Below are 57671 nucleotides of genomic sequence, written 5' to 3' on the forward strand. Positions count from 1 at the left end.
CCCCCACAGTGGACTTTCACCACCTAGATATATGCCATGCCCGGCATACAAAAAAGCCCATTTAAGCGGCAACTTAAATGAGCTTATTAGGAATAGCAGAAACAACGATTGTCTACTAAAACCAATTAACAGTTAATATTTTAGTATTTGTTTCTGCTCATTTCTACACTTTTTCAGATTCGTCTGGAAATAATCTGTAGAAAGGGGGTCAGATATTATGAAAAAAATCAATGAAAATGATATGGTTTATACACCTTATATTACATTGAAAAATGGAAAACGTATATACGCTTCTCAATTTGGGAAGAAAGTATTCCGTTTTCCTCGTAGTAAATCTAAGAAGACTAACAAAGATTAGTTGATTTCTTAGATAAGTAACAAAGGATGTTTGGACAATCACATCCTTTCATTTTATGAAAGGAGAAAACATTGATGAATAGAAAGATGACTAGTAAGAAGCTTGCTTCAACAGCCTCATCTGTTATGAGATCACAAAACAGCTCTAAGATTCAAAAATCTTTTGCTGGTTCTGCTTTATCTCAATTTCACTCAAAGAATGTGACAGGAAAAGAAATGGAAGCTAAGGCTTCTAAGGTTTTAAATAGTAGTAAATACTCTGCAACAACAAAGAGACTTGCTGCTAGTGTTCTATCACAGTCAGATAAATGCAGATAATACAGCTTGTTTAGTTGTATTAAGGTTTTGGCATTAAAGCCCGTTGATTAATAAGTGGCTTTATCCGTTAAATCTTTGAATTTAAAGGCTGTTTGGAAATGATTTAGTATCAGGTCCAAACAGTTTTTTACGTTATTTTAAATATATTTACACTCATTATGCTATAACAAAATTCACTTAGAAAAAGGTGTTACACATGTTACATGTAATAGTATTCTTGAAATAAAAAAATTATACTTGATTATTAATAATTATGTTTTTTTATATTACCACCTAGTATTAGGCATTCTCACTCACATTTACAATACATCTCTTTAATTATTAGTGTATTATTATAAATAGATATGATTGTTATGAAACAAGTATTCTAAAACATAATAGTAACATTGCTAAAGAAGAGTTGTAAGCGTATACTAATAAGTGATAGTACAAAAGAACAGCATTACTTTATTAATATATGAATTGTAAAGAATCGTTAGAATAAGTGTTACGCTGAAAATCATTATAATTTTCAGCATTTTTTGTGAGGTGATTAATTTGGCTTTGAATCATGTGTGTACATGGCATAAGAACGGATGGAAAAGAATAACAGCATCTGAAGCAGCTAAAACAGCACGATATGGGGTTTCTGCTAGAAGCGGTTTATTTATGTGTGAACTTTGTGGGCAGTATGTTGTTTTAACTAAAGCAGGTCTTAGGGATCCTTATTTTAAACATAGTAAGAGCGAAGAGGATAAGAACTGTGAAGAAAGATCTTTAGCATCTAATCAAGCAAGCTATGGTGGAAGATTAAATACTGAAAAAAGAGGACTTCCTATAAGGATTGTTTCAGATGGAATTAGACAACACTTTGAAATTGGTTTTCCTCGATTAGGTGATTTGCTTAACGAATTACCAAAAAATTCAAAAATTCAAATTATAAGTGATAACGGTCAAGATTTTAATTATTTATTTGAAAGATTAAATCAAGATTCAATGACATATTTTAGTGTTGGAAACAGAATGTCTAGAGAGTATACAATTCGAACAACAGTGGATAATAATGAACTTTCGTTTTTTTTGCCTCAAAGAGTAAAAGGTGTAAGTAAAGAAACGGTATTTAGTGTTGAAACAGGTGTTGTGATTCCGAAAGGATCAGATGTATATGTTAACAAAGAGTACTACCTATTATTAGACTTTGATTGGTTAGAAAATCAATCGAGTAATCATGTTCATATAGAAAAAGTTCAAACAACATTGCGTATTCCTAGTCATTATAGTTTGTATAAAGTTAAGGCATTGGATTTTAGTGAAGAATCCGCTAAGTTTTTCTTAAATTGTTATTGTAGATTAGAAGAAAAGCCTATTAGTTTTATTCCGATATGGCCGATTACTGTAAAATCACCTTTCCATATATACCATAATAGTAAATTTTTATATGGGGTGATGTCTGGTAATGCGACCTTCCAAACATATCCATATGGATTTGTATCTTCTGCTCCTTTAGAAGATTCTAATTTATTGAAAATTAGATGTGATGATAGAAAACAAATAATCGCTTTAGGACGATTCTCTAATGTTTTAAATTATTCTTATTTATGGCGAGAAAAATTAGAATTTGAGGATACCCATTTAACATCTGTTGTTTTAGATGCTCAAGGAAATATTATAGATAGTTTATCTGAGGAAAAAGTAAAAGAAATACACTATATACCAGAATATGATGGTAAATTTATTGTTGAAAAGGATGGATTTTTAATAGAAAATTACGCCTTATCGAGTGGTGATAAATTTATTTATAATGATTTCCAAAGAGGTAGAGTATACAAACTTTATCAAGGATTGGATCTGATGTGGACTTATAAAGCATCAGATACTAAACAAAAATTAGAACACGTGTTCGATGACAATCTAGTATTTAAAAAATTAAAGAAATGCAAATCACCATACATAGAAATTTCACATTCGTATGGAGTAGTTGCAAATAGTATTAAGTCCAATTATCCTAAAACAACTATCTGGTTAAGAAAGCAGATAAAAATGGGATATATAAGTAAAGAAGCAATGATTATTCTAAATGAATTAAAGAATGCAGGAGGAACAATTCATGAATAACGAAGCAGTAGATATTTTATCTTTTTTTCAGGTAAGAAGAAGTTCAGATGATAGATTAAGATTGTACAGAGAAGCTGATATTATTGGTAATGATATTATTTTTCCATATTATGATAATCAGAGTAATAGTTTTATGAATAGAAAGAGTTTTTATCTTGAAAATCAGACTGAATATCCTGAAGGTTTTATAGGTGCATGGGAATGGTCTGCAATACCAAGTATAAATAATCCTTCTAATGATTATGTGACTTTAAATTATGTAAATGATATTTCAGGTATTGAAATCTCTTATTATAAAAGCTGCAATACTATGGATGAACTCATCAAGAAAATAAATACAGGTATTGATTTAACATTTGAATCTGATCAAGCATTGTTAGCTGTACGAAAAGGAAGAGAATATGAGGGGTTATTAGTTAATTATGATGATTTTGATGAATTATCTAACGGACTTTATGTGATTAAGAAAAATATAGCTAAGCGCTCGGTTTATACTTTCAACGACAATTCCACAAGAACAATAGGTGGTGTTTCATTCTATAAATCTATTAATATGGATATAGATGCAACAAGATATGAATTAATGAAGCAGCCTTATGATATAGTTAAAAATATATTTCTTGATAGAGTCAGTTGGAGTGCTCTGAAGAATGAAGGTTACACAAGAGATAACTATAAGAAAATAAAAGGCTTCATTTCTAACATGAACTCTAAATCATTAATTGATGATGTTCAAAATACCATAAAAGATATTTCTTATGATGACGCTGAAAGATATGTTAATTACTTTATTCAGAATATTGACAGATATATTGATTGTGATTCTATTGAGGATAATGTTTTATCTGACTTTATAGTAAGAAACAAAAAAATGTTTGAAGTATGTATGAGTAAGGTTGAGGAAGAATGGAAAAAGGAAAATCAGAAAAGAATTAATAATTTAGAAGAATACTCAAAACAAAGAACCTTAGAAATAGAAGAAGAACTTAAAGACGAAAAGAAGAAAGTAGAATCATCTTTAGAGGAAACTAGACAACAAACTAAAAAGTTAGAAAAACGTAATAACAAGCTACAAGAAGAGTATCAAGAACTTCAAAATGAATATAAGCAGGTTAATATATTGCTAGAAAACACTAGAAGTGAAATTAAAGATCTTGAACTAGCAAAAGAAGAAATGAATCATATTGATGAAGATATAGATAATAAAATTAAGAATAGAATACTAGAGTCTAAAAAAGACTTAGCAACTTTTGTAAGTGAGTATACTTTCTTGAATGCATTAATGCCTACTTCTCAAACAGTTCAAATAGAATCTCAAAATAAAAACGCGGTTATATCTTCATTTATACCTTCTGTAAAGGTTGATGAAGATGAGGCTTATGATAATGAAAATTGGAAGGATACATTTGAACTTATTCTGGAAGCTCTAAAAGATAATGGGATTACTAAACTAAGTCGAAGTTTTGCGTCTATTATTTACGCATGTTATTGGAAAAAGTTCCCTGTACTTTTTGCAGGACCATATGGTGAGTTATTAGCGAATATTATTTCCGTGGCAATTACTGGTCAAACTGCTTCTATTTTAGATTGTAGTGATGATGTAACAATTCAGGATATTCAACAGGCTAAAGAAGCAGAACTTCTATTGGTTAAGAATTGTTTTGGTAGTTCTAAGAAAGATTATGTTATCGAGTCACTATCAAATACTAAGAATTTTATTATGTTTACAATACCATTTAGCGATGAATTAAAAATAGAATCTAGAGAACTAATGAATTATATGTTACCAATCTTTACAGAAGAACTATTTGAACAATCACCAGTTAATTCTTATATGATAGGAAATAGAATTAACAACTATAAAGATTTTTCACCAAAAAATAGTAACTTTAGATTATCTAAAGTTATTTATAGAAATACTCAGTTGAACAAATTAAGACATTCTCTTTATTCAGAAATATTAGATATAGCCAATCAAATTTATCAATATTCATCTCCAGATATGGAATATTATTATATTTTATATCCTATGATTTTTATGAATGATGCTGAAGAAAAATATGTAGAAGAAATTTCTACAAATAAGGATTTAAGTAAAGATATGAAAAAGCTATTATTAAGTAAGTTAGGTGATGAATAATGAATATTGCCAAACAACTAGAAAAAGAAATAGCTCAATCATTTCATATGAAGAAGGTACCTACTGAAAATGAAAGTATGTGGATAAAAAGGGTTATTTACAGTTCGATTGCAAGAAACGCTTATGCTTCATTATGGGATATACAAGAAGATGATCCCAGTATCACTCATTTTAAGAGCAGGACAAAAGAAATATTTTCAGCTTTAGAAGCTGTGTATCCAAAATATTTAAATAGCTTAGATGAGGAAGTTATTACAAGATTATTAGAAAACATATATCAAGTATATTTGAAATCAGGACAATTTTATCATTCTCCCAATAGAATCAAGTATTCAAAAAAACTTGTATGTTGTTGTGATGGGATATCCCTGGTTAGGAGTCCTCAACCTTATGATGAAGTATTTATGTCCGGTGCTGGGTTTTATATTAAAGAAAAAGAAGAATCAAATGTTTCAATTTATGAATTATTTGATATTTCTCCGAAGAAGTTAAGTGAGTTTTATGACTTCTTATCATGTATGAAATTTGTGTATTCTGCTCAATTTGAAGGGAAAGTACAATATTTACGATTAAATAATCTTTTTTCAAAGGGGTATTGGAAGTATGAACCAGATATAGATGATAATATCTCACTTATGAGAATCGGTTATCCTGGAAGTGAGTTATATTATCTATATAGGTATGAAGATGGTACATTAATGGTTCATCAATTACCAGATTGGATGGTTAAGAATCAAAATTATCTTGATATAGCATGTTCTTTATTACACGAGTATAAGACATTGCCTCCTGTTCAGTTTGTCGCATTTGACGAACTTGTATTTGTAAAGTTAAATTATTTATTACCACCAAAACTTCAAACTTTTTTTGAGTTGTATAGTTGGCCTTACTCCTATAATGACGATAGTAAATTTAAAAGAATGATGAATAGAAGTGTTTTTGGTGTTTTCAAGTCCCTACTTGAAGAACTAGAATTTGAATTTAAGGAAGGTAAGTAGAAATATGGTAAATGGTGCAAACGCAGTACATAACAAATTAAGAAAAGAACTTGCCAAATATATCAAATCTCAATATTTAGGTAAATCTGAAATCCTAATGGATGCTCTTGGTGATAGACTTGAAGAAGAAGGTGTATTGTATAAGAAACCTTATATAGAATCTTCTCCAGCTTATGTGACTGTTCCTAATGGTATAGAGAAATCTAAATTAGATAACTGGGAAAAAGTGTTCTTTAAACAATTATCTGATGCTAATTTAGGGGTATTCCCTTCACCTTTTAAACATCAGATTCAGGCACTAGAAGCCATTAAGGAAGGGAAAGATCTGTTTGTTTCTACAGGTACAGGTTCAGGTAAAACAGAATGTTTTATGTGGCCTTTAATGCTGAAACTTGCTAAGGAAGCAAAGATGTCTCCTGATACATGGAAACAAAGATCAGTGAGAGCTATTATTATGTATCCTATGAATGCTCTAGTTTCAGATCAGGTATCTAGATTACGTCGTTTAATGGGGGATTCTGAAGATCAGTTCCTTTCTATCTTTAGAGATACATGTGGATATGATTCTAGACGTCCACAATTTGGTATGTATACAGGAAGAACACCTTATCCTGGTGTAGAACCTAATAAAACACAAGATAGGCAGCTAGAGAAAACACTGCGTTCTATGACTAAGAATGGTGTTAAAGAATCTGAATATAAGTTCTTAGAAGAACTTCAGAAGAGTGGTAAAATACCAGCTAAAAAGAATTTAGAAGCATTCTTAGAAAAACTTCATAATAGTCAACATTATCCAGATGATGACGATGCTGAATTAATCACACGTTTTGAAATGCAGAAAGTCACTCCTGACATTCTCATTACAAACTATTCAATGCTTGAATATATGCTTCTCAGACCCAGAGAGAAGAATATCTGGGATGATACAAGGAAATGGCTTGCTGAAGATAAGAATAATAAATTGATGTTTATTGTTGATGAAGCACATATGTATAGAGGTTCTTCTGGAGGAGAAGTGGCTTTATTACTTAGAAGACTATTAAATAAGCTAGGTATTCAAAGAAATCAGGTACAGTTCATTCTAACAACTGCATCAATGCCTGATCAATCTGATGAAGATAGAAAAAAAGTAATGGAATTTGCTAGAGATTTAACAGTCTCTAATAATTCTGATAATTTCTGTTATCTTACAGGTGAAAGAGAGAATATCTCTCATAAGATGAAGTACATTATCCCTCAGGATAAGTTTAAAGGATTAAAAGCCAGTGATTTTGAACAGCATGAAACACGATTCGATGCATTAAACAAGTTCTGGAAGGGAATAGAAAAAGCACCTCACTTTAATGATTTGAATGATTGCTACAACTGGATGTATCACAATCTTGTTTATTATGATGTATTCTATAAGCTCATGAATCAATGTCGAGGAACTGCTGTTTCTTTAAGTGAATTGGCCATAAGTATTTTTCCTGACTTAAAGAATAATGATGCATTAAATGCAGTGGGTGTTCTTCTAGCCATTGCTCCACTTGCTAAGGATGAAAAGGGGGCTGTATTGTTCCCTGCAAGAATGCATATGTTGTTTAGAGGTATTAATGGTATATATGCCTGTTCTAATGAACATTGCAAACATAGTCATCAAGCAGGTGGATTAACACTTGGACATCTATCTTTATTTGATGGAAAACTTATTTGCCCTGAATGTGGTTCAGTTGTTTATGAATTATATAATGATAGACGATGTGGTGCTTTATTCTTTAAGGGATATATTCTAGAAGATGATTTAAACAAAGAAAGAGCCTTTCTATGGAGATATCCAGGACAGTTGTTAGATAATCGAATGAAGGAACTTCATTTATACATTCCAACTGATGATTATGAATTACCAGCTAAACAGGGAAAAAACAAAATACAGCCTTGTTATTTAGACACAAAGAATGGATTTATTTATTTCCAGGATGATTCTCAAGCAGACAAAAAGGATATTAGAAAACTATATTATTGTAACTATTCACAAAAAGGTAGACCAGGAATCATTACATTCCCTACATGTCCTCACTGTAGACATAGTTTCCATCAAGCTCAGTTAACATCCTTTAGTACACGAGGTAATCAGTCTTTCTATAACCTTATTAAGGCACAATTTGAAGCACAGCCTGCGGTTGCAGGAAAAGACAAGGATCCAGTCAATATGCCTAATGAAGGAAGAAAGGTTTTATTATTCTCAGATAGCCGTCAACGTGCTGCTAAACTTGCAAGAGATATGTCTGAAACATCTGATATTGCAGCTGCTAGACAATTGTTTGTTCTTGCAGTTAGTGAAATGGAGAAATCAGACAAAGAGTTTAATATGGATGCTATCTATGATTTCTTCTGCTTAGTTGCTGCAAAAAGAAACATACAGATATTCCATAACGAAGATCAAATAAAATTCTGGAATGACTGTAAATCAGTACTAAGGAGTTATTCTAGAACTCAAAAAAGAGGAAGAAGCTATTCACCAAAACTCACTATGCAGAACTCTCCTAAAGGAATGAAGAAGATACTGCTTCAGATGTATTCAGGTGGATATAATACACTCTATGACTATGCAACATCATGGATAGAACCAACAGAAGAACAGTTATATGATGCAGTAGAAGATTTGGAAGAAGAAGGTATTGAAGTAGAAGATGAATTATTCTTAGAAGTATTTAATGCATGGGTATTAAATATGAATGATTTATACATGCCTTTAGGTCAAACAATACCAGATGATATAAGACTAGAAGTACGTATTAACTACAATGGTTATGGTATTCCTCAAGATTGGACATTCTCTACTGTTATTCAGGATATTATGGGATGGTCTAAGGATTCGAAGGAAATGGAGATCTGGAAGAAGGTATTGACTGATGAATTCTTAGATAATGGACAGGATAATACAGGAAGACAATATTATGAATTAACACGTGTCAAACCTCGCTTTGATATGAATCACAAATGGTATAGATGTGATCAATGTGCAGATGTTACACCTTATTCTATAAAAGGGAGATGCCCTGTCTGTGGATCAGATCATATTCATGAAATAAGTAAAAAAGAACTTCAGGCATTTGATTTCTGGAGAAATCCTATTAGTGAAGCAATTGATGGTAAAAGAATTAGTGTTATCGATACAGAAGAGCATACTGCACAGCTGTCTCATAAGGACCAGAGAGATGATTTATGGTCTAAAACAGAACAGTATGAATTAAGATTCCAGGATATTATACATGATGGAGAAAGACCTGTTGATATTCTAAGTAGTACTACAACTATGGAAGTAGGTATTGATATTGGTTCATTGGTTGCAGTAGGTTTAAGAAATATACCACCAATGCGTGAAAATTATCAACAAAGAGCAGGGCGTGCAGGTCGAAGAGGATCCAGCTTATCTACAATAGTCACTTATTGTGAAAACGGTCCTTATGATACTCTCTATTTTAATAACCCTGTGCCTATGTTTAGAGGTGATCCTAGAACGCCTTGGATTGATGTACAGAGTGAAAAGCTTATTCAAAGACATTTAAGTATTATTCTGTTTGAAGAGTTCTTAAGGAAGTATAAAAGCAGTCTAGATACTCTAACTGCAAATACATTCGTTATAGAATATCTAGACTTATTTATTGATTTTATACATGATTTTGATTTCAAAGCTGATTCTGTATTATTACCTAAAACAGCTCACTTTGATAAAGAAGTATTTATATCTGATCTTGAGAAGTCATTAGAAGGTATTAAGCATAAGCTTATTGAACACCCAGAACTATTTGGAGTAAGAGATGATGGTACAGAAGAAAAAGATGCAAAAGTATTATTAGATGCTTTATATGAGGAAGGTATTATTCCTACTTACTCTTTCCCTAAGAACGTTGTCAGTACATATATCACTAATGGTGATGGTATCGTAAAATACCAAGTAGATAGAGGCTTAGATGTTGCGATAGGTGAGTATGCACCTGGAAGAGGTATTGTAGTTGATAAACTTACATACCAGATAGGTGGATTATATGTACCTGGAAGTGATAGAAAGAAGGGTAAGGCTTCTATACCCGCACAGTCTTATATGCAGGATTCTAACTATGTTAAAAAGATTCTAACTTGTCCTGAATGTGGATGGTTTGGACTTGAAGATGAAGATTATGATACATGCCCTTTCTGTGGTAGTGATGAACTAAAAGAAGGAAGAAATATGGTTAAGCCTTGGGGTTTTGCGCCTAAGGATGCCAGAGATATTCCTAACGCACAGTTATCAGAAGAATACACAACAGTACAACAGCCTTTATATTCTACTTTACCTAAGGCAGAAGATATCAAACTTATTAAGGGATATAAGAATACAAAAATAGCATCACGTACAAATCAGCGTATTATTATGTTGAATCATGGTTATTCGAATCATGGATTTATGATTTGTCCTGATTGTGGTGCTGCTATGCCTGGTGATACAAGTGATGTATTAAAGGTAGTCCGTAGACCTTATTATAATAAGTTTGCAAGAACAGGATGCCGTCATACAAATGCGATGAATATCAATCTTGGATATGACTTTGTAACTGATATGCTTGTACTTGAAATAGAACTTGATTGTGAAAAAATCAATACAAAGAGAGATAATATTTGGTTAAATAGAGCCTCACAGTCACTCGCTGAAGCATTCCGTTTAGCAGCTTGTAGAGAACTTGATGTAGAATTTACAGAATTAGTAACAGGTTATAGATATAGACAGAACAAGAAAGGCTCATTTATTGATATTTATCTATATGATAGCTTATCTAGTGGTGCAGGTTATGCAATCAATGCAGCAAATAATATTGATAAGTTACTTGATAAAGTAAGAGAAATATTAAATGGATGTCATTGTGAAAGTGCATGTTATAACTGCTTGAAGCATTATAGAAATCAGTTTGTACATGGTATTCTTGATCGTTTTGCAGCTTTAGATTTATTGAACTGGGCTCAAAAGGCAGAACTACATACGAGAATATCAAAAGAAAAACAGATTCGATTAATTACACCTCTAGTAGATATTCTAAGAGAAATGCATTATTTTATTGAGTTTGATGGTGATCAGATTTATATAACACATAACAACAATAGAAAAGAGATTGTGATATATCCTTCTATGTTGAAACAGCCAAGTAGTAAGGATATAGTTTATCTCAGTGAGGCATATTTGAAATATGCGAAGCCTTATAGTTTAGATGCTATATTGAGTGCATTTGGTAGATAAGAATTAAATGTCAAGAACGCTTAAGTGATATGATGACCTCCCGGTAGACAGTGCAAATAATTAAAAGCACTGTTTGCTGGCTTCGTGTCAATAGTGGAGGTAATAGTGTCAATATAAAGCTAACTAATTCGGAATTTTCGTAATTTTTATTCGAAGAGTTGCTATTCTATATGACAAAATATGATATAATGGGATTGAAAGGAGTTTTAGTTTATGAGTAAAGTAAAAGAAAGTGTAAATTTTAGAAAGGAAATAAAGGTAGGAAAATTCACAATATCCTTAAAAAAGATAATAATTTTTGTGGGTATTATTTTAGTTCTTATTATTTCATTTAGTGTTTTTGGCAATAAAGATTCTGAGGTTGAACCAATATATGACAAAGATAATAAGCCAGTTTATATCAATAAGGAAAGTATTAATGATATTTATTCAGATGCTGAAAAGTATAAAGGACAATTTATTGATATTAGTGGTAAAGTTTTTAACAAAAAAACAGAGGATGGTATAACACTTCTTCAGATAAATGCAGATGTTGATAATTCAGATGATAATACTTTGATTTATTATCAAGGAAAAACAGATATTAAAAATGACGACTTTATTAAAGTTACTGGCTACATATTAGGAACTAGTGAATATTCAAACGCTTTAGGAGGTGATGTTTCAGCACCAAAAATTATGTCAACAAAATTACAAAAAAGTACTTATTTAGATGTTGCAAGACCAACTATAAAGCAAGTTAAATATTCTGATAAAGTTATCAATCAAAGTGGTTATAAAATTGAAATTACTAAAGTTGAATTTGCAAAAAAAGAAACAAGAGTATACGTAACTGCATCTAATAATGCATCCGATGACTTTTCTATATATACTTATAGTGCAGTTGCAACTCAAAATGGTAAACAATATGAGTATGATTCTAATTATGATGCTGGCTATGAAGAACTTAGTAGTGAATTGAAACCGGGAATTACATCTAAAGGAATTTTAACTTTTCCAGCTATGGATCAAAGCAATTTTACAATAATAATTGATGGTTCAACTGATAATTGGGATATTGACTTAAAAGATTTCAAATTTGATTTGGAAGTAAAATAAAATAAGATAAAATTCTAGACTAGAAAATAATTTATTCTGAATAAAGAGAGCTCATCTTAACTCCGTGTCAATAGTGGAGAAGCCTAGGAGGTAGCGAAAGCTATCTCCTTTATTATGCTCAAATAAAGTACAGCTAGGATTTTTTGTTTATTACCATATCCCTACTCATCATAATCTGATGAGTAGACTAATATAGAAAATGCTATTATGTTTGTGAGGTGATAATATGAGTTTTCCAAAGAATTTATTGTGGGGAGCAAGTATCAGTGCTTTTCAAGCAGAAGGTGCTAAAACAGAAGATGATAAAGGTCTAACAGTTGCAGACAAAAGATGTGAAGAAGTAAAAAACAGACTTCATACAGCTGACACAAGTATAGCATCAGACTTCTATCATCATTACCATGAAGATATAAAGCTAATGAAAGAAATGTGGCTTAAAGAGTTTCCGTTTCTCTATCTCATGGGCTAGAATCTTTCCTGAAGGAAATGGGAAAATAAACCAGAAGGGAATTGATTTCTATAACGATGTTATTAATGAATTAATTCGTAATGACATAGTACCTATTGTTAATTTGTTTCATTTTGATTTACCTCAGGGTTTAATTGATCAATATAAAGGTTTTGTTTCTAGACGTTGTATAGAGGACTTTGTAAATTATGCCCATGTATGTTTTGAAAGTTTTGGGGATAGAGTTCCTTATTTGCTTACAATCAATGAACAAGATGTTATTGCTAACATTCCTTTCTTCAATGGGTTAATAGACATTAATCATTCATTCCAACTAGGTTGACCATGCGTTCCGATATGCTTGACCAATAATTCCGACAAGATTGATCAACTAATTGGTTTATATGTAAATTCCTAGAACGGTTAACACCCGTTCTTTTTAAAATATAAATTATTTCTATTAACCCCTCATAAAAGGTATTGTAGAACCCTAACTCAATACATTTCTTATTAAAATAGACTACAATAGAACTATAGAAAGAAGAGACATCAAGAAGGGAATATTAATTATATGAAAAAGATGAAAAAGGCAGATGTTATTGTAGCCATAATTATTTTTTATGTAATATTTGCTTTCCTTTATACAATAATAACAGGGGTAGGAACATTTGTCGCAGATCTTATAGATGGTCCAACACATTATTATCTATTATATAGCTGGAAGAATACAGAAGTCGCAAAAAAGTTTCAAAAAAAATATGTACCAGAAATAGAGGAATATATTCAAACAAGTGATCTTCCAGATATAACTGTTACTGTGGATCGTTGTTCCTATACTGAATACAGCAAAACATTTCATGTACCTGAATATGAACTATACGTTACTTATTCTAGTCAGGTAATTGATGATTATTATGATTCAGCTATTAAATCCAAGCGTGGTGCAAAAGAATTATTAAATATGATGCTAGAGGTTCATGAGAAAAAGAATGAATATTATGAAAATCGTTCTAAAATATATTGGTTTGGTGAACCTTTTCAATCAGATGGAAGAAGAGTGTCATTGCAAGATGATGATTTTGTAATGGAATTATCTGGTAACAAGCATAAGTATATGATAGAAAACGAGACTGATGTTGATAGGCTCACAATTGATGACAAAGTAGTATATGAACGAAATAAACCTGAATCAAGCTATTATAATTACACTCCATCAGAACCTAAGAATTATTACCCAAGTATTGAATTACCTGGATCTTCTAATACTTATAATGATGGTTATAATTCAGCAGTAGATGATGGTGATTATGATCATGATAGATACCGTACTGATCCTTCTTATAGACAAGGTGTAGATGATGGTTTTGATGAAGTAGATGAAGATTATTGATAGGAGATGATTAATGTGGAAAAAGAATGGCTTATGACTCCAGATGTAGCCTATGAGAGATTGGATCGTGCAATTTATAATCATAGTGCATGTCCTGAAACAGCACATATACTATATCTCTATCTTAATGATGAAAAGAGGGAAATTACTATACCACCTAAAGAACTTGCGAAAGAACTTATGGAAGCAGATAAGAATCATTTAATGGATAATGATATATTCAACTTTATTGATAAAGCACTACGTGATGGATATTATTCTATAAAAGATCCATGGGCTTCATATTATTTAGGTTGTTTATATTATTTTGAAAGATTTAATAATGTGAATTATGAAAAGGCATTTAACTATTTTTCAAAAAAAAAGCATATAGGACCTTCAACTGTACTATTAGGTGAATGTTATTTCTACGGTAGAGGAACAGAACAAAATTTTGAAAAAGCCTTCTTCTGTCTTATCCAAAGTGCTTTGACAGATAACAGTGCACGCTCTTTGTATCTTTTAGGTGATATGTATTTGAATGGATACTATGTGGATAAAGATATACCAGAAGCTAATGATTTGTATTTTCATGCTTTAGAAGTTGCTGATGAAGTGGATTCATCCAGCGAAACAAAAGCAGAAATATATGAACGATTAGGTAAAGTATACTTATTAAGACCAAAGACATTAGAGACATTGAACTTTGCTCTTAAGACTTTCAATTTAGCGGAACAACATTATTTAGAAGCTATGCAGGAATACATGTTTTCTCTAAAAGATAAAGTAAAAGAAATACGTAACTTACAAATGGAAGTAAGAGAGTATTTAGATGATTTGATTCTTATGGATAAAGAACCTGTGAGTTAGTATTCTTTTGAAGAAATGATTTTTCTAATGAAATACGATATTTAATTGATTGGTTTGAAATATCTAAAACTTCTCAAAATGCAATATGGATTATTTGTCTGTATGTAATACAACTATGATGTGTTATTAAAATTTGTTTCTTATAGAAAACTACTGTTACATAAGTAACAAGAAACTGAATTAAAGAAAGAGAGATGTGATTTATATGTATGAAAGTTTAACTAAATATTTAGATGAGTTCACAGGAGCAGAATTTGGTACATGGATTATTGACAAGAAAAATGATGGAACACCAGAACATCCACTTCAGTTCCCTTTTGTGAATTATTCATCTGTTGTTGACCATTTTATTGATGATGTATTTTCATTTGTAGATAAGTATGAAGAGGTAGGATTATATAGTTATCAAAAAGTCCTTGAAGAAAATGGTATCAAATGGAATGCGCAATCAATGGAAACAGCAGTGGTTGACGATTTAGACGCTAAATGTGTTGTTGCTTTGATTTATGGTGCTATACGCGCAGAAAGATTTTGTGATGGGACAATACTCGCATTCTTAAAAGATGGTACGATTGTACGATGGCTTGAAAGACTGAAAACATTGGATGCAGATGGCAAGAATGTTGCTGTAAAATAAATAGAGGAAGCTGTGAAGAATACATCAATGAATATGGAGAATTAGAATAAGATATTGATGTATAAGAACGTAAAACATTTTGAAGGAGGTTTATATGGTTGATTTAATATTATTCCCATCTAGTTATTTTAATGTCTCAAAGGTGGATGAAGATTTACAGGCTGAATATGATGCAGTAAAAGCAACAGGATTATTTGATGTGATACTATTTGGATATGATAAGTGGTTTGAAGAAGATCAATTAGTTATTAAAGATATACCTCAAGTAGAAAGAACTGCAGTATATCGAGGATATATGATGAATCCAGAAAAGTATGAAAGGTTTTATCAACGTCTTCTAGAAAACAATATCCGTTTAATAACAACTCCAAAAGAATATGAATTAATGCATGTTTTCCCCAATGTATATGAACTATTAAAACAGGATACTGCAAAAATGGAAATATATCCTCTTTATACTCAGATTAATGTTGATAGTATTAAACATACTATGGGCAGATTTATGGTTAAAGACTATGTTAAATCTGTAAAGGGTACAGAGTTTCCTAAATATTTTGACAAAGATATTACACAGGAAGAATTTAATCAATGGATGGAAGTCTTTTATAAGTATCGTGGTAATCTGTTAACTGGTGGAATATGTATTAAGGAATATCTTAACCTAAAGCATTATGGTGACCACACCAATGAATACAGAGTCTTTTATATAAACAATAAAATAGCAACTATTACTAGAAATTCAGGACAATCTATAAATGCATTATTACCACCTCAACAATTATTAGAAAAGTATAGTCATCTGGAAAGTGGATATTATACTGTTGACTATGCTGAATTAGAAGATGGTTCATGGAAAATTATTGAAGCAGGTGATGGTCAAGTTTCAGGCTTAGCGGAGTATCAGGATTATGAGCAATATTTCAAAGTGCTCTATGAATACTTAAATGAATAGAATCTTACTCAAAGAAAAAACTCACGACAATAAATCGTGAGTTTTCTTCCGCACCGAGTGCCATTTACATATGTCATTCTATGTGAAAGTTAATAAAAAATCAATTCAGATTATCAAAAAGACATATTCTTTCACCATATGTTTAAATACCAATAGTTATTATAGATTATTAGTTGATTATATGCACTTTACCATGCCACCATCAACATTTAAAGCAACACCAGTAATATAATGTGCTGGTTCACTAGATAAGAATACAGCAGCTGATGCAATTTCTTCAGGTTTAGCATATCTACCCATTGGTATATTTGTCTTAGCAAACCAATCAATAGATTCATCACGACTCATACCAGTAGCAGCTGCTAATTGATCACCTAACTGTCCTTCTGCATGCCATAACGGTGTATCTACAGGGCCAGGACACACAGCATTTACATTTACATTAAATGCTGCACAATAATTTGAATAATCTTTAGTAATCATAATATCAGCAGCCTTAATAGTATCATAACTAATTAATCCTCCAGGCTGTTTACCAAAGATGGAAGCTGTATTTACAACACTTCCCCAGCCATTTTTCTTAAAATGAGGAATACATAAATTAGTTAATCTCACTGGTGCATACATCATAAGTTCTGCATGTTTTCTGAATGTTTCTTCAGGGAATGTTGCAATATCACCCATTAAAGCTGTTCCTGCATTATTACATAGAACATCAATCTTTCCAAAATGTTCAGCAACATTTTCAATAAAATCTTTGCAGTTCTTTTCGTCTGTAACATCTACTTTTTCAATATAAACTTCATTATTCTTTAGTTCAGTCTTTAAAGCATTCAACCCCTCTAGATTTAAATCAGCTAATGCAAGTTTTGTTCCTTCTTTTGCATATGCTTCAGCAATAGCTTTACCAATACCAGAAGCGGCTCCTGTTACGATTACGACTCGATCTTTTAAACCTAATTCCATAACAATTCAATCCTCCTTGTGTATATAATTTATATATATAATTATACTCCTCGATAAAGTGCATATTCTATCAATACAGTATTTTAATAGTAATTTAGCAGACGCAAGATAATTTTATAAAAAAATACTTGAATAAGTACATTGAAAGTGCTATCATTTCACATGATGAAAAACGTATAGGATTGTTACTATTGAATTAGGCAAGACCAAAGTAAACCTTCTTTTTTAGAGGGGTACTTTGGTCTTTTTTGTTGGTCCTATATAGAAAAGAAAGGAAAAGGGATAATGAACAAGAAACAAGGTGTTATTGGATTAGTTGCAACTGTCATGATTGCGAATGCTGCATTTGTTGATGTAAGACCAGTCTATGCTGTAGAAAACTTAAATCTTGCTAAAGGATGTACTGTTAATGCAAGTAGTTATGAAGTAATCAGCACATCACCAGACAAAGCAGTAGATGGTGATATTAAGACTCGCTGGGGAACAGCACAGAATAAGGCAGACAATGAATGGATTGAAATTAATCTAGGTGGAGAAAAGACAGTACGTCAGATTAATATCAATTTCGAAAGAACGGATGATGCACAGAATATTCTAGGCTATAAAGTAGAATTAGAAGAAAACGGACAATATAAAGAAGTATATAGAAAGACTACTAAGGCAAAACAGAATGAAATCATTCAGTTAGATAAAGATCATCAAGCCACTAAAGTAAAGGTAACTGTACTTTCTGCAGATGGAGGTACAATCAACTGGAAAAATGTCGGAATCAATGAAATTGAAGTCTATAGTAAGATTGTAGAAAAAGCAGATGCTACGCCTAATAAGAACCATATGGCAAACGCTACAGTCACTGCATCAAGTAGTGAAGCTAATACACTTAGTCCAGATAAAGTAAAAGATGGAAGCACAGAAAAAGCAAACCGCTGGGCAAGTGATTATGAAACTCCAACTACTAATATCTGGTTAAATACTAAATTTGCTGGATTGACTCTCGTTAAGGAACTTAAGATTCATTTCTTTGAAAGAGATGTTGCTCCAATGCCATCTAACGTAAAAAGCTTTGATATTAAATACAAAGATAAAGATGGTGTAGAAAAACTTGCAAAGAGCTTTACTAATACCAAAAAGGGTGACGGTTATAATAATGAAGTTGTTGTTAAGTTCAATGAACCTATTGAAGCAAAAGAATTAAAGCTTTGTAACTTTGTTGCTGAAGCAGCATCATGGAATAACGTAAGTATTGCTGAAATGGAAGTGTATTCTAATGAACAAACAGCACAGAAAGCAACTCTAAACTCTGTTGTCTCTTCTATTGAATCTCAGAGTAAGACAATTGAAGCAAGTGTGAATACATTAGATATGCCAGCTGTACCAGAAGGATTTACTGTAAGAATCAATGGTGCAGACCTTGAACAGATCATTGGTGCTGATGGTAAGATTGTCCATCCATTAGTTGACAAGAATGTGAAAGTCTCTTATGTAGTTACAGAAACTTCTACAGGAAAAGAAAAGAAGACTGCAGATGTTGACTATGTTGTAAAAGGCATGAATGAACAAGTGACAGGTAAGAATGCGAAACCTACTGTTATTCCAGAAATCCAGGAATGGCATTCAAACTCAACAGAAAAGATTTCTGTTAACTCATTAAAGACAGTGACTTATACAGATGATAAGTTAAAAGCTGTTGTAGATGAATTTGTACGTGATTATAAAGATTTCACAGGTATTAACCTTACAGTGAAAAAAGGTGCTTCTCAGGCTAATGCATTCAACTTTGAATTAAAAGCACCAGATACTCTTCTAGGTGATGAAGGATATACAATGGATATCCAGAAAGACCGTATCAATGTTGCTTCTGTTCATACAACAGGTAACATGTATGGTATGCAGACAATCCTTCAGATGTATAAAGAAGACAATGAAGGCTACAAGATTGGTAAAATGCGTGACTATCCTCGTTTCAAGACACGTGGATTCTTATTCGATGTAGCACGTAAACCAGTTTCATTAGATATGATGAAGGAAGTTGCAAGAACAATGCGTTACTATAAGATGAATGACTTACAGACTCATTTATCTGATAACTATATCTTCTTAGAACAGTATGGTAAAGGTGATAATGAAAATGAAGCATTTAAAGCCTATGAAGCATTCCGTCTAGAATCAGGATTATCTAACGATAAAGGTGAAACACCTACTGCAAAAGACTATTCTATTTCTAAGAAGGACTTCAGAGAATTCATCCAGGGTGAAAGAGCCCTTGGTATGAAGGTAGTACCTGAAATTGATGTTCCTGCCCATGCAACTTCATTTACTAAAGTATGGCCAGAATTGATGGTTCAGAACAAGGTATCACCATTAAATAGAAATAGACCACTTATTGACCATCTTGATGTCTCTAAGAAAGAAACAAAAGATAAGATCAAAGAAATCTTTGATGATTATACAAAAGGTGCTAATCCAGTATTTGATGGAGAAACAACTGTACATATTGGTGCAGATGAATTCTTATCAAACTATACAGCATATCGTGGATTCGTTAATGATTTAGTTCCTCACCTAAAAGAAACAAATACAGTACGTATGTGGGGTGGTTTAACTTGGATCAAAGATAATCCAGTGACTCAGATTAAGAGAGAAGCTATTGACAATGTAGAAATGAACCTTTGGTCAGCTGACTGGGCAGATGGTATTGAAATGTATGATATGGGTTATAAGCTTATTAATACAATTGATGACTTTGGTTATATGGTTCCAAATGGAAACAAAGGACGTGCCAATGCCTATGGAGATTTATTAAACGTAAATAGAATTTTCAATCAGTTTGAAGCAAATAAAGTAAGAGTCAGAGGTGGCGCTTATAAGTATGTTCCTGCTGGTGATGATCAGATGTTAGGTGCTGCATTCGCATTATGGAGTGATAACATCGATAAGAGTGCATCAGGTTTAAGTGAATCTGATTTATACTGGCGTTTCTTTGATGCATTACCATTCTATGCAGAAAAGACATGGGCTGCGACTGGTAAGGAAAAAGGCAGTGCTGATGCTCTTGCTAAAGTGGCTCAGGATAAAGGAACAGGACCTAATACAAACCCTTATTACAAAGAAAATAAAAAGGGTGAAAACTATGAAAGCTATGATTTCAATAACGGTTTAAAGGATAGTTCTGAAAACAAACGTGACCTTAAAGAAGGAAAGAATACTGAAATCAAGGATAATGCATTAGTATTAAAAGATGGTGTAAGTTATGTCACTTCTCCAATTAAAGAACTTGGTAATGGTAATAAATTATCATTTGATATTAAGTTAAAGAAACCTGCAAAACCAGGAGATATCCTATTTGAATCTGATGCCGCTTATGGAACACATGATATTAGAATCATGGAAGATGGTAAGTTAGGATTCACAAGAGAACTTTATAACTATTATTTTGATTATGAATTACCAGTAGGTAAGAGTGTAAACATTGAGATTACTACAGCTCAGCAGAAGACAAGTTTATATGTCAATGGTGAATATGTATGTGATGCAAAAGGTAAATTCATTCATAATGATATGGTGAAGAAAGACAATATCACTCATTCAACATTTGCTTTACCACTAGAAAGAATTGGTTCTAAGACAGAAACAGTGTCTGCAGTTATTGATAATGTTGTTGTATCTGAAAAAGCACCAGAAGTAGATCTTTATAATAAGACTGCTTGGACTGGAAGAGCAGAATCAGAAACACCAACTTCACATGGTGGAAATAATGAAGGTATTATCGGTATGGCATTTGATAATAAACCTTCTACAATCTGGCATTCAGACTGGTCTCAGGCTACAAAAGATAAGGTTCCAACAACTTCAGGTGCAGCTGGAACTGGTAAGGGTGCTGATGGAAGTATCTGGTCAGAAGTAAAATTTGATAAGGCTTATGAAATCAACCAGATATCATTCACACCACGTCAGGATTCTAACAGTGGTCAGGTCACTAAAGCATCACTTTATATCCAGACTGAAGAGAATGGTGAATGGGTAGAAGTGGCTAAGGACCAGACATTTGATGCTAACAAGTCAGAAAAAACATTTACTTTTGATAAACAGAATGTTTATGGATTCAAGTTTGTTGCTTCTGAGTCAAATGATGGCTGGGTTGCTATCTCTGAATTCAATATTGCGAATAAAGAAGTGACTAATAACACTTATACTGTTTATGTAGAAGCAGAAAAAGGTGGTAAAGTAAGTGGTGGTCAGGAAGTTAAAGCAGGTCAGTCTGCAACTATTACTGCAACACCTAATAGAGGTTATGTATTTAAGGGATGGTATCGTCCTAATGGTGAAAAAGTATCTGATAAAGCAGAATACGCATTCAATGTTAAGTGTAATACAGCTTTAATTGCGAAGTTTGAAAAGTCTTCTGAAGCAGATGTAAAGATTACAGATATTCAGAAGCTAGATGATCTTACTGTAGTAAAAGGTACTTCATTTGATTCATTAAATTTACCAAACAAAGTATCTATTACATTAGAAAACAATGAAACAGAAGAAGTAGATGTAACATGGAATAAAGCATCTTATAAGGCTAATGAATGTGGTACATATGTATTAGAAGGTACTCTTACATTACCAGAAGGTGTTGTAAACCCAGATGGCTTAAAAGTAGTTGTAAAAGTAACTGTTGAAAATAAGAAGTATACAGTTGTAGTAGATAGTGATCAGAACATGGGTACTGTCTCTATGGATAAAGAAGATGGTATTTATGAAGAAGGTTCAAATGTGACTGTAACAGCTAAGGCAAATAAAGGTTATGAATTTGTGAGCTGGACTGATGAAAATGGAAGAGAAGTAAGTACTTCTAACCCATATACATTTGAAGCAACTACAAACACTACTCTAAAAGCAAACTTCAAGAAGGTTAAAGTTACTCCAGCTAAACCATCATCACAGGATATCCTAGATGATTTACTTGCAGGTAATAAAGTACAGTCAGTTGTTGCTAAGGGACAGACACAGTTTGTACTTCCTGAAGTACCAGAAGGCTATAGTATTACTATTACTAAGGTAAGTCCTGAAGGTATTATCTCATTAGATGGTAAAGTAACTACTCCTAAGAAGGATGCAGATGTCATCGTTACTATTACTGTAACTGATGCAGAAGGAAAGACTGCAAGTCATGACTTTACTGTAAAAGTAATTGGACTTAATGAAGTAGATAAGGAAACTCCAAAAGATCCTGAAACAGGAAAAGACACACCTAAAGATCCTACTCAGGATAAGAAACCAGCTAAGACAGGTGATGCAACATCAATTGCAAGCTGGATCTCTATGATGACAGTAGCAGGTGCTATGTTACTTAAGAGAAAGAAAAGATCATAATACTTAATATTGGTCTGAGAGATATCTAAATAATAAGGCAGTACAGTTCATAAGAACACCTATGAACCGTACTGCTTTTTATATTTTTATACATTATAATTAAATACCTTTTATTCGCCGTTGTCAGAGGCTAACTAAAATTTTTATTTTCAAAAAAAGATAGAATAGTATTAGAGAGGGAGGCACTCATTATGATTGAACAACAAAATAAACTTATTGATGCATTATATGATAAAAGTACTATTTCACAGAATAAGAAACACTCAGAAATAATAGAGAGAACTTTGGACTTTAAGATTGTAGTCATAGTTGATTTTGAAAACTATCAAGGTATTCCTACAGACGTGCTAGACAAAGAGTATGTTTATTACTTATTCTGTGGATCTGTCACTACAAAATCAGCACAAAAATATAAGAGTATGTTGGAAGAGTATGATATTACAATAGTAGAAACTAAGAATGTAGGAACAAACTTTGTGGATAATAGAATTTCTATGTATATTGGCTATATTTTTGGTAAGTACAATCCAAAGCAAATCATACTGGTATCTAATGATATTGATTATTATGAGATGATGATGGATTTGAAGGCTCATGGATATCCGATAATACTTAGAGAACCCTCATTAACAAGTAAAGAATTATTAAGAAGACAAACTGATTATTTGTTTAGAAAACCTTTAATAAAATCTACTCCAAATAAGACAGAACCAGAGAAGGATGAAATGAATCAAATAATGAAAAAACTTATTAAGCTGAATAATGGAAATAATATTATAGGAATTTCTAGAATGAAAGGCTACTTAAAATCAAATATGAAGTTATCTAGGAGAGAAGTAGAGAAAACAGTAAATACAATAAAGTCACAATGTGAATTAATAGAGAAAAAAGGAACAGAAGAATTCTATAAATTAAAGGGGTAAAACTTGTGAAAGAACTATTAGAAAAAATATTTGATCAAAGAAGTAACGGACTGTATTTTGTGAATACTCCTACAGGTTCTGCAAAATCCTATAGTGCAGTACAACTGATGAAAAACAATTACAAGAAGTTTGATAAACACTTTATATTTATCACAAATAATTTGAATAACTTGCCAATGGAAGATTTAAAAGATGCATTAGGTGAAGATGAGTATAAAGCGAATGTATTACGTGTAGAAAGTATTGTAGATAATATTGTACATCATTTTTATGAAACACGCATTCCAAATGAATTTCAAGCTTTAGATTCCTATAAAAATTTAGAGATGAGATTGAATATTTATAAACATTTTCAAAATGAATTAAAAACCGGACGCATCGGAATGAAACTGCTTCAAGATTCACAGAAAAATCTTGCGGAAGCTGATGGTAAGTTTAGAAAAGAAATAAAAAAAGTAATAATGAGTACAGATATCAAAAATCATTCTATGGAAGAAAGAAAAGAAATGATTAAGTCAAAATATCAGTGGCTAGGTACGTTATATCCTGCAATGTTTGTGGAAGATTATAAGGTTATCTGTATGTCTGTGAAACGTTTTTTTACAACTATAGATCCTATTTATATGGGGGATTATAAATTTTCTGAATCAAATATTATTGATAATAGTGTTTTGTTTATAGATGAAGTAGATGCAACTAAAAATGAAATTAACAACATTATTATTGAGAATAGTTTGAAGTCTACCATTGATCTTATTCCTTTGGTTCATCGTATAACGAGTCCATTTATCCAATGGCAGGGTAATACATCCAATAAGGTAAAGGGTTTAATACCAGACAATGATAAACAGCTTAATGATATTATCAATAAAGCAATGGTCATTCGAAACAACTATCATGATGAACTATCTTATTACTGCGATGAAATAAAACAACGTAACTTTTTGATGAGTGACTCAACATTTCATGCAAACTTTGAAAATAATTCTAAGAAAAATGCTTATATTTATTATGATAAGAATGATAATCAAATGACAATTAAGATAGAAAACAAGAGAGATGATCTACCTCAGAATATAGGTGAAGCGTATAATTTATATTCAGTTATTCGAGATATGAGCAGTTTCTTAGTTTCTGTTAAACGATATGTTAATAAACTGGCTTCAAATTATAAGAAGATAAGAAACTCAAAAGTTCAAGAAGAAGATTATATTACTGATGAAGAGGCTATTCGCTCTATTTATAGAATGCTTAAAATACCGAACTCAGATATAAAATATTTTGAAGATGAGATTAATATTCAACCTGTAATGAATGTTAATAGAACATCTAACCGTCTTAAGAAGATGAACAGCTATTATGATCGTGGTATTCGCTCATTTGAATTTACTAATAGGAAAGATAATAGCTTTAATACTGCTTTTAGTTATATACATTTAAATAAAAGTGCAGAATCTATATTGGCTCTACTAGCGAGTAAAGCTACTGTCATAGGACTCAGTGCATCATGTAATATTGATTCTGTATTATCAAATTACTCACTCAAGTATCTTAAAGAGACTCTTGAGGATAATTTTCATCTTATTGAAGAAGAGGATCGTCTAAGAATACAGGAAACATATTCTTTCTTGAATAGAAAGTATGAAACAGGAGAAATCCAAGTAAGGGTGGAAGAGGTGCTTGATTGTCAAGAAAAAGATATAAAGACTTTGATTGGATTAGTATTTGATGACCCTAAAATTAAAAATAAGTTATATAAGATGTTTAATTTAAATGGTGTGAAGGATTCATATTGTGCTAAAAGATATTTAAGGATGGCACAGGTATATAGACACTTTATCCAGCATGAAGATATTAAATCGTTTCTATGCTTAAATAATGCTTTACCAAGAGACAAAGGGGATTTTAGGCTATCTATACTTGATGAATTATTTAAAACAATTAATGAAGAATGTGGCTTTAAAACAAAAGATAAAAACTATGAAGTATTAAAGAGTGGTGTAACTTTTGAAAAAGACAAGGATAATATACTAGAACGTTTGCATTGCGGAGAGAAAATCTTTGTAATCTCTGCATATGCTACTATTGGTGCAGGACAAAATATGGCATATGAGTTACCTGAAAACTTAGATACCATTAACTTGACAGATTTCTCAAATAAAAAAGATGGAAGAAACAAGAAAAAAGATTTTGATGGTATCTTCCTAGGAGATATCACAAATGTGGTAAGTAATCTTTATAATACAGAATTTGCATTTCAGGAAGCGGACTTACTCCGTTATATAATTCAAGTAAAAAACTTATATGAGAATAATGAAATTAATCATTATGCATTGGATGAATGTATTTCAGCAGGGTACAAGAAGTTAAAAGACCCAACAGTAAAATGGGTGAAAACAGATATTAAAGGATGTAGAAGTATACGTCTCTTTAAGACAAAACAGATCATTCAAGCAATAGGGCGCCTATCTCGATCATTTAATAAGAATAAAGTCATTCATATCTTAGTCACAAAAGATATTGTGAATAGTTTTGATACATCAATACTAGAAACTGAAATACTTTCACCAGAAACAATAAAACTCGCAGAATATGCAAAAGAAAGACAAGAAGATGTTCCTGTATATGATTATGTTGAGAATGAAGCAAGTCGTATATCTAGTGATGGTAAGTTCTATATTTATGAATTTTTATCAGGCGATTGGAGACCTCAGGAAATAGAATCCTATAAGAAATTAGGTGAAACATGTTTAAAACATCCTACTTGTTCTAATAGAGATGATGAAATAGTTAAGGAATATTATGTTCATTCATCTGAACCAATGAATAAATACTATTTCATAGGTGAAAATGATTTTGAATATACAGATGTTTTCTTTAATCAATCTAAAGATGAAGTCATACTCAGACTACAAAATAAGGAAGAATCTGAACGAATCAAGTATATACATGAAGTTAGTGAAGAAAATGCACGTCTTTCTAAGATGTTGAATTATCCAGGTTTAAGAGAAGAGTTTATTAAGCATGAGTATGCGACTTGCTTTGAAGTAAATGATTATATGTTATCACCTGTTCTTTTTCAGAATATTTATAAGGGAAGACTAGGTGAATTTGTAGGTCATTTCATCATCAAGCAGGAATTAGGTATTGATCTAGATGAACTAGAACCATATGAGTATGAACGCTTTGATTATAAGCATGGAAAAGTCTATATCGATTTGAAACATTGGAGATATTCAAACTTTAACGCTGAGAAAATGAATAAGAAAATTATTGATAAACTTAATGAAATAGGTGGAGAAAAGGCAATTATTATTAATATATTTGATGAAAATAAATCAGATAAGATTATTGAATCTCCAAGAATTATTGAAATACCTTCTTTGCTTGAAGAAGATGGATTCCATGCCAATCGAGAAGCAATTAATAAAATAAGAATGTGTTTGGAGGAATATAAGGATGATTAAGACAAACAAAGTAAAGCTTGAAATCCATTATGATCATATTATTCGTGATTATGATCTCTATAAAATACAACCAATACAAACTGGTGATAAAGATGAAGAAAAATGTGTTATGAAAAGAAGTTTAGAAAAACTAGATCAATTATCTCCAGTCTTAGCTGTGCTTTATAGATATAAAGGTCCTGTTTATCTTATATTTGAAAAAGGAAGAGTCTGTTTAGAAGACCTTCAATCACATATTAATCAGTATGATAAAGGAGCATTTGTAGAAACATTAGATATAAATGATCCTTTAAGTATAACACCGACTGAATTATCTCAATTGTTGATCAATATGCTGCCTAATATGGAATTTTCTCAGAAGTTTAATAACATCTCAGGTAGATATTTCAGTTTCAATCAGAAATCATTTAAGAAAGATTGTATTCTCGCATATCATATTAGTTTGATTGAATCAGAAACAAGTAAGCAGGAATGTATGGTGTATATGGAGGGTGAATCTTATCATCGTTTATCTAAAGTATTAGAACATAATGAAAGATATAGAAATGATATTCTAAAACTGCCTAGATATTATAAGAGCAGTGAAGGTTATGTACTTCGCCGTTGCCTTACACCATTAAATACAGATCAGTGTTTTGTGAGAAGAAGTGTATATCGCAGACAAAGAGAGGACTTTGTGAATAGTCTAGATATTCATGATATTCAGGGGTTTGAAAATTCTAAGTGTGGTATGTTGCATCAGTTTTATATTGATGTTGATCTACATCTTAATGATTATGTTCAATTACATCCTATAGATTTAAATAATGAACAGATGGCCAATACATATTCAGACTTCTTATCCCAGGATTATATAAGAAATCTATATAATGAGATAGGTGTTCATTTGATTGATTGTGTGAATAATAATTCATCTAAGAAAATGATTGAGTTAATTGTTTCTAAATTAAAGGATAGAGGTATCGATAATATTCATCATGGTAAAGGGAAACAGTTCAATATCGCATTGATCCATAATCAGAAATATTGTAAGACTAATAATATTCCAGACCAGCATGTCAGTGATCTAAACTTCCAACATATCACTTATGAGACTTGTATTGCTAGAGATAATACAGTTGATATTAGTGATAATATTATGGATAGGATTCTAATGGAATTACTTATTAAAAGAGATATCGCAAATAGAAGTATATCTATATATCACTGGAATTGGGATAAACCAGTTGAATATGTTACAAGAGAATCTAAACGTTGTGGTAATAAAAAAATTACTAAGTATTTTCTCTTAAGTGTATTTCCTGATGGGAGCATGGATTACTATAAGATTGAGGATGATACTTCAGAACTATATCAGAGATATGAATCTGTCTTTACAAATTATAAAAGTTCTGTTTATGAACCAGAATTGTTGATTTCTACTCCAAATCATCAGGTTTTAATCAGTAATAGTAAAATGATGGTTTTACCTGATTTGAAAGAACTTGATTTTAGACTCAATGCATACAGGAAAGATAAAGAAATTTCTAAGAGTAAACTAACACGTTTATTAAATTCTTTTGTAGAAACAAATGAAGAGTACAGAGAAGAAATAGAACGTATACTAAAGAGTTTAAATAAAAACACTTACCAATATCAAGAGGTAGCAAGAAGAGTAACAAAAGCTGGTAATCCACCACTTATGAACTTAGCTACTTCTCTTGGAAGAAAATTTGTGAAACATTGTAGAGATACTTCTAGAATAGTACTTAATCCATGTCTTAAGAGTGATGTTGTAAAGGTGTTCCAACATATTTATATCTTGAAGGATGAAGAAGATCTAAACAAGTTATACTATTATGTTGGTAAAAAGGAGCCTATGAAGTTTACTCTTGTTAACGCTTGTCATATTCGTAGAATAACAGTGTTAGAAGGTGCGTTAGATGATGACTTTAAGAAGTTTATCTTTGATCAATTAAGTGTAAATTTCATTAGAAATAATGATTATACAGTAGTTCCTTTCTTGAGAAAGTATATAGAAGAATTCAAAAGGCTAAATAAAGACTCTTAATCAATAATAAAAGGCTGTAGCGAATCTAATCGCCACAGCCTATTCTTCTAACAACCAATCTATGAGATTAATTATCTTAATACCATCATAATTTCCAAGTGTATATCTATCTAAAGTAAGGATTATTTTCTCATAATTATCTTCTATTAGTTCTAGAGGACGAATCTTTCTATCAAACGTATTTTCATCCACAAGTGATGCAGTAACCTGTATATAAGTATAGACATCATTTCTTTTCGCAATAAAATCAACCATTGCAAGTCCACTTCGTCCAATATTTACAATATATCTTTTTCTTAGAAGTTCTAGATAAACAATATTTTCAATCGTGAATCCTAAATCATAAGATTGCTTTGGAAGAATATAATTTTGAATTCCTGAATCTACAACATAAAACTTCTTATTGGACTTTAATACTTCCTTGCCTGATATATCCATAACTTCTACAGGATATATCAGGTATGATTCACACAATGCTTCCATATCTTTCACAATCACAGTATTATTTATTCCTTCTAGATACATATCAATTTGTTCTTTATCTAGTTGTATTTGATTAATATAGGGGAAACCACCAGTTTTCATATATTTCTGAAAAGCTTCTTCTTTATCAGTTCCAGGTTTATATATTTCTTTAAATGATAAAGGAAGAACATGTATTTCTATATATTGACTGTTTAAATGTGTGATTGGATGCTTGATGGATCTTACAATATAGATATCAATATTCTCTTTTACATAAAGGCTATCTACAACTTTTCCATAAAAAGGAACATTCTGTATTTCATCTAAGAAGATATATGTCATTTTATTTTCTACTAATCTATCTTTGATATATTGGTAGAGTTTATGATAATCTAGTAAATCTTTATATTTAAGGTCTTCAAAGTTAATAGAAATGATTTGTGATTGATCAACACCGCTATTTAATAAATACTCTTGATACATTTTTAATATCGTAGTTTTTCCACAATGTCTAACTCCATTTACCAATTTTATTATGTCTTGATCTTTCCACGATACTAATTGATTTAAATATGCTCTTCTTTCCATCATGATATTCACCTCTATTCTGTTTGAATTATATCATAATATTTTCTTAGGTTTGATTTAAGAATACAAATTCATAGAGTTACATTAGTGTTCAAATTTGAGAACACTAATGCTTAAAATCACAGTGCTGTTCAAATTTGAGAACACCTTATGTTTGATTCCTGTTTACAGAATGTTGCCAATAAGAGAAAATAAAAAAGAATAAGGAGATACACCAATGAAAGAAAAGAAAACATTAGAAGAACTTATACAAGATTATAATGAATGTAAAGAAATATTTGGTGAAGCTGATTTTACCAGTATTATGATAGCGGAATCTATTTGTGATGCATATAGTGAAAGGAAACAATATGATAAGGCATCGGAGTATGCCAAAAGAAATTATGAAGCGAGTTTAAGAGAATACGGTGTTGATGAAATTACGACATTTGATTTACTGGCTAAACTTATAAAATGTTATGAAAGAGCAGGAGATAGAGAATCTATTGATTCTGTTGTTGATGAATATTATAGAATTCGAGAAGAGACTCTAGAGATTGAAATACCAGATTCAACGGATGATAATATTCTATTCTAACACTCGTGAGTGTTAAATGAGCGTTAGAATAATATATACTATTTCTTTTCAAGTGTTACTTCCTTGAAATTCAAGTATAGTCTTAATAGAATTAAATAAGAATATACATAAAGGAGTTAGTAAAGATGCTAAGAAAAGATTTCTTATGGGGTGGTGCAGTCACTGCTCATCAGAGTGAAGGTGGATATACTGAAGGAGGAAAAGTCCCTGCAGTATGTGACTTAACAGTTACTGGTAAGTTCTCAGACTTTAAAAATGGTATTGATGCTTATCATAGATACAAAGAAGACTTTGATTTATATAAAGAGTTAGGCTTTAATGCATACCGTTTCTCTTTAGACTGGTCTAGACTTATGAGTGATGAGAATACGTATAATGAAGAAGGATTTGCTTTCTATGATGAATTTATTGATGAACTATTAAAGAGGGGTATAGAACCTATTCCTACACTCTATCACTTTGAAATGCCTGTATTCTTATATGAGAAATACAATGGTTTTGCGAGTAGAAGAGTAGTAGATATATTTGTGGAAATATGTAAGAAGATCGTAGATCGTTATTGTCATAAAGTAAAATACTGGATTATTTTTAATGAACAGAATGGAATACTACAAAAAGGTCCAAAGATGTTCTTTGGTGCTGTATGTCCTGAAGGAGAAAACCCTATTACTCTAGATCATCAAATTATGCATAACACTTTAATCGCGCATAGTTTGATTAACGAATACATTCATCAAAAAGGAGGCTATGTTTTAGGTATGGCCACTATTGTACAAAGTTATCCTGAAACATGTCACCCATTAGATACTCTAGAATCTATGAAAGCTCAAAGTGAAGCATTTGTATTCCTAGATGTTTTTGCGAGAGGACATTACAACAGCTATTTCCTAGCAAATATGAAACGAGAAGGTACTATGCCAGTTATAGAAGAAGGAGACTTTGAAATACTTAAGAAGGGTAAAACAGATGCCCTTGCAATTAGCTATTATATGTCTACAATTAGTCATTATGGTGAAGAGAGTTTGACTAATGTAGAAGATGTAGTTATTAAGAAGAACCCTTACTTAGAAATGTCTAAATTTGGTTGGACAATAGATCCTATTGGTTTACGTATTACTTTAAGACAACTTTATGATAGATATGAAATGCCTATCTATATTGTAGAGAATGGTTATGGATATGATGATCAATTAGTAGATGGAACTGTTAATGATGATTATCGTATTGATTATATGAGAAAACATATTGAAGAGATGAAAAAGGCTGTGGAAGAAGGCGTAGATTGTAGAGGATATTTATCTTGGGGTCCTATTGATATCTTAAGCAGTCGTGCTCAAATGAAGAAGAGATATGGTTTTGTTTATGTGAATAGAGATAATGATGACTTAAAGGATATGAGAAGAATTAAGAAGAAGTCATTTGAATGGTATAAGAATGTAATAAGTAGTAATGGGGAAGTGCTATAAACAAGGGGTGAGAACATGAAAGTGACTATGAAAGATATTGCGAAAGAATTGAATATTTCTATTAATGCTGTATCGATTGCATTAAATGATAAGCCAGGTGTAAGTGAATCAATGCGTTTAAAGATATTAAGAACAGCTGATAAAATGGGATATATTAATGAAAAACATCATTATCTTTCAGTCTTTTCTAAATCTAATATTTGTATTCTTATGCAGAGTTATTATGCAAATACAGGACATTTTTATTCTATTGTCTTACGTTCAATCGTTGAACGTGCTAAAGAATTAGGTTATATATCTATTTTGAATTATTTTGAAGATAACCAATTTGAATTTCCGGATTGTATTATAGATAGAAAAGTAGCTGGTATTCTAGTGGTTGGTAAAATATCAGATCAGAATTTAAATCAGTTGAAAAATACAGGTATTCCTGTAGTTCTTGTAGATTATACATCACTAGGGGATACATGTGATTGTGTTTTAACTCACAATAAACAGGGAGGGTATTTAATCACCCAATATGTTCTTGATAAAGGATATAAAAGAGTTGGATTTTTTGGAGATTTAGAATACTCTTTAAGCTTTTCTGATCGTTTTATAGGATATAAACAAGCTTTAGTAAATAGAAATACTATATCTGATATAGAATCATATATAAATCAATACTCCATCCTACATGAAACAGAGAAATATGTATTAGAAAACGATGTTAATAGCATTGTATCATTACTTAAAAAAAGTGAATTACCTGAAGTTTTTGTATGTGCTAATGATTCAAATGCATTTATATTGTTGAATGCTTTGACCTTAATGAATATAAAAGTACCAGATCAAATAGCTATTACTGGCTTTGATGATACACCTCTATGTGATAAAACAATTCCTAAACTCACTACTGTTCAAGTACAAAAAGAATTAATGGGAGAAATTGCAGTCAATAAACTTATAGATCGTATTCATCGTGAAAACGATGTTCAAATGACTCAATTATTATCTACTAAAATAATTGAAAGAGATTCAGTAAAATAATAATTATTCAAGTTAATCCAAATTGAAATTAAAGTATATGAATGGCATTCTATAATTAGAAAGCGATTACAAAAGGAGGGTTAATGATGAATAAAGTAGTAAAAATAATAATTTCTTTGTTTGTTGTATTCACAATGTCACTATCAAATGTGCAAGTGACATTTGGATTAACATCTAACGAAGAAATAAGTATGATCAAGGGAAGGCTAAAGGAACATTTCTTATCTTTAGATACTATTGATGATGGTTCTAAAGTTGAAACATGTTATGTTTCTAAGGCGGCCGATTATCTAAAACTTATAAAAGAAGATGGTTCTTTTGATGATGTTAGTTATAAGGCAAATAATAATGCTGCAAATGGAGCAGCATGGTCTCCTTATCTAGCATTAGATCGTCTTCAAGCTATTTCTATATCTTATAGTAAAGAAGGTAATGCTTTATATAAAAAGCAGGAAGTAGTAAACAAACTAGAGAAAGCTATTAAGTATTGGGCTGAACAAAATCCTTGTTCAACAAACTGGTGGGAAAATCAAGTAGGCGTACAGCTTCGTTTTTCTAGAATGGCTCTATTTCTAGAAGATGTTGTAGATGAAGATACAGAAAATATCATGTTAAAGAAGCTTTTAGAAAAAGTACCAGTTAAATATGGAACAGGTCAAAATAATCTATGGTTTGATCAAAACTATCTTTATTATTATTTGTTGACAGAAGATTCTGAACATTTACATGATATGATCAATAATTATCTGAGTTATTGTTTAGTTACACAGAAGGATGATAAAACATCTGAAGCTGTACAAGTAGACAACAGTTTTTATATGCATGGTAAACAGTTTTATTCAAATGGCTATGGAATGTCCATATTTAGAGATATGAGTTTCTGGATTTATATGTTGAGAGATACTTCATTTTCATTAGGAAAAGATGTTATTAATCGTATGGCTGATTATATGGTTAATGGAACAAGCTGGACAATTAGAGGAGATATTCAAGAACTATATTTAGGTTATCGTGAATATAAATATTCAGTTGGTTATAAGAATTATGCAGCTGAGTATATTGAGCCATTAAAAAGAATGATTGCTTCTGATAAAATACATGCTAAAGAGTATCAGGACATTTTGAATAATATTGAAAACCCACAGATCACAAATGGTAAAAATGGAAATTACTATATGTGGAGATCAGGTTATGCATCTCACATGAGAAATGATTATGGTGTTAATATAAAAATGGATTCCAATGAAATCATTGGTGGAGAATGGAGAGGAAGCTGGCCTAATGGAAATAAAGGTCAACTAATTTATTGGACTTCATCAGCATCATCTACTATTAGTGTAGATGGTGATGAATATACTGCTGTTTATCCAACTTATGATTGGGCACATTGTCCTGGAACAACAACTGCTGCAAGATTAGTACAGGATTATTCTAATTCAGGACGTTTTACTAACGGAACAAGTCATACTATCGGCGTATCGAATGGACAGTATGGTGCTTGTGCTTATGCAATGGATAAAAAGGGAACTCAAGTAAAGAAAGGATATTTCTTCTTTGATGATGAAATTGTAGCATTAGGTTCAGGTATTACATCTAGTGAATCAGTTGAAATCCATACAACACTTAATCAGGCAAAAGCTGATAATGTTTTAGTGGATGGAGATGTTATCTCTCAAGATACTACTAAAACTATTAAAAATAGTAAGTGGATTTACAATAATAAAGTTGGATATGTTTTCCCAAATGAAGCATCAGTAACTGTTTCTAATGCATATCAGAAAGATAATCCTTCTTTATGGGCAGAAGAAAAGAAGGCTTCTACTCCAAGAACATTTAAAGCATATATTAATCATGGAATAAAGCCTAGTAATCAGTCATATTCTTATATTATTCTGCCAAATAAAACAAGTAAAAAGGTATCAGAATATGCTGATAATAATCCTATAACTATTGTTGCGAATAATGAAAATATTCAAGCGGTTAGAAATGAAAATCTTAAACAGACACAAATCAATTTTTATAAAGCAGGGACATTAGAATATAAAACAGGATATAAAGTAACGGTTGATCAGCCTTGTAGTTTAATTATTGATGAATCTGAAAATCAAAGAAAAATCACTCTTGCAACATCAGAAAACCAAAGTAATACTACTATTCAAGTTAAACTTGATTATGGTCAAACTACTACAAAAACTGATTTTATTACGCCATCAGCACCATACACAGGTTCATCTATGACTTTAAATGAAAATGATAGTAATTTGTATAATGCTAGTTCATCTTTATCACCACATGATGTCAAATCAGCTTTTGATAATGATATGAGTACTTATTGGCAGAGTAAGTCTAATGATGAAGAATGGATTAGCTTTTATGCTGGTAATAGTTACATTTCAGAATTAAATATCAAATGGGGAGATCATTATGCTTCAGATTTTGATATATATACATCTAAAGATGGTAAAACATATACTTATTTAAAATCAGTGAATCAAAATGTAACTGATTCTACTGTCAGCATCGGTGGCATATACCCTTATATAAAGATAGTAATGAAGAAAACTAAGGGTTCTTATTATCAAATTAAAGAAATAAGCTGTAAAAGTCAGGATGCATTAACATATAAGAAACCTGTTGAAGTAAGTTCTCAATATAATGATGAATTAAAGAAAGAGAATGCTGTTGATGGCAATACAAATACACGATGGGGTTCAAAGAGAGATAGTAATGATAACTGGATTATTGTAGATTTACAGAAAAAATGTTCAATTAAGGCTTTAAATATTTTATGGGAAGCCGCATGTTCAGATGAATATAGTATTGAGATTTCTTTAGATAAGAAAAACTGGACTACTATAAAAGATAAATTAAAATCAAATCAATCATTATATGATCAATATTTATTTGATGATAATGTTTATGGTCGCTATTTAAAGATACATTCTACAAAAACTAGAATTGTTAATGGAAAGAATTATGGAATAAGTATCTATGAACTTGTTGCGTATGGTAATGAAGAACAAGAAGATACGAATTATAGTAATATCGCATTAAACAAATCAGTAGAAACAAGTTCACAATATAATGATGAATTAAAAAAAGAAAATGCTGTTGATGGTAATATTAAAACACGTTGGGGATCAATTAGAAACAGTGATGATAACTGGATTATTATTGATTTAGAACAGTATTCAAAAATTAATAAGATTCAAATTGATTGGGAAAATGCCTGCTCAGATGATTATACAATAGAAGTATCTGCTGATAAGAAAACTTGGCAGGTTGTTACTGAAACAAAAACAAATGCATCATTAAGTGATATTCATACATATGATTCATATATTTATGGTCGATATCTTAAAATTCATTCTTATAAAACACGCCGTGTAAATAATAAGAATTATGGAATTGGTATTAATGAAGTAGCAGTATATGGTGATAAATCATCAGTAGTTAATGAAAATCAAAACATTGCATTAAATAAACCTTCATATTCATCTAGTATTTATAAGAGTCAATATGGTTCTGAAAAAGCATTTGATGGAAGTGTAGATAAAACATCTGGTAAAGAATCAAGATGGGTTTCTCTAAGGAGAAAAGATAATTCTGGTAAATCTGTTGATTATCAATGGATTTATGTAGATTTACAGAATTATTATGATATTTCAAAAATAGTTTTAAATTGGGAAGCAGCATGTGCTAAAAGTTATAAAATCCAGATTTCTTCAAATGGAAAAAACTGGAAGGATATTACTTCAGTAAGTGATGGAAAAGGTGGAAAAAGAGAATTTGACTGTACTGACCAAACAGTAGCTAGATATGTAAGAGTAGAATGTCTAGAACCTTCTACTGTTTATGGTTATTCATTATGGGAATTTGAAGTATATGGTAATAGAGTTAAACAGCCAAAGACTACAAATTTAGCACTAAATAAGAAGTCTAGTGCATCTAGTTCATATAAAGCACAATATGATTCTTCCAAGGCATTTGATGGAAGTGAAGATGCCACTTCAGGAAAGGAATCTCGTTGGGTTTCTTTAAGACAGAAAGACAATAAGGAAGATGTTTCAAATCAATGGATTTCTGTTGATCTTGGAGATTATTACAATGTTAATCAGATTAAGTTGAATTGGGAAGGAACTGGTGCAGAGGAATATAAGTTACAGGTTTCTTTAGATGGAGAAACATGGACTGATATTACATATGCACAACATTCTAACGGTTGCATTGAAACATATAATTATAATGGTGTAACAGCTAGATATGTGAAAATGCAGGGAATTAAACCTAACAGTATTTATGGGTATTCATTATGGGAATTTGAAGTATACGGAGATTCACTTGATAAATGTGAACTAACAAATTTATATTATATGAATGTCAATATGGATACTTCTATTTATACACCAGAAACAAAGGAAAGATTCAATCAAGCATTGAATAATACCTACAAGGTGATCAATGAAAATGTTGATTCTTCTACGATATTAGAAACAAAACAAGAGTTACTTGATAGTATTAATAATTTGAAATTATTGGCTAATTTTGATTATTTGGGTAGTTTAATTAAAGAATGTAAAAATCTTGATGAATCAGTATATGCACCTGCTACTTTTGAGAAATTGAAAGATAAGTTACAAGAAGCTGAAATAGTCTACAATGATAAAAATAGCAGCCAGGAAAAGATTGATTCTATTTGTGAGGAACTTGTTGAAGCAAAAGATAAATTGATTTTCAAGAGCGATAAAACAGATTTAATTGCATTGGTTGATGAAGTGAATAAGCTTGATCGTTCATTGTATATAGATGCTTGTGTAGAGGAATTAGACATTTATTTGAATAAAGCACAGGAAGTAATAAATGATGAAAATGCGAATGAAGAATCTGTTTTAGAAGCATATAAGAATTTGTCTGATGCAAAAGATCTTCTTGTGACTAAAGAATCTTATGAACATCTACAAGAATTGATTACAAAGGCATTAGACATTGATGAATCTAAATATACAGAAGAGTCAATTAAATTACTTACAGACAAGAGAAAGCAAGCTGAAGAAGCTTATAAAGAATCTGTTCCTCAAAATGATAAGGTACAAAAGGCAATATTGGAATTAGAGGGTGTTTTAAATGCTTTAGAGAAGAAGATTGATTACTCTCAGTTAATAGCTATTGTTGATAAAGCTGAATCTATTGATCAAACAAAATATACACCTTCATCATTGTTGAGAGTGAATAATGAAGTACTTAAAGCGAAAGCACTCATAGATAAAGCTGATGTTACTCAAGAAAAAATTGATGAAATGGTTAATACCTTATCAGAGGCTATTGATCATCTTGTTTTAAAAGCAGATAAGACAAAACTTGAAGAGTTGATTTCAAAAATTGATGCTTTAGACATGAGTAAGTATGAAAATACAGATTCTTTAATTACAGTATTAAATCAAAGTAAAGAAGTATTAATGAATGAAGAAGCTACACAAAGTGAAGTGGATCAAGCTTGTGAAATGTTGAATGCTTCATATAAACAGCTTAAACTTAAGTCTGATAATATTGAAATAACAGAAATACCAACTCAGAGTACAAATAAGACTAATAAAAATGAACAGATTAAGACGGGTGATACTACTTATATTAATATGATTGGATGGTCTTTATTGATTATGATGAGTTGCTTAGGAATATTCTTTATAAGAAAGAGAGTATATTAAAAATAAATAATATAGAGAAGATGGTTGCAAAATAGCGCCATCTTTTTTTAAAACGGCAAATGCGTTAATAAATTGAGAAAATTAGCTATATAGAGCTGATTCTCCAAAATAAAAACAGGGAATCTGTTTTTATTTTAGGAATGCTGCGAAATAGTAGAGTACTACTCTTTTGTTCAAAAATACTCGCTAAAAAATGTTGTTGACTATTTATATGAAAAGAATCTATAATACTGACGAAGGACAAAAACATTTATGTTTTATGTGATGCGACGCCTGCGTTGCGTCACTTTTTTTATTTCATCTCACAGTACATAAACTGTGAGTTTTTTTTATTTATACCTCAAACTTGGCACGTGCATTGCAGTATATATAAGTGAATAAACAATGGAGGTATTCTATGTACGATGTAACAGCAACAGGTGAACTATTAATAGACTTCACTAGAAATGGTTTAAGTGAACAGAATAACCGTATCTATGAAGCCAATCCAGGAGGTGCACCATGTAATGTACTTGCTATGCTTGGAAAATTAGGTTATAAAACTGCTTTTATTGGTAAAGTAGGAGAAGATGAGTTTGGTAAACTATTAAAGAATACAATTTCAGAACAGAAGATTGATTCTACTGGACTTATTCTAGATCCTGATGCAAAAACAACACTTGCTTTTGTAGATAATGATGAAACAGGAGACCGAAGCTTTTCTTTTTATAGAAAGCCAGGGGCAGATATGATGCTTAGGGAAGACGAAGTGAATTATGAATTAATTGATAATTGCCGTATCTTTCATTTTGGCTCTTTATCTATGACAGATGAACCAGTGAGATCTGCAACTTATGTGATGGTTGATTATGCAAAAAAGAAAAACAAGATTATTTCTTTTGACCCTAACTTAAGACCACCTTTATGGGAAAGTGAAGAATTAGCTGCAAAGCAGATCTGGTATGGTATTGAACAGTGCGATATCTTAAAGATTGCAGATAATGAAATTGAATGGCTGACTGGTACGAATGATTATGATAAAGGAATTGAAATCATTAGAGAAAGAACGCATGCAAAACTCATCAATGTCACACTTGGTCCGAACGGTAGTATTGCTTACTATGGTGGTTTGAAGGTATTTATGGAACCTTATTTAAATAAGGATACGATTGAAACAACAGGTGCAGGTGATACGTTTGGTGCCTGCGCACTTCATGCAGTACTTAAACATGGCTTAGACAATATGACTGAAGAAGATTTAAAAGAAATGCTTCAGTTTGCGAATGCAGCAGCTTCTTTAATTACAACTAAGAAGGGTGCATTAAGAGTAATGCCAGAAGAAAAAGAAATAAAAGAATTAATAAATAAAAACTAAAAGTTGGCACGTCAATTGCAGTATATATAAGTGAAAAAAAGAAAGGAGAAAATATAAAACAGAAAACTTAAAAGTTGGCATGACAATTGCAACTTATATAAGTGTAAGGGGGATATGAAAATGAGACATATTTTAATAGCCACACATGGCTTACTTGCTTCAGGTGCAAGATCAACAATGGAATTCTTAATCGGTAATGTAGATAACGTAGACTATATTACAGCTTATGTAGATGGACAGAAACCTATCAACGAGCAGATTGAAGAATATTTCGCAAAGATTCCACAGGAAGATGAAGTAGTTATCTTTACTGATATTAAGGGTGGAAGTGTAAATCAGAAGATGATTCCATATTGTGTAAGGGAAAACACTTTCTTGGTATCAGGATTCAATTTAGCTGTTCTTATTGAAGTCACTATGACTCCAGAAAAACTTACTAACGAGTTCTTAAAGGCTAAGATTGAAGAAGCTAGAGAACAGTTATGCTTAGTAGAAATTGAAAAAAACAACACAGAAGAAAACGATGACGATTTTCTTCTATAAGAAAGAGAGGAAAAGAAAATGATTGTTTGTTTAAGAGTTGACGAAAGATTAATTCATGGACAGGTTGCTATGACTTGGACAAAGGAATTAAAGCTTCATGGTTTAGTTGTTGCAAGTGATGAAGCAGCATCAAACGAATTACAGAAGATGTCATTAAAGATGGCAGTGCCAGAAGGTATTAAATGTATTATTAAATCAGTAGAAGGCGTTTCATCAATCTTAGATGATCCTAGATCAGAAAAGATGCGCTTAATGGTTCTTGTGCCAACAGTACGTGATGCTGTTACTTTATGTAAGAAATACAAGAATATTGAAATGGTTAACTTAGGTAACGCTGGAAAGATGACTTCAGGTGAAAAGATTACTTTAACTAAGGAAATTATGCTTACAAAAGAAGAATTAGAAGCATTAAAAGAATTAGTTGAATTATATCCAGATACATTTTTCCAGGGTACACCTTCAATGGAAAAGAAACTTGCTACAAACGTATTAAAAAATTTATAAGAGATAGGAGAGAGTTATTATGTTAAACGCATTTTTCGTCGCATTGGCAGTATTCGTAGGCGTTGGAGGACACGAATTATTCGGTATGGTCATGTTAAGTAGACCAATCGTTGTTGCACCTCTTACTGGTTTATTGCTAGGAGATGTTCAGACAGGTTTATTAGTTGGAGCATCATTAGAATCAATCTTTATGGGAGTTGTCAATGTAGGTATCTCAAGTACTGCTGAACCAGCTCTAGCTGCAGGTCTTGCTACAGCCTTCACAATTCAGATGGGTGGAAATGTTGGTACTATTATTCCAATCGTATTCCCACTTGCTGTATTAGGTCTTCAGTTCATGAACTTTATTTTCTCATTCGTTATTGGTCCATTCGCACCAAAATTTGAACAGCTAGCTTTAGAAGGTAAAGATAAATCAATCACAGCCCTTCACTTTGGTTTATGGGTATTACACTATGGTTTATATGCTTTAATTCCATTCTTTGCTGTATGGTTAGGATCTGATGTAGTGCAGACAATCTTACAGTCAATTCCTAAGGTAATCATGAATGGTTTAACAGTTGCTGGTAACATGCTTCCTGCTGTAGGTATGGCTATGTTAATGCAGATGTTATGGGATAAGAAAACTGGTATTTACTATATTCTTGGATTTGTTGCAGTGGCTTATTTAAAATTACCACTTATCGCTATCGCGGTATTAGGTGTTGTTATTGCATTAGTAACAGCACAGCGTGATATGCAGTTAAAAGATATGATGGCTAAACCAGCTGTTGCAAGCGCATCAGCTAATGAAAGTGAAGAGGAGGACTTTTTCGCATGAAACTAATGAATAACATTGATAAAGAAGAAAAGAAATTAATCAGAAAGATGTTCTGGAGATCAGGTGCTATGTATGCATCTGTTAACCCAGTTACTATGGGTGGTGCAGGTTTCTGTTATGCTATGATTCCATTCATCAACCATTTCTATAAGAATGATGAAAAGAAAAGACGTGAAGCTCTTGCAAGACATGTCTCTTACTTCAGTACTACAGTACCTCTTGCATCATTTGTAATGGGTATTGCTGGTTCAATGGAAAAAGAAAACAGTGAAAAACCAGACTTTGATGCCAATGCAATTGGCTCTATTAAAACAAGTTTAATGGGTCCTTTAGCTGGTATTGGTGATTCATTATTCTGGGGTGTATGGAGAGTAGTTTGTGCAGGTCTTGCTATTGGTTTTGCTAATGCTGGTAACATCCTTGCTCCAATTATCTTCTTAGTATTATTCAACGTACCAAACTTCTTATGCAGATACTATGGTGCATGTTTAGGATACTCTTTAGGTGCTAAGTATATTGAAAAATTATATGCTAATGGCATGATTGAAATCCTTACAAAGGCAGCTGGTATTGTTGGTTTAATCATGGTAGGTGCTATGACAAGCAATACTGTTATCTTTAAAACAGTTCTTGAATTCAAGATGAAGGGACAGTCTTTAATGAATGTTCAATCAGCTCTTGATAGTATCTTTAAAGGTATCGTTCCATTATTAATGACATTTGGCTGCTATAAGCTATTAAACAAGAAAGTCAACGTTATCGCTATTATCTTTGGTATCGTTGCATTAGGAATCGTTTTATCACTATTAGGTATTTGCTAATAAATACCGCAGGAGGGTCGCTTTGAATACAATGAAATGCAATCCATTCTATATGCTAAGAATCAAGAATGGAATCTATAGTACAGACAACACAATCAGTTATTATCGCAATAAGCTTCCAGATGATACATTTTCATTTGATTCATCTAATCAAAAAGTTCAAGCCAATCTTGATGAATTTGGCACAATTAAAAACCTTACCTTCTTTCATCACAACTACTACATGGAAAGCAAACCAGGTGTCTGGGTAGGAAAAGACTTTGTTCAAGAACATGATCTTTCTATCTCTATTACCTGGAACGGTAATAAAACTGAATTGAAATCTGATAACTTAGATGTCATCTCTGATCTTGCAGATAATCTTTTTCCAAGAAGTATTCATCATTTTACCTGGGGAACAGTCAGCTTAATTGCTTGTGCACCTATTACTCATGATGGAGAAAGATTAAGTAGTTTGATGTATGCTATTATCGTTGAGAACCAAAGCGATACAGAAGGAGAAGGTGTCTTAGAACTTCCTTCTCTTTATAAAAAGAAATACTCTGATACAAGAAATGTATTAATAGAATGCCGTGAGACACAATCTCACAACAGTATTTCATTTACTTTACCACCTCATTCTCAAAAAGAATTCATGATTGCTTTCACTGATCCTAATGCATATCAGGATACACAGAAACTGTTTAGTAGAAGTATTGATGAATGGTTAGAAGAAACACGTCAATATTATAAACAATGCATAGGTAAAGTCCATTTTGATAACGATCCAATGGTAGGGTACTTAATTGAAAGAGCCTATCAGCAGGCGTCTGGTGCTTTTGCCATGAATAGTTATAATCAAATACTTGGTTCAAATTGGGGCACTTACCCCGTTACTCCTCATATATGGAATAAAGATATGTATTATTCTAGCTTGCCTTATACAATGACCGAACCAGACCTATGTAAAAAAACAATAAAATGGTTTGCCCAATATGGTATCAAATACCCAGGTACTAAATTTGAAGGCGGAATCTTCCATTCATTAAGTAATTCTCTATCGGTGATTCTACTTTCTGGTGCGTATTATGATTATTTTGGTGATCATCATTTCTTTCTAGATAATGAAGGTTTATATAAACAGATGAAGGAAATCCTTAACAAAGTCATTACTTCTAGAAATCCAGGTGAACCACACCTATACCACAGTATCTGGATTTCAGATGCCTACTCCCTTGGTACATATCATACAGGATCAAACATTTGTGTATATCGTGCATGTCGCTCCCTATCAAGACTTGCACTTGAAATCTTTGACGAGAAGGAATATGCGATTGAACTAGAAAATGAAGCCCAGGCAATCAAAAATGATATAGAGAAATATATGACTGTAGAAACGAATGGTCATCGTATTTTTCTAGAAGGTATTGCGTCACTTGATCTAGATGCAAAAGAACATATGTCAGATGAGTGTTATCGTAAAGAGATGCTTGATCAAGGACTTCAGTTCTTAACTGATGTGAATCATGACGGTACTATCACATTAAGAATGCATGATGGTGAAGAATCAGACACTACATTATTGAATTATTATGGCTATGAAGCAGGAGACAGAACAACGCATTATGGACAATTTAGTTCAAGTGATGAGAATCCTACTTATAGTTGTCTGAGCAGAGGAATTAAGTGGGGAAATCAATCTGGAGCCACTTTTCCTGGATATATTTCAATATTGAATGGTGCTGATAATGTAGAAAACTGGAGTGGAGAACACGGCAGATTTAAAGAATTAGAAAGATTAGCTGATCTAGATGGCAGCTGGTGGTGGTGGCCTTATAAAGTAGGGGCACCTACTGGAGATGTCACACGAATGAACAGCTGTGGTAAATGTGGATGGGCCTCAGGTATCTTCTATATCTTGTTCATTACAGAATTCTTAGGAATCAACTATGATGCACCAAATAAACACTTAACGATTCATCCTAAGGAATTTATTGGAAACTTCTTCTGGGAGGATTTCCATATCGGTGAATCAAGATTTGATATCAAGGTATCTGATCAGCACATTCATATTACAAATAAAAATAATTATTCAATTACTGTCAATCAACATGCAGTAAAGGAAGGAGAAGATTATGAATTTACTAAGTAATATCATGACTTATAAAGGAGAACGTTCTAGAGCTGTATCACCAGAAAACCCAACTGGTGAAAAAGGCAAAGCATGTATGGAAGCAAGTGCCCTAGGTCCATCAAGAAAAGGACGTGGAAGCATTAAATTACCTATGGGTGAAGAAACAGTGATTGCGGATATTAAAGGTCCAGGTATTATTAGACATATGTGGATGACAATCCGTGAAAATACTGAAAAAGGCAGCTTTGTTATGAGAGATGTTGTCTTAAGAATCTATTGGGATGATAGTAAAACACCTGCAGTAGAAGCACCTATTGGAGATTTCTTTTGTAATGGTTTTGGCGAAAGATGTGATGTGGCCTCTTTACCAATCGTTGTGAATCCTACAGGAGGAATGAACAGCTATTTTGAAATGCCATTCGCAAAAAGAGCAGTCATCACAATGACAAATGAACATCCTAAAGATATTACATCATTCTTCTATACTATTAATTATGCTGAAGTTGATGCTTTACCTGAAAATTGTTTATATTTCCATGCTTATTGGCGCAGAGAACGTCAGACTGAGCTTGCAAAAGACTATGTCATCTTAGATGATGTAAAAGGTAAAGGCTACTATGTAGGTACTTACCTTGGTTTAACTGCATTAGAAAGATATTGGTGGGGTGAAGGGGAATTTAAGTTCTATCTTGATGGTGATGAAGATTATCCAACAGTGTCATCAACAGGTTCAGAAGACTACTTTGGTGGTGCCTGGGCATTCCATCAGAAAGATGAATTAGGAAGACCTTCAGTTAAACCATATTCTAACTTATTCTTAGGTTATCCATTCTATTCAACAAAGGATAAAACAAGAGAAAGATTTGAAACAGGTAAGTTGAATGCTGTTCATGCCTTTGGTAATGACAGCCTTCCTCGCCATGGCTTATACAGATTCCATATCTTAGATCCAATTGCCTTTGATGAAGATATCAAAGTCACATTACAGCAAATTGGTAACGATGATCTTGCACTATACGAAAGACAAGACGATGTTTGTACAGTTGCTTATTGGTATTGTGATCATAAGGAAGGATTCGATAAAGAATTCCCAAATAGAAGAGCAAGACTCCCAAGATAGTCAGTCAGGAAGATATCCCTATATCTTCCTTTTCATGCGTGTTGGCATTAAATTGTTTTCTAACAGCTTTCAAGTTATAATTAATTAAGAGCAAGGAGGTATCAGGATGGATGTAAAAGATAAAGTTTATATATCACTTCAAGAATGCTTAAATGAGTCTGAAAAGATCCCTACATCTCAGATTGCAGACAATCTACATTTAAGCAGACAGATTGTGACACATTATTTAAATCAGCTATTTGATGAGGGGAAAGTAAAAAAAACAGATACAAGACCGACTTACTGGTATATCGAAAAAGAAGAACAGAGTGCATCTGTTGAAGAAGAGTTAGACTCAGAAGTATTTGATTCTATGATTGGTGCAACAGGAAGTCATAAGAAAATAGTAGAAATGTGTAAAGCATCTGTTTCTTATCCACCTAATGGTCTTCCTATTCTTATTATTGGTGAAAGTGGTGTAGGTAAAAGCTATATCGCAAAACTCATCTATAAGCATGCATTACAGACAGGAAGTATTGATAAAAAAGCACCTTTTGTCGTGTTGAATTGTGCAGATTATGCAAATAACCCTGAACTTCTTTCAGCTACATTACTTGGTTATAAGAAAGGAAGCTTTACAGGGGCTGATTCTGATAAGACGGGATTACTTCAAGAAGCAGATGGTGGTTATCTTTTCTTAGATGAAGTACATCGTTTATCATTTGAGAACCAGGAAAAGTTATTTGTATTTATGGATACAGGTAAATATCGTCCTCTTGGTGATTCTAAATGGAGAAATTCAAACGTACGATTCATATTTGCGACAACAGAAAACCCTCAGGAAGTCTTATTAGAAACATTCAGAAGAAGAATTACATTACAGATTACTATTCCTAACATTACAGAACGCCCTTTACAGGAACGTATAGAACTCATAGAAACATTCTATAAAGAAGAAGCAGAAAAGATTAAAAAGAACCTCACTATTTCTAGTGGTGCTGTCAAAATGCTTTGTTTCTCTAAGTTCCCTGGTAATATTGGTAGATTAAGAAATTTAATTCAGGTCAGCTGTGCAGAAGCTTATTTCAAACACGGTAAAGAAGACAATCTTCTTATTTCTGAAGCAGAACTTATTCATGCAGGGGGAGATATACCTGTCAATACAACAGGATTTCAGACTGAACGTAATATGGAAATATCCATTCTATGGAATCAACCTGAAGAATATATCCATCAGGAATACTATGATGAATATCATATCGAAATCATCGATCTCTTTCATAAGATAGAGACTGCATCATGGAGCCAGATTGACCAGCTCTATTTGAATTTCCGCGCAATTTTAAGAAAGATTAATCCTACACATAACAACTTAACAGAACAGCGTTTCTTTACGCAGATTTGTAAAGATATATTGATTCGATATGGTGTAAAGATGAATGATTCATGTGGTAAAGAATTGTATATTCTTTATGCAATATTCAATCAAATGCACATTGATAAGGAACAGGAATGGAAACTTAAAGCATATTTTGAACAATCATGCCCTAAAGCTTTCTATGTTGCAAATCGCATCATTATTGAACTAAAGAAGTATGAATTACAGTTAGAAGATAATCTTGCTTTCTTATTTGCGTTAGCTATTCATGAATATATCAGTGAATCTCTTGAATTAAATGGCCTCATCGCAGCACATGGTGATACAACAGCATCTAGTATTGCCAAGGTTGTCAATCAGGCGTGTGGTACCTTTATTATGGAAGGCATTGATATGCCTATGGATACAACACTTAATCAGACTGTAGAAAAAGTACAGAACTATCTCCTGCATTCTGCCAAGGGTAAAGGATTGATCTTACTTGTAGATACAGGATCATTAAGCAGTATGTATTCAAAAATAAAGAATAACTTATCCGGCGATTTATTGATTATTAATAATGTTTCTACGGCTATTGCATTAGATGTCGGTTTAAAGATGCTAGGTCATGGTTCTTTTGAACAAATTGTAGAAAGCACAAAAAAGATTAACAGCTTTGATGTTCAGTTCTTTGAAGGATTATCTAAGAATAAGAATATTCTTATTTCATGTATGTCCGGTGTAGGTATCGCAGAAAAGATACAGGAAATCATGAAGAAGACATTAGGAGAGTGTGGCCTTGATTTTGTGACTATGGAATATAAGAAACTCTTAGATTTACTCAATGAAGATGAATCTAAGAATTTTGATCAGACTCTTATGATTTTGACAACATCTCCTCTTCATGATGGTATTTCAACACCCTGGCTGAGTGTTTATGATATATTAGATGGCCATGGTGAAGAAAACCTATGGAATGCATTAAAAAGTGTAGTTACACCAGAACAATTTGAAGCATTGAAGAATGAATTTGTAAGATTCTTTACAATCGAGGGTATTGTCAGCAGATTACAGTTCCTCAATCCTACAGTTGTTATTCAGGATGTAGAAATGATTCTTCATCGCTATCAGGATTACTATAAGATGGAGATGTCAGGTCATATAAGATTGAATCTTTATATGCATATCGCATTTATGTTTGAACGCTTAATGACTGCAGATGATACGGATGATGAAGAAGAACCTACGAATCCAGCACAGAAAGAGTTTTATCGTATATCAAAAATTGTTTTCCAGGATGTAGAAAAGAAATATCGTATTCATATAGATAATTATGAATTATCTATATTGTATGAATTATTGAACAAAGTTATTAAGGAGCCAATAGGCTTAGATGAAGCTTGAACTTAAACAAGGTCAAAAACATCAAATATATCAGAAACAGATTGAAAAGAATCAGATCTTACAGATGGACGTCCAACAACTTCTTGCCCACATAGAGAAGATTTCTTTTGAAAATCCATTAATAGATACTGATGATATGATAGAAAGTACTTCTGATATAGGAAAAGAATTTGATATCGATGGTCTTTCAAGAAAATCAGAACAGACTTTAATGGAAAACATTCACTGGCAATTAATAAACAAGGATATAGACAATAAAGAATTAGTAGAATCTCTTGTAGAGTTATTAGATGATAATGGATATCTACGTCTCTCAATTCAAGATATTTGTACTTATCTAAAATGTGATGAGAAAGAATATATAGAAGCTAAAAATGCATTATCCAAGCTAGATCCTCCTGGACTTGGTGCAGCCACTTTAAAGGAATGTCTTCTTCTTCAATTAGAGCGCCTCGAAGAAACAGAAGATATTTATAAGACAAAACAACTTATTGAAGAATGCTTAGAAGATCTTTCAAAAAGTCATTATCATGCCGTTTCTAAGAAACTTGGCATATCACAAAACAAAGTAAGAGAACTACTACAAATCATCCTAACGTTAAATCCTCGTCCAGCCAGTAGCTTTAGTTCTTCTATTGAAGTCAATTATCCTGTACCAGATATAATAATCAAGGATAATGCTGTACAATTAAATCCAGTAATCTATAAGGATATAAACATCAATACAGGCTATTTATCTCTTGAATCAGAAAGTAAAGAAACTAAGAAATATATAGAATCTAAACTAAGACAAGTTTCCTGGCTGCAACAATGTCTCACCCAAAGAAAGAATCTAATATATGATATTGCGGTCTTCTTGCTAGACTATCAACAAGATTTCTTTATGAATGGAGGTTCTTGCCATCCACTTCTGCAAAAAGATTTAGCTATGTTACTTGGAGTACATGAATCTACAATCAGTAGAGCTATTAAGGATAAATATATATATTGTGATAAGGGCTTTATTCTTCTAAGTGATCTCATTCCAAAGGGAACAGAAGATAACTCTGTTGATTCTATCAAAGAAACAATCAAAGAAGTTATTAATAATGAAGATAAGAAAAAGCCTTTAAGTGATCAGAAAATCACCAATCTCTTAAAAGATAAAGGTATTGAAATATCTAGAAGAACAGTAGCCAAATATCGTTCAGAATTAAATATACCAGATGCATCTGGTAGAAAGTACATAAAAAAGTAGAACTGTTATATGTTCTACTTTTTTATTAGCCATTCTTTAATTCTATTTTGTGAAGTATCTACATCACTACCTCTGATTGCAATACCTTTCATTACTTCTGCATATTTCTGAATGTCTGATTCAGTAGAAGAGAGTCCTGATCCTTCATGTGTACAAAACGGATAGATTTTCTTACTATTCCAATCAAAACTTTCCAAGAAAGTATAGACAGCCATAGGCATAGTGCCCCAATAATTAGGATAACCTAGATATATTTCATCATACTCATCAATACTCTCAAGCATATTTTTCAGCTCAGGTCTTACATTTTTCCTTAAATCATCTTTTGCTTCTTTAACACATGTATCATAATCAGCTGAATAGGGATGTATCTGTTTTATTTTATATAAGTCAGCCCCTATCATATCCGCAATCATTTTTGTGGCTTTTTCTGTATTTCCTACTTCTATATATTTTTTTGTACCACCAAAATAATTCTCATCCGCTCTAGAATAATAAGCTACTAATTTCTTCATCTCATAATCCTCCTATATCTAGGATAACAGTCGGTAGGTACTCTCGGTCAATTGTTTTTTTTGGTAATGACTATGTATCACGTATTCTACTTTCTGTTGTGTGAATAACTAGAAATCCATCAAACAGATCTTAATAGACACACACCACTGATCATAATCAGCCTCATAACATGAATACACTCTTGCATGAAGTATCTTACCCGCATCCATTAATTTAGCAAAAACACTATTATCCTTCTTTGGAATATACCCAAGTTTTTCCCTATCTGTAGTCATCACCTTAATCGCATTACTATCATATTTATTATCTGCTTCTCTTTCTAATAGAAGAGGTACATTCTTCTCAAGTCCTTTAAATACATCTTGATTATCTACATAACGTGTTCCTGCAATATCAGTAAAAGATAAGAATATTTCATTCATTAAAGGCATAATCACATTCTCTATACCATTCATTTGTACAGCTTCTAAAACCATATTTCTCATCTTGCTCATAAGTGCTCCTCCTAACATGCATGCATGACTTTTGTAAAACTATGATATTGTTTATTTAAATCATTTCTATATGATCTATATTTCAATATTTCCTTCTTCAGACTCTTTTCTTTTTCTTGAGGTGAGTAAGGTGGTTGGTTGACATAAAAATCAATTTCTTCTTTTATACTATTTATTCTGATCATGAGATAGATAATATCTATATTATGTCTTGTAGAATGTGTCTCATAATCCACCAGTGCCTCTATATTCATCAATTCTTTTAAATCATTATATCTATATGAATCAATGGAACGTTCCCACAAAGGATGTTCTTTATCTATTCTTTTGATGATTCTCTTAAATATCCTCTTTGCCTGTTTCATTCCATCAGTATTAAGAGATTTCTTTATTCTTTGTTTATGATTCCTTAAAATCTCTAACTGATGCATATAATCTTCTTTCACAGCATCTATGTAACTGTCTATTTCTTCTTTATATATCTTGATATGAAGATTATTGCACCTTTGACAATAGGCAAGTCTTTTCTTTAAGAAAATGCATTCAATCATGAGGCCATAATATTCTTTATACAAATTTCTAAACATCTGATAATATTTCTTCTCATTCTCTTCAACATTATTCTTTAACTCATCTCGTTTAATAATCAAGCTTCTGTATAAATCAATTAAGTATTCTTGAGTAACAGGTGTATGTTCCATAATCTATCCCTCCTTAACTACATAATACTACTTTTACTCAAACAATGTTTTAAGTATCTTTCCTATAAAGTATCTTTTTAGGCGTTCAAATATTTTTTGTGTAATGACTATGTACCACATATTAACTATCTTGCTATGTGAATAAAAAAGACAGAGAGTCACTCCCTGTCTACAATACTGGGTCTTTAATTTTTGTGGGGGTCAGACCTTCGCTCTAAATATTTGGGGGTCTTGGAAACAGCACCTTTAAATCTGTGGGGGTCACACTGTGGCTCCCACTTTTTCAACTATTTTTATGTAATTAAAAACCTTTCGCTATATCATTAATTTGCTCATATTAAATCAAAGCGAAAGGAGATCACAAATTGAATAATGATCTAAAAATTATTTTAGGGGATTATGAATCCTTTGTACAGTCTCATAAGATTGAAATTAATAAAAAAGAAGTGATTTATTATATCACTCTTAAGAGAACCATTATCTCCTGTCCTGAATGCGGCAGTAGAATGAATATTAAGGACTATAGAAAATGTAAAGTCATGCATAACATGATAAGAGGCAAGAACACTTCTCTAATACTTAAAAAGAGAAGATTAGTATGTCCCCAATGTAATAAGGTAGTGACAGAGGAAAACCCATTCACAGAGAAAAGTCACAGTAGATTATCTCAAACTTCAGAGCTGGAAATCATGAATAAACTTAAAGAACCTACAACTACTTTTTCACTGGTTGCTAGATTCTTTAACACAAGTCCTACTAAAGTTGTTGAAATATTTGATAAGTATGGTCAGATGCGTGGACAGCCTTTACCTGAGATTATATGTATTGATGAGAAGCACTGGAGACATAAAGGACAAAACAGATACATGTGTGTTATTCTTAATTTTAAGACCGTGGAAATTGTAGATATCATTGATGGAAGAACCAAGAAGGCATGGTCAAGTTATACTCAGATAATCGATAAAAAAGAACTCGCTAAAGTCAAATATATCTCTATCGATATGTATGAAACGTACAGATTTGTAAGGAATCAATACTTTTCTGGGGCAGTATTGTTATGCGATTCATTTCATGTCATAAAAAATATCAATAAAGTAGTAGATGATATCAGAATTAAAGTAGGCAAAAGATACCAAAAAGATAGTACTGAATATTATCTTCTCAAAAAGTTTCACTTCCTTATATTGAAAAACTACAATGATATTCCGTTCAACAAGGCTAGATACAACAAGAAGCTTAAAAGATACATAGACTATCATCAACTGCTTGAAATAATCCTGAGCATAGATAATGAACTAACAGAAGCATACAATCTAAAGGAACATTATATAGCCTTTAATCATTATGCAACATCCGAAAACTGCAGAGAATGGCTTTCAAGAATAATTCAAGAATATGCAACATCAGGAATCACTGGCTTCATATCATTATCTGGAACTCTTATAAACTGGTTTGACGAAATATGTGCATCATTTGATTTAATAGATGGTCGAAGAATATCTAATGGACCAGTAGAAGGAATCAATTCTAGAATAGATAAGATACTTTCAAATGCATGTGGATATCAGAACTTTGCAAGAATGAGAAATAGACTAATGTATTCTCTTAATAAATCCTCTAATCCTTCATCTTATGCTATTAATGAAACAATTAAAAGAGAAGGAAAAAAGAGAGGATCTTATAAGAAAAAGAACTAATAAAACATTTAAATAGAAGTAATATGAGCGCACTAAAGGGCAGTCATTTCTGACTGCCCTTTACAAGTGGAAACCCCCAATAATTTAAAGCGATTTTTTTATTGACCCCCCTTAAAAATTAAAGGTTCCTAAAAAATAGGTATTTCACTATCTCTTAGAAGTTTTTCTCATAACCAAATTTAATTGTATGTCTTCTTCTAATCGTTTAAAAGTTTCTTCAACAGAAATAGAATCATTATTTTTAGCATAGTTTAAGTCAATATTCATTATCTGATCAAATTCTACTTTTTCTAATATATAAAGCCCCCCTACATAGGCTTCACTTTACTTTTTATTCATATAACAACCACAAGGCATATCTGCTACTTCACCAATAGAAGGGTCTAATGCATAGACTTCTTCTAGAGATACAATCCTTGCATCATCTGTAGTGTGTTCTTTACTACATAAGAACTGCCACATACCATCTTCATCATGAGAGATATAAGTAATAGGTTCTTCTTTATTAAGTACATGACTGCATACTATACATGCAGTACGAGGATCATCACTAAATGGGAACATATTATTTACTTAACAACAAGATATTTTCGATATGGGGTGTATGTGGAAACATATCAACTGGCTGTACATCTAGAGGCTTATACCCCTTCTCTACCAAATAAGTTAAATCTCTTGCCTGAGTCGCTACATTACATGAAATATAGACAATACGTTCAGGCGACAGTGTATTCAATCTTTCTAGGAATTCAGTAGAACATCCTTTTCTAGGTGGATCCACCATAACACAATCCACCTTTTCATTTCTTTCTACAAATTCAGTCATGAAATGACCTGCATCATCACATACAAATTCCGCATTTGTAATATGATTTCTTTCAGCATTCTCTTTTGCATCTACAATTGCCTGTGGAACGACTTCTACACCATAGACTTTCTTAACATGTTTCGCAAGAGTTAAAGAAATAGTACCAATACCACAATATGCATCAATGACTACATCAGTTGGTTTAAATTTTGCATATTCAATCGCCTTAGAGTAGAGTACTTCTACCTGTCTTGGATTAATCTGATAGAAAGACTTCATAGAAATCTTATAAGTATTACCTAGAAGTGTATCTTCAATATACCCTTCTCCATATAGTACTTTTTCTTCTTCTCCTAGAATCACATTATCATGACGGGAATTAATATTTTGAATAATTGTACGTATTTCTGGATATTCATGAGTTAAAGTATCAATGATTTCATGGATATGTGAAATTTTCTTCTTATACGAGATAAATACAACCATGGCTTCATTCTTATGATAGCTTGTCTTAGTTAATACATGCTTGATATTACCTGTTTTAGTGAGTTTATCATAAGGCTGGATATGATATTTTTCAAATAATTCTTTAACACGTTTAATGACCTTATTAGAGAATTCATTCTGAATAAGACAGTAATCGTTATTAATGATATCGTTTGTACGTGCTTTATAGAATCCAGAGACAATATGTCCATCCTGCATTCCAAAAGGAACCTGTACCTTATTACGATAATGATAAGGGTCTTGATCCATTAAGCAAGCATTGACTCTCAAATCCTGATGGGCAATCTTTAAGAATGTTTCTTTCACTCTATTAGTCTTAAAAGACTGTTGTTCTTGATCTGACATATGCATTAATGAACAACCACCACATTGTTTAAAACAGTCACATTTTGACTCTATTCGTTCACTAGAAGGTGTCTTTAATTCTACTACTCTACCTACACAATAACTCTTAAGCACCTTAATAATCTCAATTTTAGCTGTTTCATGAAGTAATAGATTCTTCACAAAAATAGTTGTATTATCATGCTTTACTACACCTAAACCATCATGTGTATAATCGATACATTCACCTACAAATTGATCTCTCTTATTCATACATATCCTCCTCACTTAAAAAAAGCGATTAGAAATCGCTTTTTTATTGCTCTGTTGCTTTCGCTTTATTTGTTGTTTCTTGATCCTTTACAGATGCAAGAGTAAAGGCGATATCATCCTTACCTGCCTGTTTTGTACCATACATTGGGAAATCAGTATCATTACCACCAGTTAAATAAAGGTTTACTTCATACTGTTTTACACCATTATGCTTATTAAGTAATTCTGTATAGTCAGATCCTTCATAAGCAGATTGACCACCTTTAGAATCAAGAATTTTTACAACATCTTTTGAAATTTCTTCAGCAGTTTTAACTGATGTACCATTAGTAAATTCAATATCCACCTTGAACTGCTTACATGCTGTTTCAATATTCATAGATGCAATAGAACTATGTTTAGATTTAGCTTCGTTGACTGTATCATCTAAGACACTCTTTTGAACTGTTACAAGTCCTTCACAACGATCACCATATATAGCTCCTTCATCCTTTAAAGCACTATATAAATAGATTCCAAGTGCAAGTACAAGTACTGCAACGATTCCAAGCACAATATATCTTGTTTTAATTTTCTTTTTTGAATTATTAGAAGGTTTTATACCCATTTCTTTAGGAGTTGGCTTCTTTTCAGCCTTCTTCTTAGGTGTCTGGATAACTACATCTTCTTCATCATCAAAATGAAATCTTTCTTTGGACACATTAATCACCTACTTTACCCTTCTATTTTACCAAAGATATAAAGTAAAGTATAGTTATTTAATTCTTTCTTTAAGAAGTTCAACAAGCAACTTGTTAACCATACCTGGGTTAGCCTGTCCTCTAGACTTCTTCATAACCTGTCCTACTAAGAATCCTACAGCACGATCTTTACCATTCGCATAGTCTTCAATAGACTGTGGGTTGGCATCTAATACTTCATTCGCCATAATTTTTAAAGCGTTAGGATCAGAAATCTGTTTCATACCCTTTTCTTCAATGATCTTTTCAGGATCTTTATTTTCTGTCATCATTGGTTCAAAGACCTTTTTAGCCTGTTTAGAAGAAATAGTACCATCTTCAATAAAATTGATTAATTTAGCTAAATATTCTGGATTTAATTCAATATCATCATAAGACTGGTTGTTCTTATTTAAGAAAGCTAAAACATCACCTAATAACCAGTTAGAAGCATTCTTATAGTTCTTAGTATATTTGATTACTTCATTGAAGTAATCAGACATAGACTTAGTAGAAACTAGAATCTTCGCATCTACCTTAGGAATACCATATTCTTCTTCATAATGTTTTTCTCTTTCTCCAGCCATCATAGGTAATTCATCTTTGATTTGTTCTACCCATGCATGATCTAATCTAATAGGTAAGATGTTTGGTTCAGTATAGTACTTATAGTCTACAGCATCCCCTTTAGAACGCATCACTGTAGTCACTTTTTCTACTTCATCATATCTTCTTGTTTCCTGAAGAACTTCTCCTCCAGATTCAATAACTTCCTGCTGACGTCCTGCTTCATAATCAATAGCCTTCTGAACGTTGCTGATAGAGTTTAAGTTCTTGATTTCTGTACGTGTACCAAATGCTTCCTGACCAAATGGACGGATAGATACGTTAACATCACAACGCATAGAGCCTTCTTCAAGCTTTGCATCAGATACTTCTGTATATAAGAATACCTGTCTTAATGCTTCAAGATAAGCACTTGCTTCTTTACCTGAACGGATACAAGGCTTAGTGACAATTTCAATTAGTGGGATACCCGCACGGTTGTAGTCAATTAATGAATAATCAGTTAAATGAAGCTGTTTAGCTGTATCTTCTTCCATATGTAATCTTTCGATATCGATACGCTTTTCTTCTCCATCTACTTCAATCATTAAATAACCATTACGTCCGATAGGTCTTTTATCCTGAGTAATCTGGAAACCTTTTGGAAGGTCAGAATAATAGTAGTTCTTACGGTCAAAGCAT

The 57671-nt window shown here is 31.9% G+C and carries 40 protein-coding genes (1 of these 40 running past the window's edge); 31 read left to right on the top strand and 9 right to left on the bottom strand.

Annotation, left to right across the window (positions count from 1 at the left end):
* Positions 1-217: 217 nt before the first annotated feature.
* The 13 genes from DW269_RS12710 (at position 218) to DW269_RS01985 (ending at position 16535) form a co-directional block, all read left to right on the top strand.
* Positions 218-358 carry a hypothetical protein gene (locus DW269_RS12710; protein WP_199409902.1) on the top strand — a complete coding sequence of 47 codons (141 nt, stop codon included), beginning with the start codon at positions 218-220 and terminating at the stop codon, positions 356-358.
* A 74-nt stretch (positions 359-432) separates the two neighbouring features.
* Positions 433-675 carry a hypothetical protein gene (locus tag DW269_RS01930; RefSeq protein ID WP_117458317.1) on the top strand — a complete coding sequence of 81 codons (243 nt, stop codon included), beginning with the start codon at positions 433-435 and terminating at the stop codon, positions 673-675.
* 537 nt (positions 676-1212) lie between these two features.
* Positions 1213-2769: a hypothetical protein gene (locus DW269_RS01935; RefSeq protein WP_117458318.1), complete on the top strand. Its 1557-nt coding sequence runs from the start codon at positions 1213-1215 to the stop codon at positions 2767-2769.
* Complete coding sequence (locus DW269_RS01940) at positions 2762-4909, top strand: hypothetical protein (RefSeq protein ID WP_117458319.1); 2148 nt, start codon at positions 2762-2764, stop codon at positions 4907-4909. Before DW269_RS01935 ends, DW269_RS01940 begins: the two co-directional genes overlap by 8 nt.
* Complete coding sequence (locus DW269_RS01945; RefSeq protein WP_117458320.1) at positions 4909-5907, top strand: hypothetical protein; 999 nt, start codon at positions 4909-4911, stop codon at positions 5905-5907. Before DW269_RS01940 ends, DW269_RS01945 begins: the two co-directional genes overlap by 1 nt.
* A gap of 4 nt (positions 5908-5911) precedes the next feature.
* Entirely contained in the window at positions 5912-11161 is a 5250-nt protein-coding gene (locus DW269_RS01950) for a DEAD/DEAH box helicase (protein ID WP_117458321.1), read from the top strand.
* A gap of 213 nt (positions 11162-11374) precedes the next feature.
* The gene (locus DW269_RS01955; protein ID WP_117458322.1) at positions 11375-12259 is read left to right on the top strand and encodes a hypothetical protein; all 885 of its coding nucleotides are present in this window, start codon (positions 11375-11377) and stop codon (positions 12257-12259) included.
* A gap of 226 nt (positions 12260-12485) precedes the next feature.
* On the top strand, positions 12486-12728 hold the full coding sequence (locus tag DW269_RS01960) for a family 1 glycosylhydrolase (RefSeq protein ID WP_117458323.1): 243 nt from the start codon (positions 12486-12488) through the stop codon (positions 12726-12728).
* Between the two features lies 1 nt (position 12729).
* Positions 12730-13050 carry a family 1 glycosylhydrolase gene (locus tag DW269_RS13175; protein ID WP_255413884.1) on the top strand — a complete coding sequence of 107 codons (321 nt, stop codon included), beginning with the start codon at positions 12730-12732 and terminating at the stop codon, positions 13048-13050.
* Positions 13051-13278: 228 nt separating this feature from the next.
* Positions 13279-14097 (top strand): hypothetical protein, encoded by an 819-nt coding sequence (locus DW269_RS01970; protein ID WP_117458325.1) that lies wholly within the window; start codon positions 13279-13281, stop codon positions 14095-14097.
* A 15-nt stretch (positions 14098-14112) separates the two neighbouring features.
* A complete protein-coding gene (locus tag DW269_RS01975) occupies positions 14113-14946 on the top strand; it encodes a tetratricopeptide repeat protein (protein ID WP_158546282.1) in 834 nt (277 codons plus the stop codon).
* A 205-nt stretch (positions 14947-15151) separates the two neighbouring features.
* Entirely contained in the window at positions 15152-15583 is a 432-nt protein-coding gene (locus DW269_RS01980) for a DUF6508 domain-containing protein (RefSeq protein ID WP_117458327.1), read from the top strand.
* A 94-nt stretch (positions 15584-15677) separates the two neighbouring features.
* Entirely contained in the window at positions 15678-16535 is an 858-nt protein-coding gene (locus tag DW269_RS01985) for an ATP-grasp domain-containing protein (RefSeq protein ID WP_117458328.1), read from the top strand.
* 177 nt (positions 16536-16712) lie between these two features.
* Here DW269_RS01985 and DW269_RS01990 read toward each other — a convergent pair whose 3' ends face one another.
* Positions 16713-17501, bottom strand: coding sequence for an SDR family NAD(P)-dependent oxidoreductase (locus tag DW269_RS01990; protein ID WP_117458329.1), 789 nt, complete (start codon positions 17499-17501; stop codon positions 16713-16715).
* Positions 17502-17786: 285 nt separating this feature from the next.
* Here DW269_RS01990 and DW269_RS01995 point away from each other — a divergent pair, with 285 nt between their 5' ends.
* The 4 genes from DW269_RS01995 (at position 17787) to DW269_RS02010 (ending at position 29302) form a co-directional block, all read left to right on the top strand.
* Positions 17787-22862, top strand: coding sequence for a discoidin domain-containing protein (locus DW269_RS01995; protein WP_117458330.1), 5076 nt, complete (start codon positions 17787-17789; stop codon positions 22860-22862).
* 191 nt (positions 22863-23053) lie between these two features.
* Positions 23054-23785 carry a PIN domain-containing protein gene (locus DW269_RS02000; protein WP_117458331.1) on the top strand — a complete coding sequence of 244 codons (732 nt, stop codon included), beginning with the start codon at positions 23054-23056 and terminating at the stop codon, positions 23783-23785.
* 5 nt (positions 23786-23790) lie between these two features.
* Positions 23791-27252 carry a hypothetical protein gene (locus tag DW269_RS02005; RefSeq protein ID WP_117458332.1) on the top strand — a complete coding sequence of 1154 codons (3462 nt, stop codon included), beginning with the start codon at positions 23791-23793 and terminating at the stop codon, positions 27250-27252.
* A complete protein-coding gene (locus DW269_RS02010; RefSeq protein WP_117458333.1) occupies positions 27245-29302 on the top strand; it encodes a hypothetical protein in 2058 nt (685 codons plus the stop codon). The genes DW269_RS02005 and DW269_RS02010 overlap by 8 nt, the downstream gene beginning before the upstream one ends.
* Positions 29303-29341: 39 nt before the next feature.
* Here the strand turns inward: DW269_RS02010 and DW269_RS02015 are convergent, their stop codons facing one another.
* Entirely contained in the window at positions 29342-30355 is a 1014-nt protein-coding gene (locus tag DW269_RS02015) for an ATP-binding protein (protein ID WP_233503267.1), read from the bottom strand.
* 217 nt (positions 30356-30572) lie between these two features.
* On the opposite strand from DW269_RS02015, the gene DW269_RS02020 reads away from it, so the two are divergent.
* The 13 genes from DW269_RS02020 to rpoN all read left to right on the top strand — a co-directional run bounded on the left by DW269_RS02020 (position 30573) and on the right by rpoN (position 50384).
* A complete protein-coding gene (locus tag DW269_RS02020) occupies positions 30573-30932 on the top strand; it encodes a hypothetical protein (RefSeq protein WP_117458335.1) in 360 nt (119 codons plus the stop codon).
* Between the two features lie 125 nt (positions 30933-31057).
* Positions 31058-32398, top strand: a complete 1341-nt coding sequence (locus tag DW269_RS02025; RefSeq protein ID WP_117458336.1) for a glycoside hydrolase family 1 protein — start codon at positions 31058-31060, stop codon at positions 32396-32398.
* A gap of 15 nt (positions 32399-32413) precedes the next feature.
* Positions 32414-33427: a LacI family DNA-binding transcriptional regulator gene (locus DW269_RS02030; RefSeq protein ID WP_117458337.1), complete on the top strand. Its 1014-nt coding sequence runs from the start codon at positions 32414-32416 to the stop codon at positions 33425-33427.
* Between the two features lie 86 nt (positions 33428-33513).
* Positions 33514-39132, top strand: a complete 5619-nt coding sequence (locus DW269_RS02035; RefSeq protein ID WP_158546283.1) for a discoidin domain-containing protein — start codon at positions 33514-33516, stop codon at positions 39130-39132.
* Positions 39133-39529: 397 nt separating this feature from the next.
* Entirely contained in the window at positions 39530-40486 is a 957-nt protein-coding gene (locus DW269_RS02040; protein ID WP_117458339.1) for a carbohydrate kinase, read from the top strand.
* A 120-nt stretch (positions 40487-40606) separates the two neighbouring features.
* A complete protein-coding gene (locus DW269_RS02045; RefSeq protein WP_117458340.1) occupies positions 40607-41029 on the top strand; it encodes a PTS sugar transporter subunit IIA in 423 nt (140 codons plus the stop codon).
* 18 nt (positions 41030-41047) lie between these two features.
* Entirely contained in the window at positions 41048-41533 is a 486-nt protein-coding gene (locus tag DW269_RS02050; RefSeq protein ID WP_117458341.1) for a PTS sugar transporter subunit IIB, read from the top strand.
* A 19-nt stretch (positions 41534-41552) separates the two neighbouring features.
* Positions 41553-42353 carry a PTS sugar transporter subunit IIC gene (locus DW269_RS02055; RefSeq protein ID WP_187011790.1) on the top strand — a complete coding sequence of 267 codons (801 nt, stop codon included), beginning with the start codon at positions 41553-41555 and terminating at the stop codon, positions 42351-42353.
* Positions 42350-43174, top strand: coding sequence for a PTS system mannose/fructose/sorbose family transporter subunit IID (locus DW269_RS02060; RefSeq protein ID WP_022425284.1), 825 nt, complete (start codon positions 42350-42352; stop codon positions 43172-43174). The genes DW269_RS02055 and DW269_RS02060 overlap by 4 nt, the downstream gene beginning before the upstream one ends.
* A 31-nt stretch (positions 43175-43205) precedes the next feature.
* Positions 43206-45305 carry a hypothetical protein gene (locus tag DW269_RS02065; protein ID WP_233502415.1) on the top strand — a complete coding sequence of 700 codons (2100 nt, stop codon included), beginning with the start codon at positions 43206-43208 and terminating at the stop codon, positions 45303-45305.
* A complete protein-coding gene (locus tag DW269_RS02070; RefSeq protein ID WP_117458343.1) occupies positions 45289-46407 on the top strand; it encodes a glycoside hydrolase family 172 protein in 1119 nt (372 codons plus the stop codon). Before DW269_RS02065 ends, DW269_RS02070 begins: the two co-directional genes overlap by 17 nt.
* 106 nt (positions 46408-46513) lie before the next feature.
* Positions 46514-49147 carry a sigma 54-interacting transcriptional regulator gene (locus DW269_RS02075; RefSeq protein ID WP_117458344.1) on the top strand — a complete coding sequence of 878 codons (2634 nt, stop codon included), beginning with the start codon at positions 46514-46516 and terminating at the stop codon, positions 49145-49147.
* On the top strand, positions 49137-50384 hold the full coding sequence (gene rpoN / locus DW269_RS02080; protein WP_117458345.1) for an RNA polymerase factor sigma-54: 1248 nt from the start codon (positions 49137-49139) through the stop codon (positions 50382-50384). The genes DW269_RS02075 and rpoN overlap by 11 nt, the downstream gene beginning before the upstream one ends.
* 14 nt (positions 50385-50398) lie before the next feature.
* On the opposite strand, the gene DW269_RS02085 is transcribed toward rpoN, so the two are convergent.
* The 3 genes from DW269_RS02085 to DW269_RS02095 all read right to left on the bottom strand — a co-directional run bounded on the left by DW269_RS02085 (position 50399) and on the right by DW269_RS02095 (position 52095).
* On the bottom strand, positions 50399-50899 hold the full coding sequence (locus tag DW269_RS02085) for a flavodoxin (protein ID WP_117458346.1): 501 nt from the start codon (positions 50897-50899) through the stop codon (positions 50399-50401).
* Positions 50900-51007: 108 nt separating this feature from the next.
* Entirely contained in the window at positions 51008-51394 is a 387-nt protein-coding gene (locus DW269_RS02090) for an HIRAN domain-containing protein (protein ID WP_158546284.1), read from the bottom strand.
* Positions 51395-51405: 11 nt separating this feature from the next.
* The gene (locus DW269_RS02095) at positions 51406-52095 is read right to left on the bottom strand and encodes a hypothetical protein (RefSeq protein WP_117458348.1); all 690 of its coding nucleotides are present in this window, start codon (positions 52093-52095) and stop codon (positions 51406-51408) included.
* 365 nt (positions 52096-52460) lie between these two features.
* Between DW269_RS02095 and DW269_RS02100 the strand changes: the two genes are divergently transcribed.
* The gene (locus tag DW269_RS02100) at positions 52461-53792 is read left to right on the top strand and encodes an ISL3 family transposase (RefSeq protein WP_117458349.1); all 1332 of its coding nucleotides are present in this window, start codon (positions 52461-52463) and stop codon (positions 53790-53792) included.
* A 324-nt stretch (positions 53793-54116) separates the two neighbouring features.
* Here the strand turns inward: DW269_RS02100 and DW269_RS02105 are convergent, their stop codons facing one another.
* The 4 genes in view from DW269_RS02105 to gatB are tightly spaced (at most 54 nt apart) and all read right to left on the bottom strand, a layout consistent with a single transcriptional unit that may run on beyond the window.
* Positions 54117-54356 carry a hypothetical protein gene (locus DW269_RS02105; protein ID WP_117458350.1) on the bottom strand — a complete coding sequence of 80 codons (240 nt, stop codon included), beginning with the start codon at positions 54354-54356 and terminating at the stop codon, positions 54117-54119.
* Position 54357: 1 nt separating this feature from the next.
* On the bottom strand, positions 54358-55704 hold the full coding sequence (gene rlmD / locus DW269_RS02110) for a 23S rRNA (uracil(1939)-C(5))-methyltransferase RlmD (protein WP_117458351.1): 1347 nt from the start codon (positions 55702-55704) through the stop codon (positions 54358-54360).
* Between the two features lie 43 nt (positions 55705-55747).
* Positions 55748-56404, bottom strand: a complete 657-nt coding sequence (locus DW269_RS02115) for a hypothetical protein (RefSeq protein ID WP_117458352.1) — start codon at positions 56402-56404, stop codon at positions 55748-55750.
* A gap of 54 nt (positions 56405-56458) precedes the next feature.
* Positions 56459-57671 carry the 3' portion of an Asp-tRNA(Asn)/Glu-tRNA(Gln) amidotransferase subunit GatB gene (gatB, locus tag DW269_RS02120; RefSeq protein WP_117458353.1) on the bottom strand. The gene runs 221 nt beyond the window's last position, so 1213 of the gene's 1434 nt are visible here — the last part of the coding sequence; its start codon lies off the right edge, out of view; the stop codon is at positions 56459-56461.

Source organism: Catenibacterium sp. AM22-6LB, from assembly GCF_003435615.1.
GTDB lineage: Bacteria > Bacillota_I > Bacilli_A > Erysipelotrichales > Coprobacillaceae > Catenibacterium > Catenibacterium mitsuoka_A.

Bases quoted from the DNA above. Each gene is read 5' to 3' on its own strand.
- DW269_RS02020 (WP_117458335.1), top strand. From the start codon at position 30,573: ATGAAAGAAAAGAAAACATTAGAAGAACTTATACAAGATTATAATGAA.
- DW269_RS01930 (WP_117458317.1), top strand. From the start codon at position 433: ATGAATAGAAAGATGACTAGTAAGAAGCTTGCTTCAACAGCCTCATCT.
- DW269_RS01950 (WP_117458321.1), top strand. From the start codon at position 5,912: ATGGTAAATGGTGCAAACGCAGTACATAACAAATTAAGAAAAGAACTT.
- rpoN (WP_117458345.1), top strand. From the start codon at position 49,137: ATGAAGCTTGAACTTAAACAAGGTCAAAAACATCAAATATATCAGAAA.
- DW269_RS02000 (WP_117458331.1), top strand. From the start codon at position 23,054: ATGATTGAACAACAAAATAAACTTATTGATGCATTATATGATAAAAGT.
- DW269_RS02040 (WP_117458339.1), top strand. From the start codon at position 39,530: ATGTACGATGTAACAGCAACAGGTGAACTATTAATAGACTTCACTAGA.
- DW269_RS02055 (WP_187011790.1), top strand. From the start codon at position 41,553: ATGTTAAACGCATTTTTCGTCGCATTGGCAGTATTCGTAGGCGTTGGA.
- DW269_RS01995 (WP_117458330.1), top strand. From the start codon at position 17,787: ATGAACAAGAAACAAGGTGTTATTGGATTAGTTGCAACTGTCATGATT.
- DW269_RS02015 (WP_233503267.1), bottom strand. From the start codon at position 30,355: ATGGAAAGAAGAGCATATTTAAATCAATTAGTATCGTGGAAAGATCAA.
- DW269_RS02045 (WP_117458340.1), top strand. From the start codon at position 40,607: ATGAGACATATTTTAATAGCCACACATGGCTTACTTGCTTCAGGTGCA.
- DW269_RS01990 (WP_117458329.1), bottom strand. From the start codon at position 17,501: ATGGAATTAGGTTTAAAAGATCGAGTCGTAATCGTAACAGGAGCCGCT.
- DW269_RS12710 (WP_199409902.1), top strand. From the start codon at position 218: ATGAAAAAAATCAATGAAAATGATATGGTTTATACACCTTATATTACA.
- DW269_RS02065 (WP_233502415.1), top strand. From the start codon at position 43,206: ATGAAATGCAATCCATTCTATATGCTAAGAATCAAGAATGGAATCTAT.
- DW269_RS02075 (WP_117458344.1), top strand. From the start codon at position 46,514: ATGGATGTAAAAGATAAAGTTTATATATCACTTCAAGAATGCTTAAAT.
- rlmD (WP_117458351.1), bottom strand. From the start codon at position 55,704: ATGAATAAGAGAGATCAATTTGTAGGTGAATGTATCGATTATACACAT.
- DW269_RS02090 (WP_158546284.1), bottom strand. From the start codon at position 51,394: ATGAGCAAGATGAGAAATATGGTTTTAGAAGCTGTACAAATGAATGGT.
- DW269_RS01985 (WP_117458328.1), top strand. From the start codon at position 15,678: ATGGTTGATTTAATATTATTCCCATCTAGTTATTTTAATGTCTCAAAG.
- DW269_RS02030 (WP_117458337.1), top strand. From the start codon at position 32,414: ATGAAAGTGACTATGAAAGATATTGCGAAAGAATTGAATATTTCTATT.
- DW269_RS02050 (WP_117458341.1), top strand. From the start codon at position 41,048: ATGATTGTTTGTTTAAGAGTTGACGAAAGATTAATTCATGGACAGGTT.
- DW269_RS02025 (WP_117458336.1), top strand. From the start codon at position 31,058: ATGCTAAGAAAAGATTTCTTATGGGGTGGTGCAGTCACTGCTCATCAG.
- DW269_RS01940 (WP_117458319.1), top strand. From the start codon at position 2,762: ATGAATAACGAAGCAGTAGATATTTTATCTTTTTTTCAGGTAAGAAGA.
- DW269_RS01955 (WP_117458322.1), top strand. From the start codon at position 11,375: ATGAGTAAAGTAAAAGAAAGTGTAAATTTTAGAAAGGAAATAAAGGTA.
- DW269_RS02085 (WP_117458346.1), bottom strand. From the start codon at position 50,899: ATGAAGAAATTAGTAGCTTATTATTCTAGAGCGGATGAGAATTATTTT.
- DW269_RS02070 (WP_117458343.1), top strand. From the start codon at position 45,289: ATGAATTTACTAAGTAATATCATGACTTATAAAGGAGAACGTTCTAGA.
- DW269_RS01945 (WP_117458320.1), top strand. From the start codon at position 4,909: ATGAATATTGCCAAACAACTAGAAAAAGAAATAGCTCAATCATTTCAT.
- DW269_RS01970 (WP_117458325.1), top strand. From the start codon at position 13,279: ATGAAAAAGATGAAAAAGGCAGATGTTATTGTAGCCATAATTATTTTT.
- DW269_RS02095 (WP_117458348.1), bottom strand. From the start codon at position 52,095: ATGGAACATACACCTGTTACTCAAGAATACTTAATTGATTTATACAGA.
- DW269_RS02060 (WP_022425284.1), top strand. From the start codon at position 42,350: ATGAAACTAATGAATAACATTGATAAAGAAGAAAAGAAATTAATCAGA.
- DW269_RS02035 (WP_158546283.1), top strand. From the start codon at position 33,514: ATGAATAAAGTAGTAAAAATAATAATTTCTTTGTTTGTTGTATTCACA.
- DW269_RS02010 (WP_117458333.1), top strand. From the start codon at position 27,245: ATGATTAAGACAAACAAAGTAAAGCTTGAAATCCATTATGATCATATT.
- DW269_RS01980 (WP_117458327.1), top strand. From the start codon at position 15,152: ATGTATGAAAGTTTAACTAAATATTTAGATGAGTTCACAGGAGCAGAA.
- DW269_RS02105 (WP_117458350.1), bottom strand. From the start codon at position 54,356: ATGTTCCCATTTAGTGATGATCCTCGTACTGCATGTATAGTATGCAGT.
- DW269_RS01960 (WP_117458323.1), top strand. From the start codon at position 12,486: ATGAGTTTTCCAAAGAATTTATTGTGGGGAGCAAGTATCAGTGCTTTT.